The organism is Micrococcus sp. 093350064-1 (genome assembly GCF_053627955.1).
In genome coordinates this window covers 1-56,893 of record NZ_JBSEYU010000002.1, presented here as the reverse complement: position 1 = coordinate 56,893, position 56,893 = coordinate 1, and the positions used below count along the sequence as shown (strand labels likewise).

The following is a 56,893-nucleotide window of genomic DNA, read 5'->3' as shown; positions in this document are numbered from 1 at the left end:
GTGCCGCAGCCCTGGGGCGCGGTGCCGGCGGCCGGTGCGGCCGGGTCGTCCACCGCGAAGTCGAACGAGCGCTCCTCGGAGTGCCCGTCCGAGTAGACGACGCGGTAGGCGACCTCGTAGTCGCCGTTGGGCAGCCCCTCGCACACCGGCGCGGAGAAGGTGGAGCCGTCCACGGTGCCGGCAGCGGACTGCCACTGATTGCCGTCGGCGTCGCGGACCTGCAGGAGGTTCTGGATGCCCTCGCCGTCGATCAGCTCGCCACTGAAGGTCAGGGAGACCTCCGACGGCGCCGTCGTGGCCGTCTCGCCGACTGCGGGGGCGGTCCGGATGAGCTCGTCGTGCGCGGCCGCGGGGGCGGCCCCGGCGACGACGAGGGCGGGCAGCAGGGTGAGTCCGGCGGCGGCGCGAGCGGCGCGGCGGACAGGGGTGGTCTGGTGATGCATGGTGGTGTCCTCACGGGTCTGCCGCGGTCCCGGACGGGAGTCGCGGGCGGACCGTTCCGAAGGGTCGTCGGGCGCGGTCGGGCCTCGAGACGCGGACGGAGCCGGCGTCCTCAGGCCGCGAGGGCGAACGGCGGGCCGCGCCGCCCCGGAGAGCTGAGGAGGGCGAGGGACGTCGCCGGACGGAGCGCCGGCGGGACGGGGACCCGGACGCGGGCCGGCGTCGGCAGGGGGCCGTGCGCGGCCGGCGGCGGGCAGACGGCGGCCACCACGCGTTCGGCGATGGTGAGCACGAGGGCCTCGCCGCGCCGCAGCACCAGCACGGTGAGGACCGCGGCGATCACATGGGCCGCGAGCATGCGCAGGTCGGTCAGGTGGCCGGTGGGGGCGCTGGACAGGGCCTCCCCCGACGCCAGGAGGGCCCCGGTGCCGGGACGGGCGTGGCCGAGGTGGGCCGGGTCGACGCCGGCGGCAGGCGCCACGGCGTGCCCGCCGGCGGCGAGCCCGTAGAGCACGTGGAACAGCCCCTGGGCGATCGCGACGGCGGCGGCGGTGCGCCACAGCGAGAGGGCGCGGCCCGCCAGGGCGGTGCAGAGCGGGGCGGCGAGGACGGCCGCGAAGGCGACCACGCCGACCTCGGGGAACCCGTGACCGGGCTCGGCGGCGGTGTGGAACAGCGCGGCCAGGGCGGTCATCGCCAGGGCCCCGGCCCAGCCCCGGACCAGACGGGCCGGCCCACGCACGACGCGCGGAGGGGCGTCCTCGAGGCCGGACGGGGCCCACGGAGCGGCGGCGACGGCGCTGCGCATGCCACGACTCCTCTCCGCACGGCCCCGGCCCACGTCGGCCGGACGATCGTCCGCCCATCCTACGCGCCCGCAGACGACGACGGGCGCCCCACCCGAGGGTGCGACGCCCGTCCCGCGGCGTGCGGCGTGGGTCCGGGGACCCGCACCGCGACCGGGATCACTCGGAGGCGGCGGCCTTGAGCTTGGAGCCGGCGGTCACCTTCACGGAGTGGCCGGCCGGGATGGTGATCTCCTCGCCGGTGCGCGGGTTGCGGCCGGTGCGCTCCTTGCGCTCGGTGCGCTCCACGGCCAGCCAGCCCGGGATCGAGACCTTCTCGCCCTTCTTGACCTGGGCGGTGAACACCTCGAAGAGGGCGTCCAGCACATCGCTGACGGCGGCCTGGGTGTTGCCGGAGCGCTCGGCGACGGCGGCGACGAGTTCCTTGCGGTTCATGGCCATGGGTCCTCCCTATGGGACGTCGGTTACGGTTCCCGGGCCGTTCGGACCGGGCTGCCAGTTGTGAACGTACCACCTCTCCGCGGGCGAATCGCCCCCTGAACCGCGAGAATCCGCGATTTCCCGTGACCCGGGCGGCCCTGATCCCCGAGGCACGACGACGGCGGCGCCCCTCCTGAGGAGGGACGCCGCCGTCGCGGTGGTGCCGAGCGCCCGGAGACCGGGCCTCAGGTCACCAGGAGGACTTGGTCACGCCGGGCAGCTCGCCACGGTGCGCCATGTCGCGGAAGCGCACGCGGGAGATGCCGAAGCGCTGGAAGGTGCCGCGGGGGCGACCGTCGATGGCGTCGCGGTTGCGCACGCGGACCGGGGAGGCGTCGCGGGGCAGCTTCTGCAGGCCCAGGCGGGCGGCCTCGCGGGCCTCGTCCGACGCGTTCGGGTCCACGAGGGTCTTGCGCAGCTCGAGACGCTTCTCGGCGTAACGGGCCACGATGGCCTTGCGCTGCTCGTTCTTGGCGATCTTGGACTTCTTGGCCATCTCAGCGCTCCTCTCGGAAGTCGACGTGCTTGCGGACCACCGGGTCGTACTTCTTCAGGGTGATGCGGTCCGGGTTGTTCCGGCGGTTCTTGCGGGTCACGTAGGTGAACCCGGTGCCGGCGGTGGACTTCAGCTTGATGATCGGACGAACGTCCTTGTCCTTGGCCATGTCAGAGCTTCACTCCCTTCGCGATCAGGTCCGCCACGACGGCGTCGATACCGCGCACGTCGATGGTCTTGATGCCCTTGGCGGACAGCGTCAGGGTGACGTTGCGGCGCAGGGAGGGGACCCAGTAGGTCTTCTTCTGGATGTTGGGGTCGAACCGGCGCTTGGTGCGACGGTGCGAGTGGGAGATGCTGTGGCCGAATCCCGGCCCAGCCCCGGTTACCTGGCAGTGAGCTGCCATGATCACTCCTCGTGGCAAGTAGTAGTAAAAGGACGGGCGGAACCCGCATGGCGGCGAGCCGCGGACCTGTCCGCGGACACCTGTTGTGAGCCCCGCCCCGGGTGTGGACACCGCACTCTTACTGCGACTTCTCGAAAAGGGGGACCAGGCTGGGTGAGAGCCAACCGAAGTTCCTTATGGGATCGCTGGTGTGGACGGTGAGCCCCGGTCCGTCCTGAGGACGTCCCGGGATCCGGTCTGCGGGAGCGCGTTGCTTTTCCGACCCGCCGCCCCCCGGTCACCTGACCGATGGAACGACGAGAACAACGCGGCGTGCGCCGTCCCACCTTACGCGAACCGTGGGCGTCGCTTCAACTCGACGGGGGGCGCCTGTGGTATGCGCACGGTCCTCGGCCCCCAGGGCCGCTCCGCTCGCCACGGCTCGGCGCGGCCACGGGCGCTGGGCCGGCCCACCCCTGCGGCGCGGATCAGGCGACCGACGCCCCCAGCAGCGAGCCCACCGCCAAGGTCAGGCCGAGCGCCAGGGCACCGCCGAGGACGACGCGCACGGCCGCCCGCAGCGCGGGCGCGTCGCCGAGCCGGGCCCCGACCCAGCCGGTCACAGCGAGGGCCACGAGGGTGACCCCGAACGTGAGCGGGATACGGAAGTCCACCGGCGCCAGGACGACCGTCAGGAAGGGCAGCAGCGCGCCCACGAGGAACGAGAGGAAGGAGGCCCCGGCGGCAGCCCAGGGGCTGACGACGTCCTCCTCCGCCATGCCCAGCTCCATGCGCAGATGCGCGGCGAGCGCGTCCTTCTCGGTGAGCTCCCGCGCAGCGGCCTCGGCCGTGGCCCGGCTCAGGCCGTCCGCCTCGTAGAGCTGCACGAGCTCCTCCAGCTCGCCCTCGGGATCCTCCTCGAGCTCGCGGCGCTCCTTGGCGATCAGCGACTTCTGCGAGTCGGAGGACGAGGAGACGGACACGTACTCGCCCAGCGCCATGGAGAAGGCGCCGCCGACCACGGCGGCGGCACCGGCCAGCAGGACCGGGGTGAGCGCCGTCGTCGCACCGGCGACTCCGACGACGGTGGCGGCGACGGACACGATGCCGTCGTTGGCGCCGAGCACGCCCGCGCGGAGCCAGTTGAGGCGGGCATGCACGCCTTCGGCGGCGTGCGGTTCGTCGGGACCGCCCGGCGGGACCTGATCGGCGAGGGGCGAGGACTGTTCAGACGTGTGCGACATGTCTCCATGGTCGCGGCGCGGGGCGGGGTGCGCCAGGCAGGTGAGGCGTTCCTTCGGACGGGGATGCCACGAGACTCGCTGGTGCTGTTGCCAGGATTGTTCAACAACAGCTACCGTCTCCCCAGCGCCTCGTGACGCCCGTCACCTCGCCTGGCGCCCTCGACGAAGGTGACCACCGTGTCCCACGCAGACATCCCCCACGCCGGACCGGACGGCTCGACCCCCTCGGGCACCGCGCCGAAGACCGACTCCCGCGCCGCGAGCGCCACCCGGCGCACCGCACTGCTCGGCGCCATGTTCCTCATGGCCACCTCGGCCATCGGCCCCGGCTTCATCACGCAGACCGCCACGTTCACCGTCCAGATGGGCGCCGCGTTCGCGTTCGCCATCCTGGTCTCGATCCTCATCGACGTCGCCGTCCAGATGAACGTGTGGCGCGTCATCGGCGTCTCCGGCATGCGCGCCCAGGAGCTGGCGAACCGCGTCCTGCCCGGCCTCGGCTGGGTCCTCGCCGCGCTCGTGTTCCTCGGCGGCATGGTCTTCAACATCGGCAACATCGCCGGCACCGGCCTCGGCGCGAACGCCATGCTCGGCGTCGACCCCCTGATCGGCGGCGCCGTCTCCGCGCTCATCGCGCTGCTGATCTTCCTCTCCAAGCGCGCCGGTGTGGCCCTGGACCGGATCGTGGTGGCGCTCGGCGCCGTCATGATCCTGCTGATGCTGTACGTGGCCATCACCTCCGCCCCGCCCGTGGGCGAGGCCCTGCGCCAGTCCGTGATGCCGGAGGAGGTCGACTTCTTCGTGATCGTCACCCTCGTGGGCGGCACCATCGGCGGCTACATCACCTACGCGGGCGCCCACCGCATGATCGACTCCGGAGTGAAGGGCGTGGACGACGTCCAGGACATCACCCGCAGCTCCGTGGCCTCGATCCTCGTGACCGGCCTGATGCGCGCCCTCCTGTTCCTGGCGATCCTCGGCGTCGTCGCCTCGGGGGCGGTGCTGTCCAAGGACAACTTGGCCGCCTCCGCCTTCCAGGCCGCCGCCGGCGACATCGGCCTGCGCATGTTCGGCATCGTCCTGTGGGCTGCCGCCGTCACCTCCGTGATCGGTGCGTCGTACACCTCGATCAGCTTCGTCACCCGCTCCACCACCAGCGCCCGCACCCGCAACCTGCTGACGGTCGCCTTCATCGTGGTCTGCACCGCCCTCTACCTGGCGCTGCGCCAGGCACCGCAGACGCTGCTCGTGTTCGCCGGCGCGTTCAACGGCATGATCCTGCCGGTCGGCTTCGCCGCCCTCCTGTACGTGGCCTGGCGCCGCCGCGACCTGCTGCACGGCTACCGCTACCCCGGGTGGCTGCTCGTGATCGGCGCGCTCGCGTGGATCGTCTCCGTGTTCATCGCGGTGCGCGGGTTCCTCCCCATGGTCGAGATGATCACCGGTGCCTGAGATGACCACGACGACGCCGCTGCCGCCGCTGGACGGCGCCACGACCCCCGCGCAGGCCCGCGAGCGCTTCCGCGCGGGGCTCGTGCGGCCGACGTCGGGGATCGCCGACGGCTACGCGCAGGCGAACCTCGTCTCGATCCCGCAGGACCACGCCTACGACGTCCTGCTCTTCGCCCAGCGCAACCCCCAGGCCCTGCCGCTGCTCGGCGTGTTCGAGGCCGGCGAGGTCAACGGCCCCGCACTGGACGGCGACGTCCGCACGGACGTGCCGCAGTACGTGGTGTACCGCGACGGCGTCGAGACGGACCGCCCCACGGATCTGCTCGACGTGTGGCGGGACGACCTCGTGACGTTCGTGATCGGCTGCTCGTTCACCTTCGAGTCCGCCCTGGTGGCCGAGGGCATCCGGATGGCCCACCAGGACGCCGGCGTGAACGTGCCGATGTACCGCACCACGCGGCGCTGCGCCTCGGCGGGCCGCCTCTCGGGCCCGCTCGTGGTCTCGATGCGCCCCCTCCCCGCCGACCGCGTGGCCGACGCCGTGCGCATCACCTCCCGCTACCCCGCGGTGCACGGCGCGCCCGTGCACGTGGGCGACCCGGCCGGCCTCGGGATCACGGACCTGTCGGCACCGGACTTCGGCGACGCCGTCGAGGTCCCGCAGGGCCACCTGCCCGTGTTCTGGGCGTGCGGGGTGACGCCGCAGGCGGCGATCATGGAGTCCCGCCCGCCGCTGGCCATCACGCACGCGCCCGGGCACATGCTCATCACGGACCTGCCGGACCGGATGTTCCAGGTCCCGTGACCGTCGGGGCCCGGGGAGGCGGTCAGTCCCCCACGGCGGCGAGGTGCGCCAGGACGAACTGCTCCGCCTCGTCCAGGTAGTCGCCGAACATGGCGTGCACCGCGGGGAGGTCGCCGGCCAGCAGCCGCTCCACGATCCACCGGTTGCGGTCCGCGAACTGCACGTGCAGGCGCGTCTGCTCGTCCATGGGATGGAACGCCAGGCGCACGCGGGCCTGCACCGACGCCATGAGCCGCGTGAGCTCGGGGGCGCCGGCCAGGTCCACGATGCCGACGTGGACGCGATGGTTGGCGTCGCCCAGGACCCGCGCGGGGGTGTCCGGGCCGCCCGAGAGCAGGTCCTGGGCACAGCGCAGCTGGCGGGCCGCGCCGGGGGTGAGCTCGCCGTGTTCGAGGGCGCCGAGCTGGATCACCCGACGCGTGCGGTACAGCCCGCGCACGTCCTCCGGACCGGGCGCCGCCACGAACACCCCGCGGTGCGGCCGGCGCTCCACGAGGCCCTCCGAGGCCAGCATGGTGAACGCCTCGCGCAGGCTGTTGCGGCTGACCTGGAGCTCGGCGGCCAGCGCCACCTCTCCCAGCCGCTCCCCCGGCACGAGCCCGGCCGCCGCGATCCGCTGCCGCAGCTGTGCGGCCGCGGCCACGGGGGCCGGAGCCGGGGCGGACTCCCCGCCGCCGACGCCGGGCGCGAGGCCTTCCCCGGTGACACCGCCGCGCGCCGGCACCGTCACGCCCCCAGCCGGGCGATCGCCTGGCCGCGCGTCACCGAGGCCGGGGTCTCGGCCACGAGGAGCTGGATCCGGCCCGCACGCGGGGCACGGATCGGCGTCTCCATCTTCATCGCCTCCACGATCGCGACCGTGTCACCCTCGGCCACCTCGGCGCCGTCCTCGACCTTCCACGAGGCCAGGGTGCCGGTGACCGGCGAGGCCACGGCGCCGTCGTCGTCGGCCTTCCCGGCGCCCGCGGCGTCGGCCGGAGCCGCGGCACCCGCGCCGCCGCCTCCGAGGAGGGCCGCGTAGAGATCGGCGGGCAGGCCCAGGCGCACGGCGCGGCCGTCCAGCTCGACGGTGACGGCGGTGCGGCCGCCGGCGGGCACCTCGGCGCCCAGGTAGGGGGACTCGGCCAGCGGCTCGGCGAACTCGGACTCGATCCACGTGGTGTAGACGCCGAGGCGGTCCCCCGAGGTGAAGGCGTCCTGCTCGAGCACGGCGCGGTGGAACGGCACCACGGTGGGCACGCCGTCGATGCGCAGCTCGGCCAGGGCGTCGCGGGCGCGGGCGACGGCCTGGGCGCGGTCCTCGCCCCACACGATGAGCTTGGCGAGCAGGGAGTCGTACTCGCCCGGCACCACGGAGCCGGTGCGGACGCCCGAGTCCATGCGGACCCCGGGGCCGGTGGGGGCCTCGAACGCGTCGATCGGGCCGGGCACGGGCAGGAAGCCGTACGCCGGGTCCTCGGCGTTGAGTCGGAACTCGAGGGCGTGGCCGCGCGGGGTCGGGTCCTCGGGGATGCTCAGCGGCTCGCCGGCGGCGATGCGGAACTGCTCGCGCACCAGGTCCACGCCGAAGACCTCCTCGGTCACGGGGTGCTCCACCTGCAGGCGGGTGTTGACCTCCAGGAAGCTGATGAGGCCGTCCGGGGCCACGAGGTACTCGACCGTGCCGGCCCCGGTGTACCCGGCGGCGCGGCAGATCTCGCGGGCGGAGGTGTGGATGCGCTCGCGCTGCTCGTCCGTGAGGAACGGCGCCGGGGCCTCCTCCACGAGCTTCTGGTTGCGGCGCTGCAGGGAGCAGTCGCGGGTGCCGAGCACGGCCACGTGGCCGTGCTCGTCGGCGAGGACCTGGGCCTCCACGTGGCGGGGGCGGTCCAGGAAGCGCTCCACGAAGCACTCGCCGCGGCCGAACGCGGCCACGGCCTCGCGGACGGTCGCCTCGAACGCGTCCTCGACGTCGCCGAGCTCACGCACCACGCGGATGCCGCGGCCGCCGCCGCCGAAGGCCGCCTTGATGGCGATCGGCAGGCCGTGCTCCTCGGCGAACGCGCGCGCGGCGGCGGCGTCCGGCACGGGGCCGTCCGAACCCGGCACGAGCGGGGCGCCCGCCTGCTGGGCGAGGGAGCGGGCGGTGATCTTGTCGCCGAGGGCGCGGATGGCGTCCGGCGACGGGCCGATCCAGGTCATCCCGGCGTCGATCACGGCCTGCGCGAAGTCGGCGTTCTCGGAGAGGAAGCCGTAGCCCGGGTGCACGGCGTCGGCGCCGGCGCGGCGGGCGACGTCGAGGACCGCGTCGATCTTCAGGTAGGTGTCCGCCGAGGACGCGCCCGGCAGGTGGAAGGCCTCGTCCGCGACGGCCACGTGCAGGGCGTCGGCGTCCGGATCCGAGTAGACGGCGATCGAGGCGATGCCGTGGTCGCGGGCGGCGCGGGCCACGCGCACGGCGATCTCGCCGCGGTTGGCGATGAGCACCCGCGTGACGGGGCGGGCGGCGGGGGTGGTGGTCATGCGGGGGTCTCCTCGGAGGGCGATGCGGAGTCGACGACGGTCTCGGCGCCGGGGCGGGGATGGGGGACGAAGCGGACGCGGGCGCCCGGCGGCAGCTGGGCCGCCAGGCTGAGGTCCGCGCGGGCCACGACGCCGATCACCGGGTAGCCGCCGGTGACCGGATGGTCGGAGAGGAACAGGACGGGCTCACCCGAGGGCGGCACCTGCAGCGCGCCGCGCACGGCGCCCTCGGACTTCAGCTCGCCCTCCCGCACGCGCTCGAGCGGCGCGCCGTCGTCGGGGGCCGTGAGGCGCACGCCGATCCGGTCGGTCTGCTGGCTCACGTCCCAGTCCTGCGTGAACAGGCGCTCCAGGCCCGCCTCGCCGAACCAGTCGTCGCGGGGGCCGGGGACCACGCGCAGCACGGCCACCTGGCCGGGCGCGGGCATGGGGCGCAGCGAGGTCTCCGGGTCCCCCACCGTCGCGACGCCGGCCTCCGCCGAGGCGGGGGCGCCGGCGGCGGTCGGGCTCGCGGCGGAGGCGCCGGCGGCGCCCCTCGCATCCGGGCCGACGCGGCGGGCGAGGCGGTCCCCCGCCGTCAGCGGGGCGGGGCCGAGCCCGGACAGGGTGTCGGTCGAGCGGCTGCCGAGCACGGGCGGCACGTCGATCCCGCCCCGGAGGCCCACGTACACGCGCAGGCCGCCGACCGGCTCGTCCACCGTCAGCGTCTGGCCGTCCAGCACGACGAACGGCGTGCGGGCGGGCACCCGGCGCGTGGCGCCGTCGGCCGCGGTGATCGTCCCGCCGGCCTCGGCGCCGGCCAGGGCCATCACCTGGTGGCCGTGCGCGGTGAGGGTGAGGCCGCCCAGGACGGTCTCCAGCACCGCCTCGCGTGAGCGGTTGCCCACGAGCCGGTTCGCCTGGCGCGCCGCGTCCCGATCGGCCGCGCCGGACGCGACGACGCCGAGGTCGCCCAGGCCCGGGCGGCCCAGGTCCTGGACCAGGGTCAGGAGCCCCGGGTCCACGACGGTGACGCCGCGGCGGCCGGCCACGGACGGGAGGCCGGCCGCGGCGTCGGCGGGCGGGGTGGCGTCGACCGCCGCGTCCGCGCCGGAGGTGACGGACGCCGTCGGGCGCACGGGGACGTAGCGGACACGGTCGCCGGGCTGCAGCAGGGCGGGCTGCTCGCGGCCGAGGTCCCACAGGGCCGCGGTGGTGTGCCCGAGGAGCTGCCAGCCGCCGGGCGAGGTGCGCGGGTAGACGGCGGAGAAGGCCCCGGCGACGGCGACGGCGCCCGCCGGGACGGCCGTGCGGGGCGAGCTGCGACGGGGCGCCTCGAACGGGGCCGCCTCGGAGGCGCAGTACATGAACCCCGGCGCGAAGCCGCCGAACGCGGCGAACCAGTCGGCCTCGCTGTGGGCCCGGATGACGCCGTCGACGCCGAGCCCGGTGAGCCGGCCGACCTCGGCGAGGTCCTCACCGTCGTAGACCACGGGGATCTCGACGATCCGACCCCCCGTCAGCTCACCGGCGTCCGGGGTGAGGGTGCTGACCCGCGGTGCGGCGTGCTCGGCGGCGGCCTGCGAGGTGAAGGTCACCAGGACGGTCGCGGCGGCGGCCATGACCTGGCGCTGGCCGCGCTCCGGGTGGGCCGTGAGGTGGGCGTGGACGGCCATGACGTCCTCGAGCGAGGCGCACTCGACGAGGAAGCCCTGGGTGCCGACCCAGCGGATCGGGCGGGCCGGCGGCTCGGCGGCGGGGTGATGTGGGGCGCTCATGCGAAGGCCCTGATGGACACGCCCGCGCCCTCGAGCGCGCGGCGCACGGCCGCGGCCATGGCGACGGCGCCGGGTGTGTCGCCGTGCAAGCAGATGCTCTCGGCGTCGACGCGCACGTCCGTGCCGTCCACCGCCGCGACGACGCCCTCGGTGGCCAGGCGCACCATGCGGGCGGCGACGTCGTCCTCGTCGTGGAGGACCGCACCGGGCTCGCGGCGGGAGACGAGCGTGCCGTCCGGGTTGTAGCCGCGGTCCGCGAAGGCCTCGGCGACGCCGCGCAACCCCGCGGCGGCCGCCTTGTCCAGGGCGACGGAGCCGGGCAGGAGCAGCAACGGGAGGTCGGAGCCGAACGCCTTGACGCCGTCGACGACGGCCTGGGCGTGCGCCTCGTGACGGACGATCGTGTTGTAGAGGGCGCCGTGCGGCTTCACGTAGCGGACCTGGCCGCCGGCCGCGCGGGCGAGCGCGTCGAGGGCGCCGATCTGGTAGAGGACGTCATCGGCCAGCTCGGTGGGCGTGCAGTCCAGGAAGCGGCGGCCGAATCCGGCGAGGTCGCGGTAGCCGACGTGCGCGCCGATCGTGACGCCGGCGGCGACCGCGTCACGGCAGGTCTGGGCGATCCCCGAGGGATCGCCCGCGTGGAAGCCGCACGCGACGTTGGCAGAGGAGACGGAGGGCATGATGGCGGCGTCGTCCCCCATCGTCCACGAGCCGAAGGACTCGCCGACGTCGGAGTTCAGGTCGATCTGCGGCGCGTGAGACACAGTGCAGTCCTCTCGGATCGGGCCCGGCTGAGGTGCCGGTCACACAATCTTGAGGCATGAGGGGGGATTGTTCAACAATCCTCGGCGCGTCCTCCTGGCGCCCACCCGCGCCGCACACCCCAACGCGGGTTGAGTTGTCGCGGGTGTCCGAGCCCCGGACCCGCGATAACTCAACCCGCGTTGCGGGCCGGGCCGAGCGGCCTCACCGCAGCGGCGTGTGCTCCGGGTCCACGCGCTCGCCCTCGCGCACGGGCCCGGGTGCGGTGCCGCCGCCCCACGGGTCCCCGCCGAACGCCTCACGCCCGTGCTCGCTCAGCCAGCTCGCCAGCTCCGGGCCGGCGGGCACGATGCCCGTCGGGTTGATGTCCTCGTGCACCACGTAGTAGTGCTCCTTGATCTGCACGAAGTCGATCGTGTCGCCGAAGCCCGGGGTCTGGAACAGGTCGCGCGCGTAGCCCCACAGCGCCGGCATCTCGGTCAGCTTGTTCCGGTTGCACTTGAAGTGCCCGTGGTACACGGGGTCGAACCGCACCAGCGTGGTGAACAGCCGTACGTCGGCCTCGGTGATCCGCTCCCCCATCAGGAAGCGGCGCGTCGTCAGGCGCTCCTCGAGCCAGTCCATCGCGGTCCACAGCCGCTCGTACGCGGCGTCGTACGCCTCCTGGGACCCCGCGAAGCCGCACCGGTACACGCCGTTGTTCACCTCGGTGAACACGCGCTCGATCACCTCGAACATCTCGTCCCGCTCCGGCCCGGCGTCGGGGATCAGCTGCGGGGCGCCGTCGCGGTGGAACGCGGTCCACTCCGTCGAGAGGTCGAGGGTGATCTGCGGGTAGTCGTTGGTCACGACGCCGCCCGTCGGCACGTCCACGATCGCCGGCACCGTGATGCCCCGCGGGTAGTCCGGGAACCGCGTGAAGTAGTTCTCCTGGAGCCGCTCGGTGCCCAGCACGGGGTCCTTCCCGCCCTCGTCGAGGTCGAAGGTCCAGGACCGCTCGTCGTGGGTCGGCCCCGGGGTGCCCAGCGAGATCGCGTCCTCCAGGCCGAGCAGGCGCCGCACGATGATCGTCCGGTTCGCCCACGGGCACGCCCGCGCCGCCACGAGCCGGTAGCGGCCCGCCTCGACGGGCCACGCCTCGGCCCCCTCGGTGAGCCCGCCGCCCACGCGGCCGACCGTGGACGGCTCGGCCACGGGCAGGGCCCGCACGGCCTCCGGATCCGCCACGATCCGGTCCGCGATGTAGTTCGTGTCCCGCGTGAACTCCGCCCCGGACTGCACGTAGTTGCCCGTGAGCCCCTCGCGCGTGTCGATGGTGCCGCGGTCCGCGGCCTGGCCGGTCTGCTGGTTCTCCATACACTCGAGCCTATGACGACGACCACCGCCACGCCCGGCCCCACGCCCGCCCCGCTGGTGCGCTGCGTGACCGCCCAGAACCCCTCCCCGATGACCCTCGCGGGCACCAACACGTACGTGGTCGCCGCACCGGACTCGGACGCGGCCGTCGTGGTGGACCCGGGCCCGGAGGACGACGTCGCCGCCCACCTCGAGCGCGTGCGTGCGGCGGCCGAGGGGCGCCGGATCGCGCTCATCCTGGTGACGCACCGGCACGCCGACCACACCGGCGGGGTGGACGCGTTCCACGCGGCCACGGGCGCGCCCGTGCGCGCCGCGGACCCGGACTGGTGCCGCGGCGGGGCCGCCGTCCTGACGCCGGACGAGCGGATCGACGTCGCCGGCACCCCGGTGCTGGCGTGGCACACCCCGGGCCACACCTCGGACTCCTACTCGTTCGCCGTCCCGGACGCGGGCGCGCACGGCGCGGTCATCACGGGCGACACCATCCTCGGCTCGGGCACCACCATGCTCGACCACCCGGACGGCACCCTCACCGACTACCTGGCCAGCCTGCGCCGCCTCGAGGCGGCGGGCCCGCTCACGGTGCTGCCTGCGCACGGGCCCGTGCCGGAGCCGCTGGACGTCGTCGCCCGCGACTACCGGCACCACCGCGAGGGCCGCCTGGAGCAGATCCGCGCCGCCCTGGCCGCGCTGCCCGAGACCGAGGCGGCGACGATCACACCCGAGGACCTGGCCCCGCGCATCTACCCCGGCCTCACCGGCACCGTGGCCCGCGTGGCCGTCCAGACGGTGGCCGCGCACCTGCGCCACCTGCGCGAGGGCTGAGCCCCTCCGCCGCGGGCCCGGTCCGCACTACGCTGACCTCAGACCCGTCCCCTCGACCCCGCGGAGGCACCCCATGACCATCCTCGTCGGCTACGCCCCCTCGAAGGCCGCGGACGCCGCTCTGGACACTGCCCTGGACATCGCCCGCTCCACCGGCGAGCACGTGGTGGTGGTCAATGCGGGCCCCGGCGGCGAGCACCGCACCAAGTCCCTCGTCACGGAGGAGCAGCAGCGCGGCGTGCAGGCCCGGTTGGACGCATCCGGCGTGACGGCCGAGTTCCGTCAGTACGCGCGTGGCCGGTCCACGGTGGAGGAGATGAAGGACGTGGCCGCGGAGCTGGACCCGTCCATCGTGGTCATCGGCGTGCGCCGCCGCGGCGGCTTCGGCAGGTTCGTCATGGGATCGGTCTCGGACGAGCTGCTGCAGGAGATCGATCAGCCGGTGCTGTGCGTGAAGGAGTACCGGCAGTACGGGGACCACACGCCCGAGGCCGTGAGCCACGTCGCCGAGACGGACCCGGGCACCCACGGCCTGCCCGCGTCCGAGCCGATGGCCGAGCGGCGTCGGCTCACGCCCGTCGATCCCGGGGACCCGACGCTCGAGCGCTGAGCGCTCCCGCCGGGCCTCAGTCCTCGTCGTCCTGACGGCGGCGCGTGACGGCGTCGTCGAGGGGGCCGGCCGCCTGGGAGCCGGTGCCGCTGCGCCGCCCGGCCTCGTCCGCCGCCGCGGCCTCCGCCGCCTGCTTGGCCTGCTGCGCGCGCCGCTCGGCGAACGCCTCCTCGCCCGGGCCGGCGAGTTCGCGGTTGCGCTGCACCGCCGTCATCGAGCCGGTGTACAGGCCGGAGTGGTCGCCCACGCTGGTCAGCGGTGTGGTGAGGGTGTCCGGGCGCGGATCGGCGCCGTCGACGCGCGGCAGCGGCGCGGTGCGCGGGCGCGGCTCGCGGGCCGCCACCCCGGAGCCGTCCGGGCCCGGCTCGCCCGTCCGGTCGCCACCGCGGGCCGCCGCGTCGGAGCCCTCGGAGGCGGGCGCCGCGTCGTCGTGGGCGGGGTGCCGGTCCACCATGCGCTGCACCACGATGCCCTCGGGGTGCTCGTGGCGCAGGAAGGCCACGAGGTCCTCGCGCACGAGGCAGCGCAGGTCCCAGAGGTCGCCGGAGTTGCGGGCGGAGACCACGGCGCGGATGCGCACGACGCCGCCGGTCGCGTCGGTCACCTGCAGCGCGTGCTCGCGTCCGTCCCACAGGTCCGTGGACTCGAGCAGCTGGGTGAGTCGTGCGCGCAGCGCGTCCACGGGCACGCGCCAGTCCACGTCCAGCTCCACGACGCCGGAGACCTCGGCGCCCACCCGCGTCCAGTTCTCGAACGGCTGGGTGGTGAAGTGCGAGGACGGGTAGACCATGCGGCGGCCGTCCCAGAGCTTGAGCACCACGTTGGACAGGGTGATCTCCTCGACGGTGCCGAACACGCCCTCCATGTCCACCACGTCGCCCACCCGGATCGCGTCCGTGAAGGCGAGCTGGAAGCCCGCGAACACGTTGGTCAGCGTGGACTGCACGGCCAGGCCGGCGATCACCGAGATCACACCGGCGGAGGCGAGCAGGCCGGTCCCGAGCGAGCGCACCTCGGGCACCCCCAGCAGGACCACGGCGACGGCCACCACCACGATCACCGCGTTGAGGATGCGCCGGATCAGGATGGTCTGCGTGCGGATGCGTCGCTCGCGGCGGTGCTCGACGCCGGTCTCCTGGTAGCGGCCGAGGATCCCCGCCTCGATCACGCCGACCAGGCGCCACGCGGCCCACGCGCCCGCGGCGGCCACGGCGATGAGCATCAGGAACGACGCCGGCCGGTACCAGGCCTGCTCCTCGGCCATGACCCCGAGCCAGATCCGGGAGGCCAGCAGGCCGGCGGCGACGGCGGCCGGCAGGCTCAGCCGTGCGGCGCCGTGCTGGAACGCGGGGCGGCGCACGAGCACGACGCGTGCCACCTGCAGGGCCAGGTACACGACCGCCGCGCCGATCGCGAACGCCATCAGCACGGTCAGCAGCGTCCCCCATTCCACGCCGAAGGCCCGGGTGGTGGCGGCCGCCCCGTCCTGGATGTCCCCCTCCACCCCGGACGGCACGGTCTCGCCCGCCAGGAGGCGGTCCAGGGCGGTCAGCAGGGGCGGGGTCGCGAGGGCGGGCAGCGCGGGGAAGACCATGACGACAGTCTGACACCCGCCCCCGGACGCACCCCGGAGAAGAGCACAATGGAGCCTGACCGTCCGCGCGGTCCGGGCCCGGCCGTCGTCGCGCCCCGTCCCGCCGGCCCGCCGCCGCCCCCCCCTGGAGGAATCCGTGCTCTCCGTCATCGACCTGCGCCCGCTCGACACCGCCACCGCGGACCTGTCCCGCATCATCCCGCGGGCGAACGTGGACGTGTCCTCCGTGGTGCCGGTGATCGCCCCGATCATCGAGCAGGTCCGCCACGGCGGTGAGCAGACCCTGCTGGACCTGGCCGAGCGGTTCGACGGCGTCCGTCCGCCCGCCCTGCGCGTGCCCGGGGAGGCGCTCGAGGCCGCCCTGGCCGGGCTCGACCCGCGGGTGCGTGCCGCCCTGGAGGAGTCGATCCGCCGGGCCCGGCTCGTGCACGCCGCCCAGCACCCCCAGGACTCCACGGTCGAGCTCGGCGAGGGCGCCGTCGTGGAGAACCACTGGATCCCCGTGGGCCGCGTGGGCCTGTACGTGCCCGGCGGCCGCGCCGTGTACCCCTCCTCGGTGGTGATGAACGTGGTGCCCGCGCAGGCCGCCGGCGTGGGGAGCCTCGCGGTGACCTCACCCCCGCAGCGGGACCACGGCGGCCTGCCCCACCCCACCGTGCTCGCCGCGTGCGCGCTGCTCGGCGTGGACGAGGTCTACGCGGCCGGCGGCGCCCAGGCCGTGGCCATGCTGGCGCACGGCGTCCAGGACGACGACGGCGGGTGGCTCTGCGCGCCCGTCGACCTGGTGACGGGGCCCGGCAACGTGTACGTGGCCGCCGCGAAGCGCGCCCTGCAGGGCGTGATCGGCGTGGACGCCGAGGCCGGGCCGAGCGAGATCGCCGTGATCGCGGACGGCACCGCCCGCGCCGACTGGGTGGCCGCGGACCTGATCAGCCAGTCCGAGCACGACCCGCTGGCCGCCTCCGTGCTCATCACCGATTCCGAGGACCTGCTCCGGGACGTGCAGGCGGCGATCGAGGCGCAGGTGCCCGGGGCGTTCCACGAGGATCAGATCCGCGAGGCCCTCACCGGCCCCCAGTCCGGCGTGCTGCTGGTGCGGGACATGGACCAGGCCGTGGAGGTCTCCGACCGCTACGCCACCGAACACCTCGAGATCCAGACGCGCGACCCCGAGGCCCTCGTGGGGCGCATCCGCAACGCTGGCGCCGTGTTCGTGGGCCCGTACGCCCCCGTGCCGCTGGGCGACTACTCGGCCGGGTCCAACCATGTGCTCCCCACCTCGGGGACGGCCCGGCACTCCTCCGGTCTGAACACCGTGACGTTCCTGCGCCTGCAGCAGCGCATCCGCTACACGGAGACCGGGCTCGAGGAGGTCGCGGACGGGATCGGCGTGCTGGCCGAGGACGAGCGCCTGCCCGCGCACGGCGCCGCGATCCGCGCCCGCTTCGCGTGAGGGGGCGGGCGTGAGCGGCGTCCGCATCGACGCGTGGCTGTGGGCCGTGCGGCTGTACAAGACCCGGTCGGCGGCCACGGCGGCCGTGCGCGCGGGCCACGTGCGCATCGACGGCGAGCCCGTGAAGGCGGCGACGCCCGTCGTCGTCGGGAACCGGGTGCGGGTGCGCCAGGACGGACGTGAGCGGATCCTCGAGGTCACGGGGCTGATCGCCAAGCGGGTGGGTGCCCCCGTGGCCCGGCAGCAGTATGTGGACCACTCCCCGCCGCCCGTGCCGCGTGAGCTGCTCGCGGTGCCGTACCGCGAGCGCGGCGCGGGCCGGCCCACCAAGCGTGACCGCCGGCAGCTGGACGCGCTGCGCGGCCGCGACCGACGCTGAGCGACTCAGTCCTCCCCGCGCCGTCATCCGCCGTCGTGATGGCGGCCTCATGCGGAGGGTGCGGTCAGCACCATCCGGAACGGCTTGTCGTTGTCCACCGTGGCGGTGAACGTCATCGGCCCCGCCTCATCCACGGGGGGGGAGTCGCCGCCGACCAGCCGCCGCACAGCGCCTCCGACCCGGCCATCCAGGTCTTCGTTCCCCCGCCACTCCGTGAGGTCAGGATCTCCGTCTCACCGGTGGCATCCGAAGGACACAGCACGATGACCCGAAGGACCGCACCCTGTTGGGCGTCCACGGTGATCTGCTGTGTGCCCGTCCCGACCGCCTCCTCCAGGACGGACTCCTTCTCCGGGTCGAGATGGTCCGCATCCGGATGCCGGCGCGTGTACTCGACCAACGTCATCCCGTCCTCCTCGAACAGCGCGGCGGGGAGTGCTTCTTCGCCGGCGGGTGACGACGCGGACGAACCGGTGGCGGAGGCCGACCGGGTTGCAGAGGGGGCCGCTGACGTCGCGGTGACGGAGGACGCCACAACGGTGGATGCCTTGGCGGTGGAGGAGACGCTGCCCGGGGACGCGGAGCATCCCGAGATGGCGGTACCGAGGAGAGCCGCGACGACCACGGCGGCCGGCAATGCCGCAGGCTTCTTCTCGATGTCCATCCGCATGATCCGGTCCCTCTCGGAGAACCGACTGCGGGGGCCGCGGGCTGCGGTCTCGAGCTCCCCCCTCTCGAGTGAGATGATCCTGGCTGGGGATGCGCGGTGTGTCAAGCATCACATCGGCAGCTCGGATGACGCCGCGCGACCGCCGCGCTTTGACCGCCCCACGGACCCCTCCGTAGGCTGGTGCCCAGAATCACGAGTTCCCGTCATTCACGGCCCTGGCCGGCGGGACGGCAACCCTCTCACGCAGTAGTGGGGTGCTCCAGGTGATGATTCGGCCCCTCGGACACCCCGACGGGCAAGTACCGCGTCTCCGCGGATCCGGGCGATCCGCGTTCCCGCCGTCTGCGGAGCCGCGTCAGTCATCGGAAGAGGACGCGCGCCATGACCCTGACCCACGAACCCCACACCGCCGCGTGGGACACCGACCTGTCCCTCGGCAACCTCCGCTCCGGCCTCTCGGCCTTCCCCACCGGGGTCGTCGCGCTGGCGGGCCTCGCCGACGACGTCCCCGAGGTGATGGTGTCCTCCTCCTTCGGCGTGGGCATCTCCTGGGAGCCGGCCCTCGTGTCCTTCTCCGCGCAGAACAGCTCCCGCACCTGGCCGCGCCTGCGCCGGGCCGGGGCGATCGGCGTCTCCCTGCTCGCGGCGGACCAGACGCCGCTGTGCCGTCAGCTGGCCTCCCGCGAGGGCGACCGCTTCGCCGGTCTCGACGTGCACCGCAGCCCGCACGACGCCCTGCTGATCGGGGGCTCCTCGCTCTGGCTCGAGACGCGGGTGCACGCCGAGGTCCCGGCGGGCGACCACACGGTGGTGCTGCTGGAGGTGACGGCCTTGGCGGATCACACGGACGCCGCTCCCCCGGCCGCCCTGCACCGCAATCTCTTCCACGGCCTGCGCGCGCTCTGAGCGAACTCCAGGTGAACAATCGGGCCCCTGGTTCCCGGTCGGCGAGATCCGTGCAATGATGGAGCCTGAAGTTGATCAAGCTGTATCCCGCCATCTTCACTGCTCGTCAGCCCGGCATCGCCGGCGTCGATGAGTGTTGGGCAAGCGGTTCAGTCTCGCCGCTTCACCCGCGTCCCACATCCGGGCCGCGGTCCAACACCGCCACCGCACCGCGGGGGCACATCGAAAGGACACCATCATGGCTGTCGGTACTGTCAAGTGGTTCAACGCTGAGAAGGGCTACGGCTTCATCGCCCCCGAGGACAACTCCGCGGACGTGTTCGTGCACTTCTCCGCCATCCAGGGCGGGGGCTTCAAGGAGCTCCAGGAGAACGACCGCGTCGAGTTCGAGACCCAGGACGGCCCCAAGGGCCTCCAGGCCGCCAACGTGACGAAGCTCTGATCTTCGCCTGACGCACGGCTTCCGACGCCCCCGGTCCACACGGACCGGGGGCGTCGTCGTGTGCGCTTCCGCACGCCCCGCCGCGCACTGCGCCGCACTCCGCCGTACGCCCGTTCGACCGCGGCGCTGCGACACCACCGCAGGGCTGCACTGCGGTGATGTCGCTGAGGCGCGGTCCTCCGGGGTGGGCCTCGTCCTGGCCCTGCGCGTCAGGCCGCGCCCCGCCGACCCACGTGGCGACGCAACAGCAGCACCACGCCCAGGGCCAGCAGATACCCGGCCGCGACGACCGCGAAGCCGGCCCGGTAGTCGCCCGTGACGTCGCGCAGCACGCCCATCAGCAGCGGGCCCAGGGCGAAACCGGCGTACATGCCCATCGAGTTCGCCCCGGTCGCACGGCCCAGCCGCTCGGCCGGCACCTCGCTCAACAGGCCCGCGTTGATCACCACGTTGGCGCCCAGCACCGTCAGGCCGTGCACCGCGGCGCCCACCCACAGCAGGGCCGGCAGGTCCAGCAGGTCCGCGGCGAGGAACACCACGACGCCGGCCACCGCACCCAGGCAGATCACGGCCAGCAGGGTGGTGGGCCGGTCTCCGGCACTCATCCGCCGGCTCCACCCGATCCGGGAGAGCACCCCCACCACCCCGGACACGGCCGCCGCGGCGCCGCCGGCCACGAGCGTCATTCCCAGCGTCTCGACCGCGAACAGCGGCAGGTACGTGTTCGTGGCCTGCATGCCCAGGCCGGTGAGGAACGCGATCGCCGCGAAGAACCAGACCGTGGCCGGCAGGGGCGAGGTGTCCCGCCGTCGTCGCCCGCCGACGGGGCCGGTGGCCGGCGGCGGCGCCCCGGGCAGCGGCGGGGCGACGACCAGGGCGAGCACCCAGAGCGCCCCGATGAGCACCGCGGCCCCCAGCGCGGCGCCCGTCCAGCCGAGGGCGAGGGACGCGGCCGGGAAGAACAGGCCGCCGACCAGCTGGGCCGCCTGCACGCCGGACTGCTTCACCCCGACCCACCCGATGCGCCTCTCCGGCGGCACCACGGTCCGGATGATCCGGTTCGTGGTGGGGTTGGAAATGGCCTGCGTGACGCCCGCCACGGCGGCCGCCGCGTACAGCACGGGCAGGGACGGGGCGACGGCGCCGAGCACGAGCGCCGCGGCGGTGCCGCCGAAGATGATGCTCAGCTGCGCGCGGGCGGACAGGCGGTCGGCGACCCGGCCGAGGCCGAGGGAGGTGACGGCGGCCGCCGCGAACACGACCGTCATCACGGTGCCGAGCTGGCCCGAGGTGACGTCGAGCCGCTCCATCACGACCGTGGAGGAGGCGGAGACGCCGTAGTTGAACAGGGGGCCGGCGCCCATGGCCGCCAGCAGCACCCACAGCAGGGCCGCGGAGGGGCGGCGAGCGGCGGGGGCGGGCGGGGTCACGGCCCCAGGCTACGACCCCTCACGCGACGAGGCGGGAAATCTATTTCATGGGCGCCCGGGGGCGTCGTGTGAGGTGGATTTCCCGCCTCGAAAGCGGGGGTGACTGCGGGGACAGGTCAGCCGACGCGGCCCTCGCCGCGGTGCTCACCCTCCACGCGGCCGGTGGTCCCGCGCTGGGTGACCTCCTCGCCGTCCTGGCGCTCGGGCCGCTCGCCGGCCTCCGCCGGCAGGCCCTCGTTCTCGTCGGTGGGCGTCTCGCCCGCGGTGGCGGCGGGTGCCGGGTCCTGCGAGGCCTGACGACGGCCGCCGTGCGAGGACAGCGACTCGCCCTCACCCAGGGAGCTGACGCGCGGCATCGGCGACGTGGTCAGCGGCACGGACTCGGTCCGCCGGGCGTCGACCAGCGTGGAGCCCGTCCCGGAGATGGGGGAGCCCTGCACGGGGGCGCCGCCCGCCTCGCGGCCCGGGATCAGCAGCTCGGAGCGCCACTCGGGGTCGCGCTCGGTGAGGTAGTCCACGCGGGCGTGCTCGCCGAAGTGGTCCGCGTCCGCCTCCTCCCAGTCCATGGCCCAGCCGGCAGGCGGGTCGTTGAGCAGCTCGTCCGTGCGCAGCCAGTGGTAGATGGACGCGTACGAGCGGGTGCTCAGGTGGTCCACGCGTCGGCGCAGCATGCGGGTGTTCAGCTGGGACGGATGCGTCAGACCCATGGACGCCATGATCTGCACGGCCTCGCGCACGGTCAGGCGGTGGTAGTTGAAGACGCGGTTGCCCTTGTCCTCCACGTCGAGGGCGCGCATCAGACGCGGGTCCTGCGTGGCCACCCCCACGGGGCACTCGTTCGTGTGGCACTTCTGCGCCTGGATGCACCCGGTGGCCATCATCATCGCGCGGGCGGACATGGTGAAGTCCGCGCCCTGGATCAGACGCCTGACGATGTCCGAACCGGTGGCGACCTTGCCGGCCGCGCCGAGCTTGATCATGTGGCGCAGGCCGGTGCCCACGAGCGCGTTGTGCACGAGCATGAGGCCCTCGGTCAGCGGGGTGCCCACGCGGTCCGAGTACTCGAGCGGGGCGGCGCCGGTGCCGCCCTCGGAGCCGTCCACGATGATGAAGTCGGGGGCGATCCGCTCCTCCCAGATGGCCTTGGTCATGGCCAGCACGTCCACGCGGGAGCCCACGCAGAACTTGATGCCGATCGGCTTGCCGTCCGAGAGCTCACGGAGCTGCTCGATGAACTTGACCATCTCGCGCGGGGTGCGGAACGCGGAGTGGGACGCCGGGGACAGGCAGTCCTTGTCCATCGGGATCTCGCGGGCCTCGGCGATCTCGGGGGAGATCTTCTCCTTGGGCAGCATGCCGCCCAGGCCAGGCTTCGCGCCCTGGGAGATCTTGATGGTGATGCCCTTGACCTCGGGCAGCACCGCCTTCTCGGCGAACTTCTCCGGGCTGAAGGTGCCGTCCTCGTTGCGGCAGCCGAAGTAGCCGGAGCCGATCTCCCAGAACAGGTCCGCGCCGTTGCCGCGGTGGTACTTGGTGAGGCCGCCCTCGCCGGTCTCGTGGATGAACCCCCCCAGGCCGGCGCCCTTGTTCATGGCGACCACGGCGTTGGCGGAGAGGGAGCCGAAGGACATGGACGAGATGTTCATCAGCGAGATGTCCACGGGCTGGCGGCAGTCCGGGCCGCCGATCCGCACCGTGGGGGGCTCCTCCGGCGGGTTGACCGGGGCGGTGGAGTGCAACAGGAACTCGTAGCCGATCTCCGAGGTGTCCCGCTCGGTGCCGAACGCCTTGTGGCTGTCCAGTCCCTTCGCACGGGCGTAGACGATCGAGCGGGTGTCCCGGTCGAACGGCTTGCCGTCGAAGTTGCGCTCGATGAAGTACTGCTGGATCTCGGGGCGGATCGACTCCAGCAGGTACCGCATGTGGCCGAGCACGGGGTAGTTGCGGAGGATCGCGTGCCGCTTCTGGGTCATGTCCCACACGGCGAGCACGAGCAGCGCCACCAGGAGCACCGCCAGCACCCACCACGCGCCGCCGCCGATGGCGGCCACCAGCACGACGACGAGCGCGGCCAGCGAGAGGGTCGCGACGATCAGGAGTCTGTTGTTCACCCGACCATCGTGCCCTATATCACTCGAACGTTCATCCTCGCCGCACTGTGTCGAGGTCCCACGTGTGGGGCAGGGGCGTCCGGGCCGACGGCAGGGCCACGCTGCGCCGCCACTCGTGCAGCCACTCCGGCAGCGTCGGCTCCCCCGCGAGGTCGTGGCCGGCCGCCGCCGCGATCGCCCGGACCTCGTCGTTCTCCACGGGGCGGCCGTCCTTCTTGCGCAGGCGCGTGCAGATGTACGCGCGCACCGCGACGTCGCCGTCGACCACCACGCGCTGCTCGAACCACACTGCGCGCTCATCCAGGCCGATCATCCGCGTCTCCACGTCGAACCGCTGCCCCAGGGTCACCGAGCGGCGGAACGCAATCTGCTCGGCCTGCACCACGGGCGTCCAGCCGCGACGGCGGATCTCGTCCCACAGGCCGGTGCGGACCATCGCGTCGAAGCGGCCGAGGTCGAACAGCCCGAAGTACTGGCCGTTGTTGACGTGCAGGGCCATGTCCACGTCCGTGGGCAGGGCGCGCATCGGCAGCGTCGTCGGCTCCCAGAGTCCGGCGCGCGGGCGGCGGCGGGCGCGGGCGACGACCCAGATCGTGCGGGGGATCAGATGCATCGGAGGTTCCTCCTCGGGGTCACAGGACCCCCTCGGTCAGATGGTCCGGCGTGCCGAACCGGTGGGCGGTCACGGACACGGCCTGTTCGTGCAGGAACGGCAGCAGCTCCACCTCGCCGGCGCTCACCACGGGGCCAGCGTAGACCGCCACGTCGGGGGTGTCGCCGAGCGCCGCGTGCAGCGCGCGCCGCGCCGCCTCGGCCGCCTCCCGGTCGCCGGTCCAGTCGGCGACGAGCCGGATCCGTGCGTCGCCGCCGCCCTCCGCTGCGGGCGGGATGAGGGCCAGCCGCCGGGCGCGGTCGTGGAACGCGGCGTCGTCCTCGACGACGACGTCCACCGGCGCGGACGTGCCGGCACCCTCCGTGCGGACGGACCGGACCAGCTCCTCCACCCGGCCGCGCACGGCCTCGGCCGAGAGCCCGTCCGCGTCGGGCCCCTCCGCGGTGGGGGTCGGGCGCAGGCTCACGGTCATGGGCGCCCCGGCGCGCAGGCCGGCGGAGACGATGCGCAGCAGGTGGTCGGCGGGCCCCGAGTGCCGGCGCACGAGGACCGGGGTGGGGACGTGACGCAGCACGTTCCGCTCGGCCTCGAGCGCGGAGACGTCCGTGGCCACCCCGAACACGGTGGTCCACGCGTGGGTGTCGAGGGCGCGGGCGGTCTCGAGCCAGGATGCGCCCGCACCGTCGGCCTCGGCCCCGGGCCGTCCCTCTCCCCCGGCCCACGTGGGCGCGTCCTCCCAGTCCACGAGGCCGTGCAGGTAGTGCGGCCCGCCGGCCTTCGTGGTGGGGCCGACGACGGAACGCTTCCAGCCGCCGAAGGGCTGGCGGCGCACGATGGCCCCGGTGATGCCGCGGTTCACGTAGAGGTTGCCGGCGCGCACGCCGCGCAGCCACACGTCGATCTCCTCCCGGTCCAGCGAGTGCAGCCCGGAGGTGAGGCCGTAGTCCACGGCGTTCACGATCCCGATGGCCTCCTCGAGCGTCTCGGCCGTCATCACGGCCAGCACGGGGCCGAAGTACTCGGTGAGGTGGGCGTCGGCGCCGGGGCGTACGCCGGAGCGGATGCCCGGGCTCCACAGGCGACCCGTCTCGTCCAGCTGCCGCGGGCGCAGGGCCCACCGCTCCCCCGGGCCGAGCTCGGTGAGCCCGCGGCGCAGCTTCTCGCCGGGGGCCTCGATCACGGGGCCCATCTCGGCGCGCGGGTCCGCGGGGTGCGCCACGTGCAGGGACGAGGCGGCGTCCAGCAGCTGCCGGTGGAAGCGCTCGGAGGTGGCCACGGAGCCGACGAGCACCACGAGGGAGGACGCCGAGCACTTCTGGCCGGCGTGACCGAACGCGGACTGGACCACGTCCTTCGTGGCCAGGTCCAGATCCGCGGACGGGGTCACGATCACGGCGTTCTTGCCGGAGGTCTCGGCGAGCAGGTGCAGGTCGGGGCGCATCCCCTTGAACAGCCGTGCGGTGTCCCAGCTGCCGGTGAGGATGAGCCGCTCGACGGCCGGGTCGGTCACGAGCGCCGCGCCGACCTCCGCCTCGTCCTCGTCCGCCAGCGTCACCAGGCGCACGAGGTCCGCGGGGTCGTGCCCGGCGAGCGGGCCGCCGTCGTCGAACAGCCCCGAGTCCCGCAGCCCGGCCACGATCAGCTCCCACGCGACCGCGCCCGTCCGCTCGGACTGCGGGGCCGGCTTGAACACCACGGGCGAGCCGGCCCCGAGCGCGGCGAGGACGCCCCCGACCGGGATGGCCACGGGGAAGTTCCACGGCGGGATCACCAGGGTCAGGCGGACGGGCACGGCGCGGGCGCCCTCCACCGCGTCCAGGCCGCGTGCCAGGCGCGCGTAGTAGTGCGCGAAGTCCACGGCCTCGGAGACCTCGGGGTCGCCCTGGTCCAGGGTCTTGCCGGTCTCGGCGGCGGCCACCTCCAGCAGGCGGGCCCGGCCGGCGTGCAGGGCCCGTCCGACGGCGTCCAGCGCGTCGGCGCGCTCGTGGCCGGTGAGCGCGCCCCAGCGGGCGCCGGGGTCGGCGGTGGCGGCGATGGCGGCGCGGGCGTCGTCGGCCGTGGTGGCGCGGTGGGCGCGGACGGTGTCCGTCCCGAGGTCCGAGCCCGGGACGGCCGCGAGGATCCGGCGGGCCCACTCCCGGTTGCCGGGCAGCGCGGGGTCCGTGTCCGGGGTGTTGGCGAAGCCGTCCACGGGGGCGGGGGTCGGCCCGTCCTCCCCGCGGGACCGGTCCTGGAGGCGGTTCGGACGGGGCACGGCCGCGTCCAGGTGGCGCAGCGAGGCGCGGAAGCGCTCCTCCTCGCGGGCGAACAGGTCCGCGTCCGCGTCCAGGTCGAACACGGCGGACATGAAGTTCTCCGGGGAGGCGCCCTCCTCGAGGCGGCGCACGAGGTAGGAGATCGCCACGTCGAACTCCTCGGGCCGCACCACGGGCGTGTAGAGCAGCAGGGCGCCGACGTCGGCCCGGACGGCGGCGGCCTGGCCGGTGGCCATGCCGAGCAGCATCTCGAACTCCACCGCGGCCGGGTCGAGGCCGCGGTGCTCGATCAGCCGGTGGGCGAGGGCGACGTCGAAGAGGTTGTGCCCGGCCACGCCGATGCGCACGTGGGCCAGATGCTCCGGGGTGAGCGCGTAGTTGAGCACGCGCTTGTAGTTGGTGTCCGCCTCCTGCTTCGAGCCCACCGTGGCCAGCGGCCAGCCCGTGAGGGAGGCCTGCATCCGCTCCATGGGCAGGTTGGCGCCCTTGACCACGCGCACCTTGACCGGGGCGCCGCCGGCGGCGACGCGGCGCGCGGCCCACTCCTGCAGGCGCACCATGGCCGCGAGCGCGTCCGGCAGGTAGGCCTGCAGCACGATGCCGGCCTCGTAGTCGCGCAGGCCCGGCTGCTCGAGCAGGGCGGTGAACACGTTGAGCGTGAGGTCGAGGTCGCGGTACTCCTCCATGTCCAGGTTGATGAAGGTGTCCCGGTCCCGGGCGAGCTCGAACAGCGGGGTGAGCCGCTCGGTGATGTCCGCGACGGCCTCGTCGAACGCGTAGGGCGCGTGCGGGGCGGTGGCGGCGGAGACCTTGACGGACACGTAGTCGACGTCGTCGCGGCGGATCAGCGCGGCGATGCCCTCGAGTCGGCGGTCCGCCTCGCCCTGACCGAGGATCGCCTCGCCCAGCAGGTTGATGTTCAGCCGGGTGTGCTCGTCGCGCAGGGCCGCGATGGCCTTGCCGAGCTGCCGGTCCCGCGCGTCGACGATCAGGTGGGAGACCATGCGCCGCAGCACGCGGCGGGCCGTGGGGACGGCGATGCGCGGCACGAGCGGGGCCGCGCGGCCGCCGACGCCGAGGACGGCGCGCAGGGCCGGGGGCAGGAAGCCGGGGGCGCGGCCGGCGAGCTCCCGCAGCGACCGGGCGGCGATCGCGGGGTCCTCGGGGCGGACCACGTGGTCCACGAAGCGCACGATGAAGTCGAGGCCGCCCGGCTCCTTCAGGGCGCCCGCCAGCTGGCGGGCCGCGAAGTCGGCCTCATGGTCGCGGGACTCGGCGAGCCAGCGCCGCACCTGCGCGACGGCGTCGTCGGCGAGGGCGTGCAGGTCGGCGGGGTCGGGGATCCCGCCGGTCACGCCGAGGACCCGGTCGAGATCGTCGTGGTCCTGGGCGGAGAACATCGCGGTCATGGCCGCACTCTGCACGTGGGCCGGGTCACAGGTCAAACCGCCGCGGCTTCCTGTCAGACGCCTATGCTCGATGGACATCCCCTCGCCGCGCGCCCGCGCGTCGCCGCCGTCTTCCCAGGAGCCCGTCCGCCATGGCCGCCGCCGACCCCGCCCCCACCGACGCGCGGGAGCGCCGGGACGTCGTCGTGCCCGTGCCCGGACCCGAGGACCCGCCCGAGCGGGCCTGGCTCGTCCTGCCCCACCGCCACCCGGTGCCGACGCTGTTGGACGAGACGCGGGACGCCGTCGTGGGCCTAGCGGAGACGCTCGCCGCCGTGCTGCCGGTCACCGTGCTCGCCCACCCGCGCGACGCCGGGGCGGCGCGGCTGGTGCCCCCGGAGGTGGACCTGCTGCGCGCGCCCGTGGGCTCACCGCTGCTGGGCCGCACCGGGCCGAGCTTCGTCCGCCGCCCCGAGGGCCTGGCCGCCGTCGCCTGGCGCAGCGCCGCGGGACTGACCGGGACCGGACCGCTCGACGGCGCGGCCGCGACGGCCGTGGCGGAGGCGGCGGGACTGCCGCTGCTCACCCCCCTGCTGTGCGCCCCGCGCGGGGCCTGGGTGAGCGACGGCGAGGGGACGGCCGTGGTGGCCGCGGACCCCGTGCTGGACGGGCGGATCAACGGCGCGTGGACCCCCGGCCAGGTGGCCGCCGAGTTCGCCGCCCTGCTGGGGATCACCCGGGTGCTGTGGGTGCCGCCGGCACCGCGGCCGGACACCGGGCCGTGGGGCGGGCCCGGCCACCTGGCCTCGTGGGTGCGGCTGGGGGGTGACGGCGAGGCCGCCGTGCACTGGCGCGGCGACCGGTTCCACCCCGAGCACCCGTACGCCGCGGCGGCGCTGCGCTTCCTGCAGGGCGCCGACGACGCCGCCGGCCGGCCCCTGCGCGTGCGCACGGTGACCGGGGCGGCGCAGCCCGCCGCGTACGACCCGGCCGAGCGGGGCCCCCGCTCCCTCCTGGACACGCTGCCGCTGGGCGCGGCGGTGCTGCGGCCGGCGTTCGAGGACGCCGCGGGTGAGGAGGCCGCGGCCGCCGCGTGCGCGGCACTGCACCCGGGGCTGCCCCAGCTGTCGTTCCCCGCCCCGCCGCTGCTGCGGCTGGCCGGCGCGCTCAACGACCTGGTGCTGCTCCAGCCTCGCCCGTGACCTCGTCCGTCGCGGGACCGTCGTCGTCCCCGCCGTCCGCCGAGGCGCGGTCCTCATCTCCCCCGTGCGCGTCGGATCGCCAGGCCGCCGGGCGCAGCCGTTCCAGGAGCGAGGACTGACGGCGCTCCATCCCCTTCAGGTCCGAGGCGATGAGCGCGTTGATCCAGCGGGCGTTCGGGTCGGCGTCGATCAGCACGGCCTTGGCCAGCAGCGTGCAGGGCAGCGCGAGGATGGCGCCGAGCGGGCCGAGGACCCAGGCCCAGAAGAGCAGGGAGAGGAAGCTGACGGTGGGGATCACGCCGATCGCGTCGCCGGCCACCTTGGGCTGGATCACGGACTGCAGCACGAAGTTCAGCACCGAGTAGCTGACCACCACCCACAGGAAGTCGGACCAGCCGCCCGCCGCCAGGCCCAGGACGGCCGGCGGCAGCAGGCCGATGATGAAGCCGATGTTCGGGATGTAGTTGGTGAGGAAGCTGAGCACGCCCCACACGAGCGCGAGCGGGACGCCGATCAGCATGAGGGCGATCACGTCCAGCACCGCCACGATCAGGCCGAACACCGTGGTGACCACCCAGTAGCGGCGCACGCCCTGGGCGAACTCGACCAGGGCGTGGCCGAACTCGTGGCGGGCGGTGCTGAGCAGGCGGACGCGGCGTTCGACGTCCATCGAGTCCATCGCGAGGAAGAACATGCCCATGATCACGGTGACGAGCAGGCCGAAGACCGCGTAGACGTTCGTGGCGATCTTCGTGATGGCGCTGACGGCCGTCCCGGTCACGGTGCTCATGTCGATCGAGGCCAGCTGCTGGGACACCATGTCCGGGGTCACGCCGCGCTCGTTGAGCCAGTGCGAGACGTCCAGGACGATCTGCTGGAAGCGGTCCGCGTACTTCGGCAGCTCCGCCACCAGCTCGAGGCCGGACCACACCATCATGCCCCCGAACACGGCCATCACCGCGACGACCACGAGGAGGGTGGCGGTGGCCCCGAGCACGGGGTGCAGGCCCCGGCGGATGAGCCAGGCCTGCAGCGGGTAGGCCACGATCACGAGGTTCAGCCCCAGGAACACAGGCGCCGCGATGGAGGCGATCCCCTGGAAGAACTGCACCACCAGCACCAGGCCCGCGAGCGTCAGGACGATCACCAGCATGCGCGGCCACATGCGGTGGGGGCGGCGGATGTCCCAGTCGGAGGCGGGGCTGGACGAGGCGGGCGGCGGGGTCACCCCCGCGGGCTGTGCGGCGCTCACGCGGGCAGTCTATGCGCGGGCCGGACGGGGTAGGGTCGGGACCAGTCCACATCGACAGGGGAGCGCCCGCGCGGCGCTGAGAGTGCGGTCCGCCGCAGACCCTCGAACCTGCTCCGGTCCGCACCGGCGAAGGAAGTCGAGTCTCCCGGTCGACGTCGTCCCGGGATTCCGGTGGCGGCCTCGTCCCGGCCCCTCTGCCGTCCCAGAGGAGAACCGCCATGTCCCGCACCCCGCACCGCGCCCTCGCCGCCCTCTCAGTGGCCGCCCTCGCCCTCACCGGCTGTTCGGTGTCCGGCTCGTCCGGCGACGGGGCGTCGTCGTCCGCCGCCGGCGCCGGCGGCGAGCCGACGACGGTGACGATCATGACGCACGACTCGTTCAACCTGCCCCAGGAGCTCGTCCAGAAGTTCGAGCAGGAGTCCGGCTACACCCTGAAGACGACGGCCCCCGGCGACGCCGGCAGCGTGGTGAACCAGCTCCTGCTGGCCAAGGACGAGCCCACCGTGGACGGCGTCTACGGCGTGGAGGACCACTCGGCGCACCGCCTCGTCCGCGAGGGCGTCGTCGCCGAATACACCCCGCAGGACCTGCCCGCCTCCGCACAGGACCGGATGGTGGAGGACCGCATGACCCCGGTGGACCAGGGCCAGGTGTGCTTCAACACGGATCCGGCATGGTTCGAGGCCCACGACGTCGAGGCCCCCACCTCGATCGACCAGCTCGACGACCCCGAGTACGCGAAGCTGACGGTCGCCACCTCCCCCGTGGCCTCCTCCCCCGGCCTGGCGCTGCTCGCGGCCACCACGGAGAAGTACGGCGACGACGGCTGGCAGGACTGGTGGCGGGGCCTGATGGAGCACGGGGGCAAGGTCGCCGACAGCTGGTCCGACGCCTACAACTCGGACTTCTCCGGCGGCGAGGGCAAGGGTCGGTTCCCGGTGGTGCTCTCCTACTCCTCCTCCCCCGCGTTCGCCCCCGAGACCGAGGTGATCGAGGACTCCTGCACCCCGCAGGTCGAGTACGCCGGCGTGCTCGAGGGCGCGAAGAACCCCGAGGGCGCGCAGGCGTTCGTGGACTTCATGCTCACCGAGGAGGTCCAGTCCGCCCTGCCCGAGTCGATGTACATGTACCCGATCGACGAGTCGGTGCAGCTGCCCGAGGAGTGGGCGCAGAACGCGCCGCTCGTCGAGGACGCCATCACCCCGGACCCCGCCCGCATCGACGAGCGCCGCGAGGACCTGCTGAAGGAGTGGACCGCCCTGTCCGAGGCCTCCCGGCGCTGATGTCCGCGCTCACCGAGGTCGCGGCCCCCGGCACGGACCTGCCGCGCCGGCGGGCCCGCGGCCGGGGAGACGGGCTCGGCCCGTGGTGGCTGGTGGCCGCCGTCCTGCCGGTCGCCTTCCTGCTCGTCTTCTTCGCGTGGCCCGTGGCGGCCATGCTCTGGCGCGGGATCGGCGGCGACGCCGACGCGTTCACCGGCGCCGTGGACCTCACCGCCTTCGGGGAGACCCTCGCCCGCGAGCGCACGTGGCGCATCCTCGGCCAGACGCTCGGCATGGCCGCCGCCGGCACGGTGGTCTCCGTGGCGCTCGGCCTGCCGACCGCGTTCGTGCTGCACCGGCGTCGCGTCCCGGGGCGGGCCGTGCTCCGCGCCCTCGTGCTCGTGCCGTTCGTGCTGCCCACGGTGGTGGTCGGCGTCGCGTTCCGCGCCCTGCTCGCCCCCGGCGGACCGCTCGGCTTCACCGGGCTGGACCAGACGACCACCGCCGTCGTGCTGGCCATGGTCTTCTTCAACGTGTCCGTGGTGGTGCGCCAGGTGGGCGCGCTGTGGAACGCGCTGGACCCGCGCCAGACCGAGGCCGCCCGCACCCTGGGCGCCTCTCCGTGGCGGGCGTTCCGCACCGTGACGCTGCCCCAGCTCGCCCCGGCGATCGCCGCGAGCGCGGCCCTGGTGTTCCTGTTCTGCGCGTCCGCGTTCGGCATCGTCCAGACGCTCGGCCGGCCCGGCTACGGCACGCTCGAGTCGGAGATCTGGGTGCAGACCTCTGTCTACCTGGACCTGCGGACCGCGGCGGTGTTCTCCGTGCTGCAGTTCGCGGTGGTGCTGGCCGCCGTCGTGGTCTCCGGCGTGACGGCGGCGCGCACCCAGCGGGCGCTGCGCCTGCGGGAGACGCCGCCGGCCCGGCTCACGCGCGCGGACGCGGTCCCGGTGGCCGTGATGCTCGCGGTGGTGGCGCTCGTGGTGGCCCCGATCCTGACGCTCGTGGTGCGCTCCTTCCACACCCGCCACGGCTGGGGGTTGGGCAACTATCGGCTGCTGTCCACGAGCGCGGGCAGCGGGTTCGTGGGCGGGTCGACGCCGGCCCAGGCGCTCGAACAGTCCCTGCGGGTGGCCGTGGACGCCACGCTCGTGACGCTCGTGGTGGCCGTGCCGCTGGCCCTGCTGTTGACCCGGCCCTTCCGTTCACGCGCGGCGCTGGCGGCCCAGCGGGCCCTCGACGGCGCCCTGCTCCTGCCGCTCGGGGTGTCCGCGGTGACCGTGGGCTTCGGCTTCGTCGTGTCCCTGCGGGCCACGTACCCGGAGCTGGCGGCCTCGGGCGTGCTCGTGCCGCTGGCCCAGGCGGTGGTGGCGCTGCCGCTCGCGGTGCGGGCGCTCGTGCCCGTGCTCGCGGCGGTGGACCCGCGGCTGCGGGAGGCCGCGCGCACCCTCGGGGCGGGCCCGTGGCGGGTGCTGGCCACGGTGGACGGTCCGTTCCTCGCCCGCGGCGTGGGCGTGGCGGCGGGCTTCGCGTTCGCGGTGTCCCTGGGCGAGTTCGGGGCCACGAGCTTCCTGGCGAGCCCGTCCGCGCCCACCCTTCCGGTGCTGATCGCCCGGCTGCTGGGCCGGCCGGGCGCGGACAACTACGGAATGGCGCTCGCGGCGGCCACGGTGCTGGCCGTGCTGAGCGCCGGGATCATGCTGGTGTGCGAGCGGCTGCGCCCCCGGGGCCCGGCCGGGGCGGGAGGTCTCTGATGACGCCGACGACGACGGGGGCCTCCCTCCGGCTGCGGGATGTGGCGATCCGCTACCCGGACGGCTCCACCCCCGTGCGGGGGACGGACCTGGACGTGGCCGCCGGGGAGATCGTGGCGCTCGTGGGCGCCTCCGGCTCGGGCAAGTCCACGATCCTGCGCGGGATCGCCGGGCTCGAGGACGTCGTGGCGGGCACGGTGGAGCTCGACGGGCGGGACGTGGCGGCGGTGCCGACGCACCGCCGGGGCGTGGGGATGGTGTTCCAGGACGGGCAGCTGTTCCCGCACCGGACCGTGGGCCGGAACGTGGCGTACGGCCTCGAGTCCGCCGGCTGGGACCGGGCCCGGCGGCGGGCACGCGTGGCCGAGCTGCTGGACCTGGTGGGCCTGACCGAGCTCACGGACCGGCCTGTGCAGCGGCTCTCCGGCGGGCAGGCCCAGCGCGTGGCGCTGGCCCGGTCGCTGGCCCCGGCCCCGCGGGTGCTCCTGCTGGACGAGCCGCTGTCCGCGCTCGACGCGGACCTGCGCCGGCGCCTGGCCGAGGACATCCGGGCGGTGCTGCGGGCGGCGGGGACGACCGGCGTCGTCGTCACCCACGACCTCGCGGAGGCCGCCGTGATGGCCGACCGCACCGTGCGCCTCGGCGCGGGGGGACGCATCGCGGCGGAGGAGGACGGCCCGGCGGTAGCCTCTCAGGCATGACCCCGCCCGCACCCCGCCCCCGGCTGACCGCCCAGGACGTGGTGGACGCCGCCGTCGGGATCCTGCAGGACTTCGGCATGGGCGACCTGTCCATGCGGCGCGTGGCCGGGGTGCTGGGCGTGCAGGCCTCCGCGCTGTACTGGCACGTGCCGGACAAGCAGTCACTGCTGGCGCGGGTGGCGGACCGGATCGTCGCCGAGGCGGAGGAGACCGTGCGCGCCCGCCGCGTCACGGACCTGGCGGGCCGCGCCGAGGCCGCGGAGGCCGCCCTGCTGCGGCACCGGGACGGGGCGGACGTGGTGCTCTCCGCCCTCGCGCTCGGGCTGGGCGGCCTCGGCCTGCACCGTCTGCTCACCGAGGCGGCGGACACCCCGGAGGACGGGGAGCGGGCCCTGGCGCTGCTGCTGGGCACCGTGTCCCTGCGGCAGCAGCGCGCACAGGCGCAGGCGCTCGGCGTGGCGACCGGCCCGGACGTGCAGCGGCACCGCACGGACCCGCTCTGACCCCTCGTCCGACGCCGCCGCGCGGGAGGCCGAGGAGAGGAGACCTGCCTCCTCACAGGTGCGCTCGGTAAGGTCGCCCAGAGCAGAACAGGTCGGGACGGGTCGTCCCCTTCGTCCACGGCGATCCCGCCCGACCGCCGCAGTACCAGCATGGCCCGCCGGACCCGGCTCACAGTTCCGGCGCGGTCCCCTTCGACACAGCCGGCGAAGCCATGGGAGCACGGATCAACCACCCGCGGACGGTCGTGGACCGGACGCTGCATCACGACGTCGAGCCCGCACACCCCGCGGCGCTCGTCGACGTGGGCTGGGACTTCCGTGGCCCGGGCGCCAAGGCGGAGGAGCAGCACCGCCCGCTGCGCGTGGTCCGTGCCCGCCGGCCTCGGGGCACCCCGCGGGACCGGAACGGCGTCGACCTCACGCGCACCGGCCCCGTCGTCCCCCGCCCCTCCCCGCCGCGCACCCGGATCCGCCGGGACGGCGTCCGCGTGGTGGCCAGCCCGCTGGCCATGCTGCCCGGCGTGGACCACGGCCCCGCCCTCCGCCTGGACCTGCATCCGACGACGGGGGGCATCGTCTACGTGGCCCGCGAGCTTGAGCTGCGCGAGCTCGGCGACGACGTCCGCGGCCACGTCTACACCGGGATGGTCGGCACGGCGCATCTGAGCGTCTTCTGGTCCACCGTCACCGTCGACCTGCCACCGGAGCGCCCGGTGATCGTGCGGCTGCGCTCGGACCGGGACGCCGAGCTGCTCTCCCTGCTCGAGGTCCTCGCCCCCGTGGACACGCGCGTGGTCTCCTACCGGCTCGACGAGTCCCCCGTGGGCACGCAGCGCTCCAGCTACCTGCTGCCGGACGTGGACCCGGAGACGGTCGCCCAGACGGGCGCGGCCCGGATCCCGCTCGAGGCCATCGAGGCCGCCCAGGAGGAGGAGGACGCGCTGCGCCGCTCCTCCGGCGTCTTCCTCTCCCGCCGCCGCACGGACCGCTTCCTGCGCCGCAACCTGCCCGGGGTGACCCACAGCCTCACGTTCGCGGACGAGGCGGACGTGACGGACGTGTACGTGGACGGCTCCGTGCTGCGCGGCTCCCGCATCGGCGGGGCGGCCGCCGTCGCCGGGCCGAGCATGTGGGCCGTGCAGGCCGTGGCCGGGGCCACGATGCCGCTCGAGGTGGAACTCGAGGCGCTCGTGCTGGGGCACGTGATCTGCGCGTGGGCGGGCACCCCCGGCGGCCGGGTCACCATCCACTCGGACTCGCGCGCCGCGCTGGCCCTGCTCAACGCCGCCCGCCGCGAGCGGCTCACCCTCGGCGGCGCCCGGGGCGAGCGCATCCGCCGCACCCTGCGGCGCCTGCTGGCCGCCGTCGACCTGGCGCAGGCCGCGGACGTCCAGGTGGACACCACGTGGGTCAAGGGCCACGTGGGCGTGCACGGCAACGAACTGGCCGACGACCTCGCCCGGGCCGCCGCCCGCCACGCCAGCGTCGGCACCCCCGAGGGGGACCTGCCCGAGCGGATGGGGCAGCTGATCCAGCTCCGCGTCGAGGACGACGCCGCCGGCTGACCCCGGCCCCCGATTCCCCGTCCTCCGCCCCAGCCTCTAGGGTGGGGCTGTGGAAGCGACAGTGGAACAGATCACAGCGGCCATCACGGCCCTCAACGACAAGTACTGGTACGTCGTGATGGCGCTGCTCTTCGTGGCCGGGGTGTGGTTCACCATCCGGACCGTGGGCGTGCAGGTGCGCATGCTCCCGGAGATGCTGCGGTCGGTGACGGCCAAGTCCCAGACCGGGTTCGAGAACGACGGCGTGAGCCCGTTCCGCGCCTTCACCATCTCGGCGGCCTCGCGCGTGGGCACCGGCAACGTGGCCGGCGTGGCGATCGCGATCGTGATCGGCGGCCCGGGCGCCGTGTTCTGGATGTGGCTGCTGGCGATCATCGGCGGCGCCACCGCGTTCGTCGAGTCCACGCTGGCCCAGCTGTACAAGCAGAAGGGCTCGGACGGCTACTTCGGCGGCCCCGCGTACTACATCCGCGACGGCCTGGGCGCGAAGTGGCTGGCGGCCGTGTTCGCCGTCGCCATCACCGTGACCTACGGCTTCGTGTTCAACGCCGTGCAGTCCAACTCGATCTCCGAGTCCGTGCAGGCCAACTGGGGCGCGTCCTCCACCACCGCGTGGATCGTGGGCCTGGGCCTGGCCGCCCTCACCGGCCTCGTGATCTTCGGCGGCGTGCGCCGGCTCTCGGCCGTGACCAACGTGCTGGTCCCCGTGATGGCCACGTTCTACATCTTCCTGGCCCTGATCGTGATGGTCGTCAACATCACCGAGGTCCCGGGCATGATCGCGCTGATCGTGGGCCACGCGTTCGGCCTGCGCGAGGTCGCGGGCGCCGCCGTCGGCATGACGATGGTGATGCAGGGCGTGCGCCGCGGCATGTTCTCCAACGAGGCCGGCATGGGCTCCGCCCCGAACGCCGCCGCCACCGCGGCCGTCTCCCACCCGGCCAAGCAGGGCTTCGTGCAGTCCCTGGGCGTCTACTTCGACACCCTGATCGTGTGCTCGGCCACCGCGTTCGTCATCCTGCTCTCCAACCCGGCCTACGGACGCGGGGAGGCGATCGGCATGCAGGTGACCCAGGGTGCGCTCCAGCAGGCCGTGGGCGCGTGGGCCGGCCCGGCGCTGACCGTCATCATCTTCTTCCTGGCCTGGTCCTCCGTGCTGGGCAACACCTACTACGGCGAGGCCAACATCCGGTACCTGGCCGGCCGCCACGCGGGCCCGGCCATCACCGTGTTCCGCGTGCTCGTGCTGGTGTGCGTGGTCGGCGGCGCGCTCGGCTCCGTGGCGCTGGTGTGGAACCTCGCGGACACGTTCGCGGCCCTCATGGCGACCATCAACCTCGTGGCGATCATCCCGCTGGGCGGGCTGGCCGTGAAGCTGCTCCGGGACTACGAGCGCAAGCTCAAGGCGGGCATGGATCCGGGCTTCCACATCTCCGACCTGCCCGAGGCGCGGAACGTGGCCCTCTGGAGGGACGAGCCGAAGACCTCCCCGCTCCAGGACTGACGCCCCCGCCCGCGCGTTTCGAGGCGGGATATCGACCCCATCCGGCTGCCGCGGGCGGCCGTGGGGTGGATATCCCGCCTCGATGCATGAGGAGGCCCGGTCTGGACACCGTGCGGGGGTCGGCGCCTAGGTTGAGGCGCACCCGACCGGCCACGCACGAGTGGCCGGCACGACGTCCGAGGAGGACACCATGGGCATCCTCTCCAGCCTCACCCGCACTCTCGGCGGCGGTGGCCGCCGCTCCAGCCGACCCACCATCGGTGCGCACATCGGCCGGTCCCCCGGCTTCGGCCGGCAGGCCCGCTCTCAGGGACGCCGGTCCAGCGGCCTGGGCGGTGCCCTCCTGGGCACGCTCGGCGGTCTGGCGCTGCGTGAGCTCTCGCGCCGCGGCGCCGGAAGCACGACGCGCGGGCGCAGCTCCGGTGCGTACCGCGGCGGCTTCGGGCCCTCGGCCCGGTCCACGGGCGGCCTCGGCACCGGCCTGCTGGGCGGGCTGCTCGGCGGGGCCCTCGCCTCCCGCGGCCGGTCCGGTGCCGCCGGCCGACGCACGGCGGGTGGCCGCCGGACCATGGGCGGCGGCTTCTGACCGCTGCGACGGTGCGGAGTCGCCGCTGAACGGCATCACCGCGGAGCGGACACGACCACGGGGCGGGCACCGACGGATCGGTGCCCGCCCCGTGGTCGTGGTGTGCCGGTGGCGTGCCCGAGGGGTCTGCGCCGCGGCTCAGCCGAGGCCGGCGACGCGGCCCAGGATGAACAGCAGGACGCCGATGACCACGAGGGCGATGATCAGCCCGAGCACGATCTTGCCCGCCGAGCGCTCGCCGGTCTGCTCCACGTCCATGCCCGGGTTGCTCGGGCCGACGCCTGCGCCCTCGGCTGGGGGCGTGTCGCCGTCGAACGCGGCACCGGAGGTCTCGTCCGTCGCCTCGCGTGCGCGCCGGGCGTCCTGGGGGTCGGGGGTGTGCGGGGTGGCCATGGCCGGTTCCTCTCGTCTCGGCGGCACGGGTGCATGCCGCTGGTCCTTACGCTAGGCCCGGGGCAGGGGGTCCTGACCAGGGTATGGCGACGCCCGCCCCAGCGCTTTCGTAGCCGAAACGGCGCGCCCCGAGCCGCTTTCGTTGACGAAACGGCGCTCCTCCACGCCGCCGCGACGGATCCCGTCACACTCTTGATCGTTGGATGTCCAAGCAATAGCGTGATCGGCGTCACGTCCCCGCCGTCCGGAGGAGCCCCCATGCCCGAGGCCTACATCATCGACGCCGTCCGCACCCCCGTGGGTCGCCGAGGGAAGGGGCTCGCCGGTGTGCATCCCCTCGACCTGGCGGCCGCGCCGTTGCGCGAGCTCGTCGGCCGCCAGGACATCGACTCAGCCGAATACGACGAGGTCATCCTCGGCTGCATCGACCAGCTCGGCCCGCAGGCCATGGACGTGGCGCGCAACGCCTGGCTCGCGGCCGGGCTCTCCGAGGACGTCCCCGGCACCACGGTCGAACGCCAGTGCGGCTCCGGCCAGCAGGCGGTCCACTACGCCGCGCAGGCCGTCATGAGCGGGACGGCGGACCTCGTCGTCGCCGGTGGCGTCCAGTCCATGAGCGCGATCCCGCTCTCCCGGTCCAACACGGCCGCCCGCGATCTCGGCTTCCCCGACCCGTTCACCGGCTCCGAGTCCTGGGCCGCCCGCTACGGGAGCGAGGAGATCTCCCAGTTCCGCGGGGCCGAGATGATGGCCCGGCACTGGAACCTGGACCGTGACGCCCTGGAGGAGTTCGCGGTGCGCTCCCACGAGCGTGCGCTCGCCGCCCAGGCCGACGGTCGCTTCGACCGCGAGATCCTACCCCTCGCCGGCCTCACCGCGGACGAGGGCCCCCGCACCCCGGACGCCACGAAGATCGCCTCGCTCGACCCGATCGTCCCCGGCGGGCTGCACACCGCCGCCACCGCCTCCCAGATGTCCGACGGCGCGGCCGCCCTCCTGCTCGCCTCCGAGGAGGCGGTGCGCCGCCACGGCCTCACCCCGCGAGCCCGCATCCACCACCTCTCCGCCCGCGGCGCCGACCCCGTCATGATGCTCTCCGCCCCGATCCCGGCGACGGCGTACGCGCTCGACCGCATGGGCCTGACCATCGACGACATGGACCTCGTGGAGATCAACGAGGCGTTCGCCGCCGTCGTGCTGGCCTGGTTGACCGAGACCGGCGCCGATCCGGCGAAGGTCAACGTCAACGGCGGGGCGATCGCCCTGGGCCACCCCATCGGCGCCACCGGCGCCCGCCTGATGACCTCCCTGCTGCACGAGCTCGAGCGCACGGGCGGCCGCTACGGCCTGCAGACCATGTGCGAGGGCGGCGGCCAGGCCAACGTCACCGTGATCGAACGTCTCTGACCCATCCCCCGGAGGTTTCCATGCCCGACCAGATCACCCACCCCACCGACGCCGGCCACCTCTCCCCCGCCCCGGAGGACACGATCGGCCGCGTGTTCGCACGCGCGGTCGCCCGCTCCCCGCAGGCCGTCGCCCTGCGCTTCGAGGACCGCGACTGGACCTACGCCCAGCTCCGGGACGGAGCGCACCGCGTGGCCCGCCGCCTCCAGGACACCGGCCTGCCGGCCGGCACCCGGGTGGCCGCCTACGCCACCAACTCGGACGCCTACGCGCTGCTCTTCCTCGCCTGCGTCACGGCCGGCTACGTGCACGTGCCCGTGAACTTCGCGCTCAAGGGCGGCGAGCTCGCCCACGCCCTCGAGGACTCCGGCGCGGAGCTGCTCGTGGCCGACGCCGGCATGCTCGAGCGGGTCGACCAGGTCCGGGCCGAGGGCCGCGCGTCGGCTCTGCGGCACGTGTGGACCATGCTCCCCGCCGGCCACGCCGAGCCCTCCGTGCTTCAGACCGCCCAGGACGAGACGTTGGACGCCGCCGCCCCGGAGGCGGAGGTGTCGGCCACCGACCTGGCCCAGCTGCTCTACACCTCCGGCACCACCTCCACCCCCAAGGGCGCCATGATGTCCCACCGGGCGCTCGTGGCGGAGTACCTCTCCTCGATCATCGCGCTGGACTTCACGGCCGAGGACCGCCCCCTGGTGGCCATGCCGCTGTACCACTCGGCCGCGATGCACGTGTTCCTGCTCCCCTACCTGAGCCTCGGCGCCACGGTGCGCCTGCTGGCCGCCCCGGACATCCCCCGGATGCTCGAGCTCGTGGAGACCGAGCACATCGGCTCCCTGTTCCTGGCGCCCACCGTCTGGGTGCCGCTGGCGAACCATCCGGACCTGGCCACGCGTGACCTCTCCTCGCTGCACAAGGCCCAGTACGGGGCCTCGATCATGCCGGTGACCGTGCTGCAGCGCCTCCGTCAGAGTCAGCCGGGCATCGGCTTCTACAACTGCTTCGGCCAGTCCGAGCTGGGCCCGCTGTGCACCGTGCTGCGCCCCGAGGAGCACGACGCGCGGCCGGCCTCATGCGGCCGCCCCGTGTTCCACGTGGAGGCGCGGGTGATGACGGCCGACGGCGCCCCCGCCGCGCCCGGCGAGCCCGGCGAGATCCAGTACCGCTCGCCGCAGCTGCTCTCCGGCTACTGGAACCGCCCGGACGCCACCGCGGACGCCTTCACCGACGACGGCTGGTTCCGCTCCGGCGACCAGGTCACCCAGGACGCGGCCGGCTACATCCAGGTGGTGGACCGCATCAAGGACGTCATCAACACGGGCGGCGTGCTGGTCGCCCCGCGGGAGGTCGAGGACGCGATCTACGAGCTCGACGAGGTGGCCGAGGTCGCCGTCATCGGCCTGCCGGACGAGCGCTGGATCGAGGCGGTGACCGCCGTCGTCGTGCTCAAGGAGGGCGCCGAGCTGACCGCGGAGACCGTGCGCACCCACGTGAAGGAGCGCCTGGCAGGCTTCAAGGTGCCCAAGCGCGTGGACTTCGTGGCGGAGCTGCCGCGGAACCAGTCGGGCAAGCTGCTCAAGCGCGCGCTGCGCGCCGAGCGGACGCAGGAGGCCCGGTGACGCGCAGGCAGAAGCCGACCTACGACGTCGTCACGCCCCTGGACGTCGACTACCTGGACGCGTTCGGGGAGGCGACGGAGGAGGACCGCGCGCACTGGGACCGCGCCCGTGCCTACGGCCGGGAGGTGCTCGAGCGGATCGACGGGCACTGGGACCGGGCGGAGTACCCGTTGGACCTGGTGGCGCGGGCGGGCGAGCTCGACCTGCTCACCGACGGGCTGGAGGTGCCGGGGCACGCGGTGATGTCGCCGTTGGCCGCGGGCCTGGTGGCGATGGAGATCTCCCGCGCGGACGGGTCGATGGCGGCCGCGGCGGCGGTGCAGGGCGGGCTCGTGCTGCGCGCCCTGGTGCACTGCGCGAGCCCGGAGCAGAAGGAGCGGTACCTCGAGCCGGTGGCGCGCGGCACGCTGCCGGGCGGGTTCGCGCTCACGGAGCCGCTGCACGGTTCGGACTCGGTGTCCCTCGAGACGTCCGCGCGGCCCGACGGCGCCGGCGGCTGGGTGCTGAACGGCGCCAAGAAGTGGATCGGCAACGGGGCCGCCGGGGGCATCACGATCGTGTGGGCGCGCGACACCGAGGACGGCCAGGTCAAGGGGTTCGTGGTGGAGCAGTCCACGCCCGGCTACGAGGCCGAGGTGATCACGGGCAAGGGCGCGCTGCGGGCCATCCACCAGGCGGAGATCACGCTGACCGACGTGCGGGTCGGCGACGACGCCCGGCTGCCGGACGTGGCGACGTTCAAGGACGCCGCGCGCGTGCTGGTGGCCACCCGCGTGAACGTGGGCTGGTCCGCGCTGGGCCACGCCACGGCGATGTTCGAGGCCGCGCTCGCCTACGCCCGGCAGCGCGAGCAGTTCGGCAAGCCGCTGGGAGCGCACCAGATGGTGCAGGAACGGCTCGCGCAGATGCTGGACGAGGTGACCGCCATGCAGACCCGCTGCGTGGCCGTGGCCCGCCTGCAGGCGGCGGGGCGGCTGCGTGACGAGCAGGCCTCCCTGCTGAAGTACGCCTGCACCCGGGGTGCGCGGCGGGTGGCGCAGATCGCCCGGGACATGCTCGGCGGCAACGGCATCCTCCTGGAACACCGGGTGATGCGGCACTTCGCCGACGTCGAGGCGCTGCACACCTACGAGGGCACCGAGTCCGTGCAGGCGTTGATCCTCGGCCGGGACCTGACCGGGATGAGCGCGTTCGCGTGAGCCCCGGCCGGCCGCTCTCGTGCCCGGCACCCGCCCCCCACCTTCCGACCCCAGGAGCTGACATGACCACCGCACCCACCCCTTCCCCCCACGACGACGCCCCCGCCGTCCTCGTCGAGACGCGGCCCGGCGTCGTGCGGCTGACGCTGAACCGGCCCGCGAAGGGCAACGCGCTCGGGCTGACGATGGCGCGCGAGGTGCTCGCGGCGATCGCCGCGGCCGAGGCGGACGAGTCCGTGCACGTGCTCACGCTGACCGGCGCGGGACGGATCTTCTGCGGCGGCGGGAACGTCCAGGCCATGGCCGCCGCGCCTGCCGGGCCGGAGCGGCGCGCGATGATCCAGGAGCTCGGCGAGGCGGCGGGCGAGGTCGCGGTGGCGCTGACGGGCTCTCGCCTGCTGGTGCTGGCCGGCGTCAACGGGACGGCCGCCGGGGCGGGGCTCGGGCTCATGCTGGGCGGCGACGTCGTGCTGGTGCGCGAGGATGCGCAGCTGGTGACGGCGTTCTCCGCGCTCGGGATGACACCGGACACGGGCGTGTCCTACTGGCTGCCGCGGGTGCTGGGGCCGGTGCGCGCGACGCAGCTGCTACTCGGCGGGCGGCGCCTGAACGGGACCGAGGCCGTCGCGTGGGGCCTGGCGACCGAGGCGGTGGCCGGCGGCGCGTTCGCGGCGCGTCTGGCGGAGCTCGAGGACGATCTGGTGGCCGGTCCGGCGCACACCTATGGGCCGACGAAGGCGCTGGCGCGCGGGGCCGACGTCGAGGCGCTGCGCGCGCATGTGCGGCAGGAGGCGGCGTCGATCGCGGCGGCGTCCGAGCACCCGGAGGCCGTGCGGCGGGTGGAGGCGTTCGCGGGCCGGTGAGGGGCGGACGACAGCCCGGGCCGTGAGTGGCCAGGCCGGCGGCGCGTGTTCAGCGGGCCGACCCCGGCCGGGTCCGCGAGGGCGTGGAGGTCACTTGAACATCTTCAGGACGTCGCCCAGGCCGACCGTGGTGCGCCGGTAGACGGCGTTGTAGGCGGCGCGCTTCGGATCGCGCAGCCAGCCCATCCCCTTGCGGCCGTAGCCGGGGATGACCTTGCGCTTGATCGCACGCTTGGCGCGGCCCGTGGTGCGGGCCTTGATGGACTTCTTCAGGCTGGGCTTGCGGAGACCGATCTTCATGGGGCGAGCGTAACGGGGGCCCTGAGGCCAGATCGTCCCGAGGTGTCAGGGCCGCTTGCCCTGCCACTCCTGGATCACCCGCCGCATGCTGTTCCCGTGTTCCTTGATCTGAGGGACGTCCCAGTCGCCCTCGGCGTGAAGGATGCCGGCCATGAGCTGGAACTTGAGGCTCTGCTCGTCCGAAGAGTACTGCTTCACCTTCGATACGGGCATCAGGTTGTTCCGCTGGGAGTTCTCGCGTCGGCCCATGATGCACAGGTTCCCGAAACGGTTGACGTCCTCCGCGGTCAAGGCCTCCTGCTCCTCACCCGGAACCACGGGGTAGAAGTGCTCCACCGAGGTTCGGTACCGGAACCGGAAGGCGTCGGCGCGCCTGCGGAGCACCTCCTGTTCGACATCGCTGAGGGGCTCCCGCAGATGTTCCCGTTCCATGGGCGATGTCCGGCCTGCGTCCCAGAGGATGTAGTCCAGGGCGTTGAAGACGAAGTTGGGGACGTTGACGCCGGCATCCCAGGTCTTGTCCGCCTCATAGGCGCGGAGGCGCTCCCGCGCCAGATCTTCCAGCATGTGCTGGAACGCCACGCCGTCCACACCGTCCTCCGGCTGCGCATCCAGCCATCGCAGGATGCGGTACAGGAAGTACTTGGACGTGCGGCGCGTGTCGGTGACCTGGAACATGGCCTGAAGGTTCCGGACGGCGTCCTGGACCTGCGGATCCTGGAAGGTGTTCTTCACACCCAGCCGCCGGCGCGGAGAGCGCTCGCCGGACTCCGTCTCGAGCTTCTGAGCTCGGCTGAGCACCCAGTTCTCCTCGTCCGCCTGTGTTCCCGTCGTCGCCAGAGTCCTGATCACATAGGTGTCCAGCAGAAGGCGCATACGGAGCAGCGTCACGAGGAACCGCTGAGACCAGGCCGCGTCGCCTTGGCCGTGCTGGGCGAACTGCTCCAGCAGGGAGCCGTCCTCGAGCCGCACGGCCCCCGTCGAGTCCTGGCCCCACCGTGGCAGGCCTGGCTCGGCCCCCTCACCCTTCTCCTGCATCACGCGCAGCACATGCAGCAGCAAGTTCGGGAAGTCGACGATGGTCCCGTAGGCGCCAGTATCGGCGTCGTCCTGGCATTGGTCGGACGAGGGCCCGGACTCCACGGCGGTCTGCCCGGCGGCCAGCAGAACCCCAATGATGGTGCGGGCGCCCGACGCCATCGCGGTCTGGCTCGGCGCGAGAGCTGCCCGCAGCGACGCGAAATCCCGCGTGAGGAGGGCCGACCAGGACCCGCCGAAGACGGCGTCTCTTGCCGCCTCACCGCCATCCTTCGGCCGCTCCGTCGAGAACTGGAGCTGGATGTGGCGGTCCAGAACGGCGCAGGCGTCCCAGACGTGCGCGAACACCTTCCGGTCCGTGGCGTCCTGGAGAGGCCGCATCAATGTGGCCTTCAGGATCTCGTGCTTGGCGAGCTGCTCACCGCGGGTGTTCATCACCTCGAAATAGTGGTTGAGGTCCGTGCCCTTCGGAAGTTCGGTGCGCAGCAACCGGACATGCTTCCAGAGGTACGCGAGGTCGTCGCCGTCGAACATCACCTCCTGATCGTCTGCCGGGGTTTGCCGTTCCAAGGCCCGCCGGCAGGCCGCAGCGATCGTCTCGACGGCCACCCCGATGGCGTCCACCTGGAACGACGTCCCGGCGGGGGCGCCCCGACGACGGAGGGTCGCGAGGTCCTCCCCGGCCTCGGGGCGCCCTTCGTAATCCAGGACGGCCAACGCCCGGGGGTCGAGGACACCGGCACGGATGACACGCTCCGCGACGGCTGCCAGCACCGTCAGCGTGGTCAGGCGCTGCTGCCCGTCGACCACCTCGTCGATCGGCACGCCCTCGGGAGTCGTGGCTCGGTTCACCACCAGCGAGCCGAGGTAGTAGTCGGACGAGGCTCCCTGCGTATCCGGCTTTTCCGAGCGGAGGCGAGCGCGGCGCACGTCCTCGAGGAGTGTCGCGATCTCGACCTGCGTCCAGGCGTAGGCCCGCTGGTAGACCGGCACCCGGTAGTGCCGGGCGGCGGTGAAGACCTCCTCGATCGTCAGCGCCTCAGGCGAGTGCTTCTCAGTCTGCATCGTGGGCTTCCTCCGTGTCCCAGGGCGTGTCCGAGTAGAGACGCTCCACCGGGGAGGCATCGTCCACGTACGGCCCGGGGAGGGCCGCCACGCGCCCGGTGACGGCGGCGGGGTCCAGGCTGCTCCTCATCAGGCGGAACAGGTTGACCCGGTCCTCCAGGTCCGGCGCCCCGTGCTGGCCCAGCGCGTGAAGTTCCACGGAGCGCGGGTAGACCCGCGTCAACCGCGTTCTCAATGCGAAGGCATGCCGTGCGAGCACGAGAGCGGCGCGCTCGATGTCGTGGTCGCCGAACCGGTCCGCGTAGGCCAGCAGCAGCGCTCCGTAGAGCTCCTGTGTGTAGCGGTAGCCAGCGCCGGTACCGGTGGCCCGGACGAGCCGGGTGATCGTCTGGAATCGCCTGTTCTCCCTCCCACGACGGGCGTCGTCCTCGGCGGTCTGCTCCGCGTCCGTCGCGGAGACGCCGAGGTCCCTCGCGAGCCGGGTGTAGTGGCGCACGAGGCGGAAGAACATCTCACCGTCGATGACGGGCTGGGTCAGCTGGAACGGGAATTCCAGCGGAGGAAGGGCACCGTGCGCGATCAGCGTGGCGTTTCGCCCGTTGTAGTCGTCCACGTGGGCCTTGGCCATGAGAAGCCCGTGCGCCCAGGGCAGTCGGCCGAGGCCCGTCGGCCCCGCGGAGATCCCCTTGAACGCTCCGATCCGGGACGCGGTGAAGCCGTCGCGCGGCAGGGACTCACCGGCGCTCCAGCGGAGGATCGGATAGAGCAGACGCGAGAAGAGATGGTGGATCTCGAACGGCGGGGTAGCTTCCCACTCCCGCACGGCCGCGAGGATCGCCGCCCGGTCCGATGTGGCCTCTGCATAGGCGCGGAGGTGGTATGCCTTCAGTAGGTCGGTGGGCAGGAGCGCCCGGCCGCGGGTGTTCTGCGAGTCGAACATCTGGAAGGCCGCGTCGAGGTCGCTGACGATCAGGCGCACCAGCGTGCAACGGTCCAGGAAGTAGTCCGCGAAGTCCTCGACCTCGGTGCTGTCCCAGGACCGGAATGTCTGCAGGATGAGGCGGTGGTTCTCGACGATGTGGCGCTCCGACACGTCCCGGCGGCCCGGCGGCAGCTCGATGGCCGCCGCGCGGTCCAGGGCCGCACGCTGGTGCTCGGCGCGCTCGGCGGTGTCGCCCAGGACCTCCTGCAGTGCGAGCGCGATCAGGGCGAAGGTCATGTACCGCTGCTGGCCGTCGACGATGTCCAGCCAGCCGTCCTCGAGGTGCACGATCATGGTGCCGATCCGGTAGGACGCGGCCGCACGGAAGCGACGGATGTCCTCGACGAGCTGCCCCGTGTTCGTCGTGGACCACGTATAGGGCCGCTGGTACTCGGGGATACGGAGACGAGGGTCGCGCAGTGCGTCCGCGACGGTCAGGACGTTCGCGGTCAACGACCCGGAGCGCCCCGTCCCCGGTCCTTGGGCGTCGCTCTGGGCACCCCGCGGATGGTCGACGGCGGCATCCAAAGCGGTCGGCCGCGTCCTCATCAGGCGTCGTCTTCCATGGGCTCCGGCGCGGCCGAGGCGGCCTCGACCTCGCCGAGGGTGCGCCCATCCGGCGCCCGCCATGAGGACGGCCCGCTCATGCTCCCGCCGGCCACGAATCCGGCCGCGGCCGAGGAGCTGGTGAAGGAGACGTCCTCGGTCAGCACCCCATCGGCACCGATGTGGTCGGCGAAGCGCTCCCGGCCCGCCCGGACACCGGGGGGTGCGCTGGGCCGCAACCCCTCCATGAGGCCGCTGCCCCGCAGGACGACGAACCCGTCCGGCGTGGGGTGTCCCTGGGCTCTGACGCCGTTGACCGTCATGGTGAACAGGGTGCGCTTCGGCGCCGCTTCGGGCGCCTGGGTGGCCCGGCCCGCCGCGGCCGCGGCATGTGAGCCGTCGGCGCTCTCGAAGACGCGGTGCCCCAGGGCGCTGATCAGGAGCTTGGCCTTGTCGGCGTACTCCTCCAGCTCCGCCTTCTTCTCCTGCGTGACGTTGCCCTGGGAGGGTGCCACCGCATTGTCCACGGTGAAGCGCCCGGCCGTGGTGGCCGCCTGGTGGAAGTAGTGCTCCAGGTAGGTCACCTCCGTGGGGCCGAAGGTGTCCCCGAGGGTGGAGAGGAGTATGGCCCGGTTCCAGAAGTCGTGCGCCTCTTTCCGGACGTGCTCCCGGATCCTGCCCACCATGCCGTTGCCGTTGGCCCGCCCGACGGCCTGCCCGACGTAGACGACGTCGTCGCCGGAATCGGCGTCCTGCCCCAGCAGCAGGTACACACCGGTGCCTTCGAACGCCTCGGGGTGCCCGTCCGCGTTGAGACTGGTGCGTGGCACCACGTACACGAGGCCCGTCCAGTTGTCGAGGGTGCACTTCAGCCGACCGGTGGGTGCACCGTCCATCAGGAAGACCTGCAGTGTCTTGGGATGTGCCATCTCAGCTCCCCTTCCGAACGCGCGACGGCGTCGCACTCGCCCTCTCATCGACGGAAGTGCCCTGCGAAGGGGCCGTTTCGTCAGCGAAAACGGCGGACCGTCCATGAGCAACGTCCACCGGCCCAGCCCCCTCGCTCCGCACCTTCCAGTACAAGTACTCCCCGATCGCCGCGACGATCATCTTGGACGGATCCCCGCCCCTGCCCACGATGTCCGTCATTTTCGCGAAGGCGTCCTCGTTCGCGTACACGGCGCCCATCGCCGACCGTTCCAGGTTCGGGCTCGCCAGGAACTGCTCCAGCGAGTTCGCTCCGGCCTGCCCCAGCAGCTTCTCGTCCTCCATGAGCGGCGCCACGAGGGCACTGACCCACGCCTCCTGCTGGGACGGGGAGGCATCCACGCCTTCGCCGGCGAAGATCTCGTTGATCTTCTCGATGACCTCCTCCAACGGCCCGCGCTGCTTCTCACGCGCCCGCCCGCCTCCCACAGCGGTGGTCCCCTTCAGCGCGACCCCACCGGTCAGCCCGATGTCCCCCGAGGACGTCTTCTTCTGCCGGATGCTCACCAGCTGCACATCGCTCAGGTCGATCAGTTCCTCACCGCCGGGCTGATCGCCCACGAGCTGCACCAGGTGCCGCAGGAACAGCGCCCGCTTGTAGTGCTCGGTGTCCCCGAACTCGTAGATCTGGGAGAGGAAGTCGTAGAGGCTGACGAAGGACCGCATGTCCTTGCGCGTCAGCACGAGCTCGTTCACGCGCGTCTCGTCCTGGTTCATCCGCGCATGCGCCAGCTCCTTGCGGAACCGGTATGCCACGGGCTCCAGCGCGGCCTGCAGGCCCTCCTGCCCGCTCCCCGGCTTCCACGCCACCCACACGTCGGCGAATGCGTCGACCTCGTCCCAGTCGTACACGCCCGCGGCGTCGAGCTTCGTCCCCAGGTCGTGGATCAGGTTCGGGTCCGTCACCGTCTCCAGCTTCGCGCCGGCGTAGTACGGCTCGAAGGCGGCCTGGATGTCGTCTTCGGAGTTCACGAAGTCCAGCACGTAGGTGGTGTCCTTGCCGGGCGCCGCACGGTTCAACCGGGACAGCGTCTGCACGGCCAGCACGCCGGAGAGCTTCTTGTCCACGTACAGAGCGCAGAGCTTCGGCTGGTCGAAGCCGGTCTGGTACTTGTTGGCCACGATCATCACCTGGTAGCCGTCCCCGTCGAACGCCTTCGCCAGGTCGCCGGTCACGGACGGGTTCATGGACCGTTCGGTGACCTTCTCGAGCCCGAATTCGTCGTCGGTGATCTCGCCGGAGAAGGCCACCAGGGTGCCCACGTCCGTGTATCCCATGTCCTGGATGTACTGGTCCATCTGGCGCTTGTACCGGACGGCGGCGGCGCGGGAGTCGGTGACCACCATGGCCTTGGCCTGCCCGTCGAGCAGTCCGGCCACGTTGGCGCGGAAGTGCTCCACGATGATCTTGACCTTCTGCGCGATGTTCGTCGGGTGCAGCTTGACCCACCGCATGAGCTTCTTGCTCGCCTCGGTCTGGTCCACTTCGGTGGTCGACTTCCCGACGGCGGCCCGGTCGCCTTCCGGACGGAACTCGCCCTTCTGTCCGGCCAGGGCCAGCTTGAAGGCGGTGTCGTAGTTGGTGAAGTTCTTCAGCACGTCGAGGATGAACTCCTCCTCGATGGCCTGCCGCATGGTGTACCGGTGGAAGGAGGCCGGGAGCTCCTGGCCCTTCTCGTCATATTCGCCGGAGGGGCGGCCGAACATCTGCAGGGTCTTGTCCTTCGGGGTGGCGGTGAAGGCGAAGAAGCTGATGTTCTCCGGGCGTCCGGTGGCGGCGACCTCGGCGGCAAGGATGGACTCGGTATCCGCTTCTCCCCCGTCGTCGAGGTCGGCCTGCTCGTCCGGGGTGAGCACGCGCTTGAGCTTGGCTGCGGCGGAGCCGGTCTGGGAGGAGTGCGCCTCGTCCGCGATCACCGCGTAGGCGCGGCCGGCAAGCGTCGAGTCATCCTTGAGGAGTTCGAGCACGGCGGGGAAGGTCTGCAGCGTCACCACGATGATCCGGTTGCCCTGCAGCAGGGTCTGCTTCACCAGGGCGGACTTGCTGGTGGCCTCTCCCCCGAGGTTCTTGCGGTCCACGGCCACCACGGTGCCGGAGGTCCACTCGATCTGCCGGACGGCCTCCTGGAGCTGGTCGTCCAGCACGGTGCGGTCGGTGACCACGATGACCGAGTCGAACACCCGCTGCTCGTCCGCCCCGTAGGTGGAGAGCAGCCGGTGGGCTGTCCAGGCGATGGTGTTGGTCTTGCCGGAGCCCGCGGAGTGCTCGATCAGGTAGGACTTGCCGGCGCCCTCCTCGCGGACGGCGGCGAGCATTTTCGTGACGGCCTCCCACTGGTGGAAGCGCGGGAAGATCAGCGTGGACTTCCGGCGCGAGCGGCCGTACTCGTCCTCCACGGTCTCCTTCTTGAGGAAGACGAACTTCTGGAGGATCTCGAGCCAGGTGTCCCGCTGGAGAATCCGTTCCCACAGGTAGGCCGTGGAGGACCCGCCGTCTGGGTTGAGCGGGTTGCCGGCGTGGCCGTAGTCGCCCTGGTTGAAGGGCAGGAAGAAGGTGTCCTTCCCGGCCAGCTTGGTGGTCATCCAGACCTCGCGGTTGGAGACGGCGAAGTGGACCACGGCGCGGGTGCCGAACCCGAACAGCGGCGTGGCCTTGGGGTTGCGCTCGCGGTACTGCTTCTTCGCGTGGCCGATGGACTGGGTGGAGTCGGTCTTCAGCTCGATTGTCGCCACGGGCAGGCCGTTGACGAAGAGCACCAGATCCACGGACTGGTTGGTGGCCGGGTTGAAGTGCACCTGACGCATCACGCGCAGCCGCATGCGCTCGTAGGAGGCGACGGCGGCCGGGTTGAGGTTCGTGGCCGGCCGCGGTTCGGCCATGCGCAGGGTGGCGGAGGTGCCGACCTTGAAGCCCTTGCGAAGCACGTTGAGGGTGCCGCCGACGCCGGTGTCCTGCGGCTTGTTCATCACCTCGATCAGGCGGGTGGTGATCTGGTCCCGCTGCGCCTGCTGGGCAGAGGCCGGGGCATCCGCCTTCACGATGCGCCCGTAGTCCTCCGGCTGGTTCTCGGCCAGCCAGGCGTGGACGTCCTCGGGGAAGATCGCGTTCTTGCGGTCGTAACCGTCATCGTTGGCCGAGTAGAGCCAGCCGTGCCTCTCCAGGTACTCGCAGATGTAGGTCTCGAGCTCGCTCTCGTTGTGGATGGCCATGGTGGTCAGTCCTCCGCAGGGATCTCGATCTGGCCGGTGACGGCGGCGGTGATCAGCGCTGCGCGGCGCTCCTGCGCGAGCTCGATGAACCGCTCCGCTTTGGAGATGAGGGCATCGATCTTGGCGGTCTCAGCGTCGAGGTAGTCGGCGATCTCGCGCTGCTCGTCTAGAGGCGGAACGGGGAAAACGGTGCGTCGGAACTCCCTCTCGTTAAGGGACGGCACAGCTCCAGGTTGAACGAGACGGTCCAGAAGAAGTCCTTCCAACATGTACGTCGCGTAGCGGGGATAGAGAAGTAACTTCGGGCTCAGTGCGAGCATGTTGTTGTCGATACAGCTTGGTCGTGTAGCCATGCGAATCCGCCCTAGAAGAAGGGCAGCACCGATCTTTGCCATGACGAGAGTCCCCGATGGGAGGACTTTCGCCCTCAGTTTGTCTGCCGTCTCGCGACTGATCGTGTCCTCAGGCTCTCCTAGCCGCCCGTAGGAGTCCGTCCTACCGAGGTCACGGACTTTATAGAACGCGAGTTCCTCGTCGGTCACCCCCTGAAGCTCAGGCGGGAAACCGGCGCCAGAAGTCAGGTCGAACAGACGCCTCACGTGCATCCGCGACCAATGGCTCGGGGCAGATTCGAGCCACGGCTCACTGCTGGCAGCCGAAGCAGGCTGCTTCACGCCCAAGAAACCTGTTCTCGCCAGAACTGCTGCTCTCCTTCGAGTACGAAGCGCATCGGACAACTGGCGCTGTTTCTCGATCAGGGCGTCGATCGTGGCGGTCTCACGGTCGAGGTAGTCCGCGATACGCCGCTGCTGCTCAACAGGCGGGATTGGCAACCCAATCCGCTTCATTGCCTGAAAGCGCGTGCTCCACAGGTCATCGACGATCCCGCTGCCCCAGCGGTAGAACTCCTCCTGGAACCACGTCGAGCGCAGGAGATGGTGCACGAACCGCGGTTCGATGCCACATGGTTCCAGGACGATCGAGATCAGAGACACACTGCCGTCTCGGTCAGCGACTCCTGCTGAACCCTTGCGGTCCGAGCGGCTGTTGATGACGAAGTCGCCTTTCCGAACGAGCTTGCGATTCTCGCCATTGAACGAGATCGCGACGTTGGCCATGCGTGGAACGACGCCGGCCATCGACACCGAGAGGGGTTCATACTCGGAGTCTGATGCTTGCTCGCGCCGCTCTCGGAAGAACTTGCCGAGTGGCTCGACCTTCCAGTCGCCGGGTGGCTTGAGCTCCGTCACCGCTCCACCTCGCTCAGTAACTCGATGATCTCGGCGGTGAGCTGCTTGAGCTCGGCGTCGATCTCCTCGAGTGGGCGCGGCGGCACGTACGTGTAGAAGAGCCGGGTGAAGGGGATCTCGTAGCCGATCTTCGTCTTGGACTCGTCGATCCAGGCGCCGGGCACGTGCGGGGCCACCTCGGCTTCGAAGTACTCGTGAATGTCCCGACCGAAGGGCACGAGTTCGGTGTCTCGCAGCGAGGTGTCCGGCTCCGGCTCGCCCTTCTTGTCCTTCACGACCTCCGCATCGGGATCGTGCACGCCAATCGCCCCGGTCAGGGCCTTCGCCAGTGGAGCGCCGGCGGTCACGCCGTGCTTCTTCAGCGCCTTCTTCAGTTCCAGCACGAAGGTGGGCTGGTGGTCCCAGACCCGGCCACGCAGGGAGGCAAGGGCGCTCTTGAGAGCCGAGCGGCCGTCGTCGGGAAGCTTGTCCACCGGCTTGGTGGCGAGCGCCGCCGCGATGGTGGCGTCCTCCACCTCGAAACGCAGCTGCAGCGGGCGCTCCACGGTGATCTCCCGGTAGCCGAAGTCCTGCGCGGTGAGGACCTTGGAGAACTCGGCGTTGTCCTCGGACTGGGCGTCGAAGTCCCGGTAGATGTCCAGCACGCGCTGGCGGTCCGCCGTGGACAGCTCCTTGTTCTTCGAGCCCACGTTGCGGCGCAGCTTGGTGAAGAACGAGCGGGCGTCGATCAGCTGCACCCTGCCGCGGCGGTCTGCCGGCTTGTTGTTGTCCAGCACCCACACATAGGTGGCGATGCCGGTGTTGTAGAACATGTCCGTGGGCAGCGCGACGATCGCGTCCACCAGGTCCGACTCCAGCAGCCAGCGGCGGATCTCGGACGGGCCCGAGCCCGCCCCGCCCGTGAACAGCGGGGAGCCGTTGAGGACGATGCCGGCCCGACCACCGCCCTCCGAGACCGGGCGGAGCTTCGAGGCCACGAGCTGGAGGAACAGCATCTGGCCGTCGCTGATGGCGGGGGTGCCGCCCGGGAAGCGGTTCGTGGCGCCGCCGGCGGCGATCTCCTTCTCCACCGCGGTGCGGGAGGCCTTCCAGTCGCCGCCGTAGGGCGGGTTGGAGAGGACGTAGTCGAAGCGCTCGGTCAGGTGGGCGTCGTTCTTGAGGGTGTCCCCGCGGGCGATGCCGTCCGCGTCCTGGCCCTTGCCGAGCAGCTCGGACTTGCAGATCGCGTAGGACTGGTCGTTGAGCTCCTGCCCGAACAGGCGGACCTCCGCGTTCGGGTTCATGCGGCGCAGGCGCTCGTCCAGCAGGGACAGCATGCCGCCGGTGCCGGCCGTGGGGTCATAGACGGTGCGGACCGGGTAGCCGGTGAGGACGTCGTCGTCGTTGGCGGTGAGCAGGTCCACCAGGAGCTTCACCGCGTCGCGCGGGGTGAAGTGCTCGCCCGCGGTCTCGTTGGAGGCGGCGGCGAAGCGGCGGATCAGGTCCTCGAAGAGGGTGCCCATCTCCGCGTTGGAGACGGCATCCGGGGAGAGGTCGATGGAGGCGAACTGCTGGAGGACAAGGAAGAGGCGGTCGTGCTCGTCCAGCTTGGCGACCGTCTTGTCGAACTCGTAGTAGGTGAACAGGTCCGCCACGTTCTGGGAGAACCCGTCCACGTAGGCCAGCAGGTTCGTGCGGAGCAGGTCCGGCTCCTGCAGGATGCGGTCCAAGGTGAAGGGGCTGAGGTTGTAGAACGTCAGGCCCGTGCGGGACTCCACCAGGTTGGCGAGGACGAAGTCCGGATGCCCTTTGGCCGCCAGCTCCACGAAGAACTCCCGGTGCGGGGCCATGACCGCCTCCATGCGGCGCAGGATGGTCATGGGCAGGACGAGGGTGCCGTACTGGTTCGGCCTGAACACGCCCCGGAGCTGATCCGCGATCCCCCACACGAAGTTCGAGAGGTTCTGGGGAGAGCGGTGGGGCGCCGAGGCAGCGCCGCGCGTGGCGGGGGTGGTCATGGGGTCCTTCGAATGGTGGGGGCGGGCCGCTGGACGGGACCCATTCCGACCCCGCAGCGACCCGACAGGGCGACGGATCATACACAACCACACTTGCCTATGCTCTGCGTGCGCGAGTACGCTCGCGTGTGGTAGCTAGGGCTGAGACAGTGCCCCGAGCACCAATTCGAGAGGCCCACGCTTGCGTGGGCCTCTGCGCTTTTCCGCAGTGTCCGCTGTGCCCTGCACAATGGTCAGATGCTGCTGGCGTACATCGACGAGATCGGCGAGCCGGGCGCCTACGTCGGCCCGGACCATCCTCGCTTCCGGACAAGCCCAGCCTTCGGTTATGCCGGATTCGTCATGCCGGAGTCTGCCGCACGAGGCTTTGGGGCGAAGTTCACCGCGCTGAAGCGTCAGCTGTTCGCCTCGGAGATCGACCGAGCGGAACACCCCGGACGGTGGGAGTTCAAGGGGGCCAATCTGTTCCGACCGGATACCCCCGCGCGCTTTCCGCAGCAGCTCCGCGTATTCGATGCGCTCGTGCGGTCCGTCGTTGACCACGGCGGCAAGCTGTTCTACTACGCCGACGAGAAGCAGCGTGGGACGCCCAAGCAGATCGGCCTGGACGTCGAGAAACGCGAAGCCGACGCCATGCGGGAGACTCTGAACCGTCTGGCCCGCCATGCCCACCATCACGGGCATAACCTCATGGTGATCATCGATCAAATCAATGAGAAGACGCGAGTCGAACGCGTTGCATCGATGTATGCCCACATCTTCAGCCGAGCCGGCGACTTTCCGGAGATGCGGTGCATCGTGGAACCGCCCATGCACGTGGACAGTTCGCTGAGCTCCAACGTGCAGTTCGCCGACTGGGTCGCCGCCGCCGTCACACGCGCTGTCGATCACCAGCTCAACGACTTGTCCAAGTACGCCTGGGTCACCGACCCCCAGCGGCTGGCATCCATGAGGGGCAGCTTCACCTACGAGTCTAAACTGCACCTGTGGAACCGCGGCGTGCAGGACTTCAACCACTCTGAGCTGTTCCACCGCGAACGGCGGCTTGCCCCGACCCCGTATGGACAGCTTCTGGGGGCCTCGGTGGACCCCGCGGCGGCGGAGAAGATGGCGAAGATCTGGCGCTCGGGACACTAAGACCTGGCGCCGCTGATAGAGATCGCCCCGGCCCTGCGTCAGGCGGAACACAGCCCCGCATATTCTGGTCCTCCGCGGGCTGCGAAGGACCAGAATATGCGGGCGGCGGGTGGACCACCTGGCGACACCGTTGCCGACGCGTTCATTCAACGCGCGGGGCATGCCCGGGCGTCACTGGGACAGGTTGTCGATCGCGTACTGCGCCTGGTCGGGCGTGAACTCCTCACCGTACTCCGAGACCAGTTGGTCGTAGATCGCAGACGGCGACATGTCCATCATCTCCTGATAGCTCTTCGCTTTGGCCAGCGCATTGGCATTCCAGTCCACGTCCGTCATGTTGTCGATCGCGTACTGCGCCGCTTCTGGTGAGAACTGCTCACCGTACTCGGAGACCAGCTGGCCATAGATGCCCATCTTGGACATGTCCATGTTCTCTTCGTAGCTGTACGCCTTGCGAAGCGCCGACTGGTACTCCATCGGCACATCCCCGGCCTCATGCTCGGCTGCCGCTTCCGTCTCCTCCGAGAGCGTCGGCGTGGGCTCAGGGGTGGGCGTGGGCTCCGATGCAGGAGCAGACCCCGCAGTAGGGGTCGAGGTCGACGATGCAGCCGGCGTGGAGGATGCGCCCTCGGACGCGCCGTCCACCTCCAGCGCCGCATACTCCGGGATGCGGTTAATGATGGGCGTCATGTTCTCAACGAACCTGTTGAGTTCCTCACCGGGCTGGTAGCAGTCGGTGGCTGCACCGGTCACAGACTGCACGATGTCCTGCATTGGCATCGTGTACCTGCCACCGCCCGACTTCACAATGCGCTGGATCTCCTCAGGCTCGGCCATCAGACGGTCCAAGGTGTCGAGATACTTGGGATGGGCGACCGCGCGCAGCTGATCGCCCTGCTCCACCAACCCCGCCACGCGACGATCCCTATCGCTCATGACGAGGTCTTCCATGTAGAAGTCCACGCTGAAGTCCAGGACGTCTAACGCAAGACCACCGCGGTTGCCTGCCAGCTGTTCGCACGTCTCGGTGGCCGTCAGCTGCATGGGGCTCTCCGAGGCGGCGGGCGTCGGCGACACCGCCGAAGAAGACGAGGACAATGAGGATTGGGAGCTAGACGGCCCCGGTCCCTCCTGACCGGAACAGCCGGTGGCCACGAGCAGGAGGGGCAGGAAGAGGAGGAGTCGCTGAGCGCGCATAAGAAAACTCTCCGTGACTGATGTGCGAGCCTCGAACCAAGCGCTCTTGCGGCTGAAATGGGTGCCAGTGAGAGTGAGCCGCCCCCTTCATTCGGTCCGGACGTTCTGTGAGTCGTCGGTTTCCATTTGATGGGTGCACTGCCGAGCGTACTCGGCTGGGGTTAGGTAGCCGAGCGAGGAGTGCCGGCGGTGGTGGTTGTACTCGTCCTTC

At 72.4% G+C, this 56,893-nt stretch carries 49 protein-coding genes, 1 pseudogene and 2 riboswitches (1 of these 52 cut by a window edge); of the genes and pseudogenes, 21 read left to right on the top strand and 29 right to left on the bottom strand.

The window, feature by feature from the left end:
- The 7 genes from ACUW6W_RS02320 to ACUW6W_RS02290 form a co-directional block, all read right to left on the bottom strand.
- A protein-coding gene (locus ACUW6W_RS02320) for a copper resistance CopC family protein (protein ID WP_216880059.1) crosses the window boundary here: on the bottom strand, positions 1-443 show its 5' portion. Its footprint begins 241 nt before the window's first position; 443 of the gene's 684 nt are visible here — the first part of the coding sequence; it begins with the start codon at positions 441-443; its stop codon lies beyond the left edge, outside the window.
- Between the two features lie 110 nt (positions 444-553).
- Positions 554-1,249 (bottom strand): hypothetical protein, encoded by a 696-nt coding sequence (locus ACUW6W_RS02315; RefSeq protein WP_036339774.1) that lies wholly within the window; start codon positions 1,247-1,249, stop codon positions 554-556.
- Positions 1,250-1,406: 157 nt separating this feature from the next.
- Entirely contained in the window at positions 1,407-1,688 is a 282-nt protein-coding gene (locus ACUW6W_RS02310) for an HU family DNA-binding protein (protein WP_002858339.1), read from the bottom strand.
- Between the two features lie 229 nt (positions 1,689-1,917).
- On the bottom strand, positions 1,918-2,223 hold the full coding sequence (rpsN, locus tag ACUW6W_RS02305; RefSeq protein ID WP_002858338.1) for a 30S ribosomal protein S14: 306 nt from the start codon (positions 2,221-2,223) through the stop codon (positions 1,918-1,920).
- A gap of 1 nt (position 2,224) precedes the next feature.
- Positions 2,225-2,392, bottom strand: a complete 168-nt coding sequence (gene rpmG / locus ACUW6W_RS02300) for a 50S ribosomal protein L33 (protein WP_002858336.1) — start codon at positions 2,390-2,392, stop codon at positions 2,225-2,227.
- A gap of 1 nt (position 2,393) precedes the next feature.
- The gene (gene rpmB / locus ACUW6W_RS02295; protein ID WP_002858335.1) at positions 2,394-2,630 is read right to left on the bottom strand and encodes a 50S ribosomal protein L28; all 237 of its coding nucleotides are present in this window, start codon (positions 2,628-2,630) and stop codon (positions 2,394-2,396) included.
- Positions 2,631-3,097: 467 nt separating this feature from the next.
- Complete coding sequence (locus tag ACUW6W_RS02290) at positions 3,098-3,853, bottom strand: VIT1/CCC1 transporter family protein (RefSeq protein ID WP_078025513.1); 756 nt, start codon at positions 3,851-3,853, stop codon at positions 3,098-3,100.
- A gap of 168 nt (positions 3,854-4,021) precedes the next feature.
- Between ACUW6W_RS02290 and ACUW6W_RS02285 the strand changes: the two genes are divergently transcribed.
- Both ACUW6W_RS02285 and ACUW6W_RS02280 read left to right on the top strand, forming a co-directional pair.
- Positions 4,022-5,305, top strand: coding sequence for an NRAMP family divalent metal transporter (locus tag ACUW6W_RS02285; protein ID WP_216880060.1), 1,284 nt, complete (start codon positions 4,022-4,024; stop codon positions 5,303-5,305).
- Positions 5,298-6,110, top strand: coding sequence for a putative hydro-lyase (locus ACUW6W_RS02280; protein ID WP_036339768.1), 813 nt, complete (start codon positions 5,298-5,300; stop codon positions 6,108-6,110). The genes ACUW6W_RS02285 and ACUW6W_RS02280 overlap by 8 nt, the downstream gene beginning before the upstream one ends.
- A gap of 22 nt (positions 6,111-6,132) precedes the next feature.
- On the opposite strand, the gene ACUW6W_RS02275 is transcribed toward ACUW6W_RS02280, so the two are convergent.
- The 5 genes from ACUW6W_RS02275 to ACUW6W_RS02255 all read right to left on the bottom strand — a co-directional run bounded on the left by ACUW6W_RS02275 (position 6,133) and on the right by ACUW6W_RS02255 (position 12,487).
- Positions 6,133-6,840, bottom strand: coding sequence for a GntR family transcriptional regulator (locus tag ACUW6W_RS02275; RefSeq protein WP_002858329.1), 708 nt, complete (start codon positions 6,838-6,840; stop codon positions 6,133-6,135).
- The gene (locus tag ACUW6W_RS02270) at positions 6,837-8,612 is read right to left on the bottom strand and encodes an acetyl/propionyl/methylcrotonyl-CoA carboxylase subunit alpha (RefSeq protein ID WP_454179724.1); all 1,776 of its coding nucleotides are present in this window, start codon (positions 8,610-8,612) and stop codon (positions 6,837-6,839) included. The genes ACUW6W_RS02275 and ACUW6W_RS02270 overlap by 4 nt, the downstream gene beginning before the upstream one ends.
- Complete coding sequence (locus ACUW6W_RS02265; RefSeq protein ID WP_454179723.1) at positions 8,609-10,369, bottom strand: 5-oxoprolinase subunit B/C family protein; 1,761 nt, start codon at positions 10,367-10,369, stop codon at positions 8,609-8,611. The genes ACUW6W_RS02270 and ACUW6W_RS02265 overlap by 4 nt, the downstream gene beginning before the upstream one ends.
- Positions 10,366-11,133 (bottom strand): LamB/YcsF family protein, encoded by a 768-nt coding sequence (locus ACUW6W_RS02260; RefSeq protein WP_454179722.1) that lies wholly within the window; start codon positions 11,131-11,133, stop codon positions 10,366-10,368. The genes ACUW6W_RS02265 and ACUW6W_RS02260 overlap by 4 nt, the downstream gene beginning before the upstream one ends.
- Positions 11,134-11,335: 202 nt before the next feature.
- The gene (locus ACUW6W_RS02255) at positions 11,336-12,487 is read right to left on the bottom strand and encodes a glutathione S-transferase family protein (RefSeq protein ID WP_454179721.1); all 1,152 of its coding nucleotides are present in this window, start codon (positions 12,485-12,487) and stop codon (positions 11,336-11,338) included.
- Positions 12,488-12,499: 12 nt separating this feature from the next.
- On the opposite strand from ACUW6W_RS02255, the gene ACUW6W_RS02250 reads away from it, so the two are divergent.
- Entirely contained in the window at positions 12,500-13,315 is an 816-nt protein-coding gene (locus ACUW6W_RS02250) for an MBL fold metallo-hydrolase (RefSeq protein ID WP_101967503.1), read from the top strand.
- Positions 13,316-13,388: 73 nt separating this feature from the next.
- The gene (locus ACUW6W_RS02245; RefSeq protein WP_020628186.1) at positions 13,389-13,925 is read left to right on the top strand and encodes a universal stress protein; all 537 of its coding nucleotides are present in this window, start codon (positions 13,389-13,391) and stop codon (positions 13,923-13,925) included.
- A gap of 16 nt (positions 13,926-13,941) precedes the next feature.
- Here the strand turns inward: ACUW6W_RS02245 and ACUW6W_RS02240 are convergent, their stop codons facing one another.
- Positions 13,942-15,519, bottom strand: coding sequence for a mechanosensitive ion channel family protein (locus ACUW6W_RS02240; protein ID WP_454179719.1), 1,578 nt, complete (start codon positions 15,517-15,519; stop codon positions 13,942-13,944).
- A gap of 136 nt (positions 15,520-15,655) precedes the next feature.
- Between ACUW6W_RS02240 and hisD the strand changes: the two genes are divergently transcribed.
- Together hisD and ACUW6W_RS02230 are read left to right on the top strand one after the other, a co-directional pair.
- Entirely contained in the window at positions 15,656-16,972 is a 1,317-nt protein-coding gene (hisD, locus tag ACUW6W_RS02235) for a histidinol dehydrogenase (protein WP_454179717.1), read from the top strand.
- A 10-nt stretch (positions 16,973-16,982) separates the two neighbouring features.
- A complete protein-coding gene (locus ACUW6W_RS02230) occupies positions 16,983-17,351 on the top strand; it encodes an RNA-binding S4 domain-containing protein (RefSeq protein WP_002855797.1) in 369 nt (122 codons plus the stop codon).
- 112 nt (positions 17,352-17,463) lie between these two features.
- Here ACUW6W_RS02230 and ACUW6W_RS02225 read toward each other — a convergent pair whose 3' ends face one another.
- Positions 17,464-18,015: a hypothetical protein gene (locus ACUW6W_RS02225; protein ID WP_230956264.1), complete on the bottom strand. Its 552-nt coding sequence runs from the start codon at positions 18,013-18,015 to the stop codon at positions 17,464-17,466.
- Positions 18,016-18,209: 194 nt separating this feature from the next.
- A riboswitch (SAM riboswitch) is annotated at positions 18,210-18,329 on the top strand.
- A gap of 73 nt (positions 18,330-18,402) precedes the next feature.
- Here ACUW6W_RS02225 and ACUW6W_RS02220 point away from each other — a divergent pair.
- Both ACUW6W_RS02220 and ACUW6W_RS02215 read left to right on the top strand, forming a co-directional pair.
- Entirely contained in the window at positions 18,403-18,927 is a 525-nt protein-coding gene (locus ACUW6W_RS02220; RefSeq protein WP_036338761.1) for a flavin reductase family protein, read from the top strand.
- A 238-nt stretch (positions 18,928-19,165) separates the two neighbouring features.
- Positions 19,166-19,369, top strand: a complete 204-nt coding sequence (locus tag ACUW6W_RS02215) for a cold-shock protein (protein ID WP_020628179.1) — start codon at positions 19,166-19,168, stop codon at positions 19,367-19,369.
- Positions 19,370-19,578: 209 nt separating this feature from the next.
- On the opposite strand, the gene ACUW6W_RS02210 is transcribed toward ACUW6W_RS02215, so the two are convergent.
- The 4 genes from ACUW6W_RS02210 to ACUW6W_RS02195 all read right to left on the bottom strand — a co-directional run bounded on the left by ACUW6W_RS02210 (position 19,579) and on the right by ACUW6W_RS02195 (position 27,187).
- On the bottom strand, positions 19,579-20,799 hold the full coding sequence (locus ACUW6W_RS02210; protein WP_454179715.1) for an MFS transporter: 1,221 nt from the start codon (positions 20,797-20,799) through the stop codon (positions 19,579-19,581).
- Positions 20,800-20,915: 116 nt separating this feature from the next.
- Positions 20,916-22,910 carry an FMN-binding glutamate synthase family protein gene (locus tag ACUW6W_RS02205; RefSeq protein WP_454179713.1) on the bottom strand — a complete coding sequence of 665 codons (1,995 nt, stop codon included), beginning with the start codon at positions 22,908-22,910 and terminating at the stop codon, positions 20,916-20,918.
- A gap of 31 nt (positions 22,911-22,941) precedes the next feature.
- Positions 22,942-23,523, bottom strand: coding sequence for an acyl-CoA thioesterase (locus ACUW6W_RS02200; RefSeq protein ID WP_036316171.1), 582 nt, complete (start codon positions 23,521-23,523; stop codon positions 22,942-22,944).
- A 19-nt stretch (positions 23,524-23,542) separates the two neighbouring features.
- Positions 23,543-27,187: a proline dehydrogenase family protein gene (locus ACUW6W_RS02195; protein WP_454179711.1), complete on the bottom strand. Its 3,645-nt coding sequence runs from the start codon at positions 27,185-27,187 to the stop codon at positions 23,543-23,545.
- Positions 27,188-27,318: 131 nt separating this feature from the next.
- Between ACUW6W_RS02195 and ACUW6W_RS02190 the strand changes: the two genes are divergently transcribed.
- Complete coding sequence (locus ACUW6W_RS02190; RefSeq protein ID WP_063188882.1) at positions 27,319-28,368, top strand: agmatine deiminase family protein; 1,050 nt, start codon at positions 27,319-27,321, stop codon at positions 28,366-28,368.
- On the opposite strand, the gene ACUW6W_RS02185 is transcribed toward ACUW6W_RS02190, so the two are convergent.
- Positions 28,334-29,620, bottom strand: coding sequence for an AI-2E family transporter (locus ACUW6W_RS02185; protein ID WP_063188884.1), 1,287 nt, complete (start codon positions 29,618-29,620; stop codon positions 28,334-28,336). The two genes, ACUW6W_RS02190 and ACUW6W_RS02185, sit on opposite strands and share 35 nt — an antisense overlap.
- A gap of 46 nt (positions 29,621-29,666) precedes the next feature.
- A riboswitch (TPP riboswitch) is annotated at positions 29,667-29,772 on the top strand.
- Positions 29,773-29,838: 66 nt separating this feature from the next.
- Here ACUW6W_RS02185 and ACUW6W_RS02180 point away from each other — a divergent pair.
- From ACUW6W_RS02180 to ACUW6W_RS02150, 7 genes are all read left to right on the top strand, one after another.
- Complete coding sequence (locus ACUW6W_RS02180) at positions 29,839-30,903, top strand: thiamine ABC transporter substrate-binding protein (RefSeq protein WP_063188892.1); 1,065 nt, start codon at positions 29,839-29,841, stop codon at positions 30,901-30,903.
- Entirely contained in the window at positions 30,903-32,633 is a 1,731-nt protein-coding gene (locus tag ACUW6W_RS02175; RefSeq protein WP_063188893.1) for an ABC transporter permease, read from the top strand. The genes ACUW6W_RS02180 and ACUW6W_RS02175 overlap by 1 nt, the downstream gene beginning before the upstream one ends.
- A complete protein-coding gene (locus ACUW6W_RS02170) occupies positions 32,633-33,334 on the top strand; it encodes an ABC transporter ATP-binding protein (RefSeq protein ID WP_036316162.1) in 702 nt (233 codons plus the stop codon). The genes ACUW6W_RS02175 and ACUW6W_RS02170 overlap by 1 nt, the downstream gene beginning before the upstream one ends.
- A complete protein-coding gene (locus tag ACUW6W_RS02165; protein ID WP_036316161.1) occupies positions 33,331-33,837 on the top strand; it encodes a TetR family transcriptional regulator in 507 nt (168 codons plus the stop codon). The genes ACUW6W_RS02170 and ACUW6W_RS02165 overlap by 4 nt, the downstream gene beginning before the upstream one ends.
- Positions 33,838-34,049: 212 nt before the next feature.
- Positions 34,050-35,402, top strand: a complete 1,353-nt coding sequence (locus ACUW6W_RS02160; RefSeq protein WP_078025497.1) for an RNase H family protein — start codon at positions 34,050-34,052, stop codon at positions 35,400-35,402.
- A 61-nt stretch (positions 35,403-35,463) separates the two neighbouring features.
- On the top strand, positions 35,464-36,906 hold the full coding sequence (locus tag ACUW6W_RS02155) for an alanine/glycine:cation symporter family protein (RefSeq protein WP_336633852.1): 1,443 nt from the start codon (positions 35,464-35,466) through the stop codon (positions 36,904-36,906).
- 190 nt (positions 36,907-37,096) lie between these two features.
- The gene (locus ACUW6W_RS02150; RefSeq protein WP_036317637.1) at positions 37,097-37,492 is read left to right on the top strand and encodes a hypothetical protein; all 396 of its coding nucleotides are present in this window, start codon (positions 37,097-37,099) and stop codon (positions 37,490-37,492) included.
- Between the two features lie 138 nt (positions 37,493-37,630).
- Here the strand turns inward: ACUW6W_RS02150 and ACUW6W_RS02145 are convergent, their stop codons facing one another.
- Positions 37,631-37,885, bottom strand: coding sequence for a DUF6480 family protein (locus ACUW6W_RS02145; protein ID WP_036317625.1), 255 nt, complete (start codon positions 37,883-37,885; stop codon positions 37,631-37,633).
- Between the two features lie 258 nt (positions 37,886-38,143).
- On the opposite strand from ACUW6W_RS02145, the gene ACUW6W_RS02140 reads away from it, so the two are divergent.
- The 4 genes from ACUW6W_RS02140 (at position 38,144) to ACUW6W_RS02125 (ending at position 42,973) form a co-directional block, all read left to right on the top strand.
- On the top strand, positions 38,144-39,292 hold the full coding sequence (locus ACUW6W_RS02140) for an acetyl-CoA C-acetyltransferase (protein WP_036317622.1): 1,149 nt from the start codon (positions 38,144-38,146) through the stop codon (positions 39,290-39,292).
- Between the two features lie 20 nt (positions 39,293-39,312).
- Complete coding sequence (locus tag ACUW6W_RS02135) at positions 39,313-40,911, top strand: fatty acyl-CoA synthetase (RefSeq protein ID WP_060974322.1); 1,599 nt, start codon at positions 39,313-39,315, stop codon at positions 40,909-40,911.
- On the top strand, positions 40,908-42,110 hold the full coding sequence (locus ACUW6W_RS02130) for an acyl-CoA dehydrogenase family protein (RefSeq protein WP_060974321.1): 1,203 nt from the start codon (positions 40,908-40,910) through the stop codon (positions 42,108-42,110). Before ACUW6W_RS02135 ends, ACUW6W_RS02130 begins: the two co-directional genes overlap by 4 nt.
- A gap of 62 nt (positions 42,111-42,172) precedes the next feature.
- Complete coding sequence (locus tag ACUW6W_RS02125) at positions 42,173-42,973, top strand: enoyl-CoA hydratase/isomerase family protein (RefSeq protein WP_069941412.1); 801 nt, start codon at positions 42,173-42,175, stop codon at positions 42,971-42,973.
- Between the two features lie 90 nt (positions 42,974-43,063).
- On the opposite strand, the gene ACUW6W_RS02120 is transcribed toward ACUW6W_RS02125, so the two are convergent.
- From ACUW6W_RS02120 to ACUW6W_RS02090, 7 genes are all read right to left on the bottom strand, one after another.
- Positions 43,064-43,273, bottom strand: a complete 210-nt coding sequence (locus ACUW6W_RS02120; protein WP_002857973.1) for a hypothetical protein — start codon at positions 43,271-43,273, stop codon at positions 43,064-43,066.
- Positions 43,274-43,318: 45 nt separating this feature from the next.
- The gene (locus tag ACUW6W_RS02115; RefSeq protein ID WP_060973628.1) at positions 43,319-45,376 is read right to left on the bottom strand and encodes a GmrSD restriction endonuclease domain-containing protein; all 2,058 of its coding nucleotides are present in this window, start codon (positions 45,374-45,376) and stop codon (positions 43,319-43,321) included.
- On the bottom strand, positions 45,366-46,811 hold the full coding sequence (locus tag ACUW6W_RS02110) for a DUF262 domain-containing protein (protein WP_170748087.1): 1,446 nt from the start codon (positions 46,809-46,811) through the stop codon (positions 45,366-45,368). Before ACUW6W_RS02110 ends, ACUW6W_RS02115 begins: the two co-directional genes overlap by 11 nt.
- A gap of 95 nt (positions 46,812-46,906) precedes the next feature.
- Positions 46,907-47,833, bottom strand: a complete 927-nt coding sequence (locus ACUW6W_RS02105; RefSeq protein ID WP_060973626.1) for a GIY-YIG nuclease family protein — start codon at positions 47,831-47,833, stop codon at positions 46,907-46,909.
- Between the two features lies 1 nt (position 47,834).
- Positions 47,835-51,101 (bottom strand): type I restriction endonuclease subunit R, encoded by a 3,267-nt coding sequence (locus tag ACUW6W_RS02100; RefSeq protein ID WP_060973625.1) that lies wholly within the window; start codon positions 51,099-51,101, stop codon positions 47,835-47,837.
- A gap of 5 nt (positions 51,102-51,106) precedes the next feature.
- Positions 51,107-52,351, bottom strand: a complete 1,245-nt coding sequence (locus ACUW6W_RS02095) for a restriction endonuclease subunit S (RefSeq protein WP_060973624.1) — start codon at positions 52,349-52,351, stop codon at positions 51,107-51,109.
- Positions 52,348-54,348, bottom strand: coding sequence for a type I restriction-modification system subunit M (locus tag ACUW6W_RS02090; RefSeq protein WP_396830468.1), 2,001 nt, complete (start codon positions 54,346-54,348; stop codon positions 52,348-52,350). The genes ACUW6W_RS02095 and ACUW6W_RS02090 overlap by 4 nt, the downstream gene beginning before the upstream one ends.
- Positions 54,349-54,585: 237 nt before the next feature.
- Between ACUW6W_RS02090 and ACUW6W_RS02085 the strand changes: the two genes are divergently transcribed.
- Positions 54,586-55,485, top strand: a complete 900-nt coding sequence (locus ACUW6W_RS02085; RefSeq protein WP_063190010.1) for a DUF3800 domain-containing protein — start codon at positions 54,586-54,588, stop codon at positions 55,483-55,485.
- Positions 55,486-55,656: 171 nt separating this feature from the next.
- On the opposite strand, the gene ACUW6W_RS02080 is transcribed toward ACUW6W_RS02085, so the two are convergent.
- On the bottom strand, positions 55,657-56,529 hold the full coding sequence (locus tag ACUW6W_RS02080; protein WP_223247471.1) for an Ltp family lipoprotein: 873 nt from the start codon (positions 56,527-56,529) through the stop codon (positions 55,657-55,659).
- A 240-nt stretch (positions 56,530-56,769) separates the two neighbouring features.
- Positions 56,770-56,893, bottom strand: a pseudogene (locus ACUW6W_RS02075) (IS3 family transposase); the annotation flags it as partial.

Coding starts and splice junctions, on each gene's coding strand:
- ACUW6W_RS02315 (WP_036339774.1), bottom strand. CDS start 1,249: ATGCGCAGCGCCGTCGCCGCCGCTCCGTGGGCCCCGTCCGGCCTCGAG.
- ACUW6W_RS02310 (WP_002858339.1), bottom strand. CDS start 1,688: ATGGCCATGAACCGCAAGGAACTCGTCGCCGCCGTCGCCGAGCGCTCC.
- rpsN (WP_002858338.1), bottom strand. CDS start 2,223: ATGGCCAAGAAGTCCAAGATCGCCAAGAACGAGCAGCGCAAGGCCATC.
- rpmG (WP_002858336.1), bottom strand. CDS start 2,392: ATGGCCAAGGACAAGGACGTTCGTCCGATCATCAAGCTGAAGTCCACC.
- rpmB (WP_002858335.1), bottom strand. CDS start 2,630: ATGGCAGCTCACTGCCAGGTAACCGGGGCTGGGCCGGGATTCGGCCAC.
- ACUW6W_RS02290 (WP_078025513.1), bottom strand. CDS start 3,853: ATGTCGCACACGTCTGAACAGTCCTCGCCCCTCGCCGATCAGGTCCCG.
- ACUW6W_RS02270 (WP_454179724.1), bottom strand. CDS start 8,612: ATGACCACCACCCCCGCCGCCCGCCCCGTCACGCGGGTGCTCATCGCC.
- ACUW6W_RS02265 (WP_454179723.1), bottom strand. CDS start 10,369: ATGAGCGCCCCACATCACCCCGCCGCCGAGCCGCCGGCCCGCCCGATC.
- ACUW6W_RS02255 (WP_454179721.1), bottom strand. CDS start 12,487: ATGGAGAACCAGCAGACCGGCCAGGCCGCGGACCGCGGCACCATCGAC.
- ACUW6W_RS02250 (WP_101967503.1), top strand. CDS start 12,500: ATGACGACGACCACCGCCACGCCCGGCCCCACGCCCGCCCCGCTGGTG.
- ACUW6W_RS02245 (WP_020628186.1), top strand. CDS start 13,389: ATGACCATCCTCGTCGGCTACGCCCCCTCGAAGGCCGCGGACGCCGCT.
- ACUW6W_RS02240 (WP_454179719.1), bottom strand. CDS start 15,519: ATGGTCTTCCCCGCGCTGCCCGCCCTCGCGACCCCGCCCCTGCTGACC.
- ACUW6W_RS02225 (WP_230956264.1), bottom strand. CDS start 18,015: ATGGACATCGAGAAGAAGCCTGCGGCATTGCCGGCCGCCGTGGTCGTC.
- ACUW6W_RS02220 (WP_036338761.1), top strand. CDS start 18,403: ATGACCCTGACCCACGAACCCCACACCGCCGCGTGGGACACCGACCTG.
- ACUW6W_RS02215 (WP_020628179.1), top strand. CDS start 19,166: ATGGCTGTCGGTACTGTCAAGTGGTTCAACGCTGAGAAGGGCTACGGC.
- ACUW6W_RS02200 (WP_036316171.1), bottom strand. CDS start 23,523: ATGCATCTGATCCCCCGCACGATCTGGGTCGTCGCCCGCGCCCGCCGC.
- ACUW6W_RS02195 (WP_454179711.1), bottom strand. CDS start 27,187: ATGACCGCGATGTTCTCCGCCCAGGACCACGACGATCTCGACCGGGTC.
- ACUW6W_RS02190 (WP_063188882.1), top strand. CDS start 27,319: ATGGCCGCCGCCGACCCCGCCCCCACCGACGCGCGGGAGCGCCGGGAC.
- ACUW6W_RS02180 (WP_063188892.1), top strand. CDS start 29,839: ATGTCCCGCACCCCGCACCGCGCCCTCGCCGCCCTCTCAGTGGCCGCC.
- ACUW6W_RS02175 (WP_063188893.1), top strand. CDS start 30,903: ATGTCCGCGCTCACCGAGGTCGCGGCCCCCGGCACGGACCTGCCGCGC.
- ACUW6W_RS02170 (WP_036316162.1), top strand. CDS start 32,633: ATGACGCCGACGACGACGGGGGCCTCCCTCCGGCTGCGGGATGTGGCG.
- ACUW6W_RS02165 (WP_036316161.1), top strand. CDS start 33,331: ATGACCCCGCCCGCACCCCGCCCCCGGCTGACCGCCCAGGACGTGGTG.
- ACUW6W_RS02160 (WP_078025497.1), top strand. CDS start 34,050: ATGGGAGCACGGATCAACCACCCGCGGACGGTCGTGGACCGGACGCTG.
- ACUW6W_RS02150 (WP_036317637.1), top strand. CDS start 37,097: ATGGGCATCCTCTCCAGCCTCACCCGCACTCTCGGCGGCGGTGGCCGC.
- ACUW6W_RS02145 (WP_036317625.1), bottom strand. CDS start 37,885: ATGGCCACCCCGCACACCCCCGACCCCCAGGACGCCCGGCGCGCACGC.
- ACUW6W_RS02140 (WP_036317622.1), top strand. CDS start 38,144: ATGCCCGAGGCCTACATCATCGACGCCGTCCGCACCCCCGTGGGTCGC.
- ACUW6W_RS02135 (WP_060974322.1), top strand. CDS start 39,313: ATGCCCGACCAGATCACCCACCCCACCGACGCCGGCCACCTCTCCCCC.
- ACUW6W_RS02125 (WP_069941412.1), top strand. CDS start 42,173: ATGACCACCGCACCCACCCCTTCCCCCCACGACGACGCCCCCGCCGTC.
- ACUW6W_RS02120 (WP_002857973.1), bottom strand. CDS start 43,273: ATGAAGATCGGTCTCCGCAAGCCCAGCCTGAAGAAGTCCATCAAGGCC.
- ACUW6W_RS02115 (WP_060973628.1), bottom strand. CDS start 45,376: ATGCAGACTGAGAAGCACTCGCCTGAGGCGCTGACGATCGAGGAGGTC.
- ACUW6W_RS02105 (WP_060973626.1), bottom strand. CDS start 47,833: ATGGCACATCCCAAGACACTGCAGGTCTTCCTGATGGACGGTGCACCC.
- ACUW6W_RS02100 (WP_060973625.1), bottom strand. CDS start 51,101: ATGGCCATCCACAACGAGAGCGAGCTCGAGACCTACATCTGCGAGTAC.
- ACUW6W_RS02090 (WP_396830468.1), bottom strand. CDS start 54,348: ATGACCACCCCCGCCACGCGCGGCGCTGCCTCGGCGCCCCACCGCTCT.
- ACUW6W_RS02085 (WP_063190010.1), top strand. CDS start 54,586: ATGCTGCTGGCGTACATCGACGAGATCGGCGAGCCGGGCGCCTACGTC.
- ACUW6W_RS02080 (WP_223247471.1), bottom strand. CDS start 56,529: ATGCAGCTGACGGCCACCGAGACGTGCGAACAGCTGGCAGGCAACCGC.